The 40,667-nt window shown below is 70.3% G+C and carries 44 protein-coding genes and 2 pseudogenes; 28 read left to right on the forward strand and 18 right to left on the reverse strand.

Features of this window, described 5'->3' with window-relative positions; genetic code table 11:
* Nucleotides 1-40 precede the first annotated feature (40 nt).
* Nucleotides 41-163, reverse strand: coding sequence for a hypothetical protein (locus tag VGD93_RS05525; RefSeq protein WP_395010001.1), 123 nt, complete (start codon nt 161-163; stop codon nt 41-43).
* 113 nt (nt 164-276) lie between these two features.
* On the opposite strand from VGD93_RS05525, the gene VGD93_RS05530 reads away from it, so the two are divergent.
* The 7 genes from VGD93_RS05530 to coaA are packed head-to-tail and all read left to right on the forward strand — an operon-like array spanning nt 277 to nt 4,401.
* On the forward strand, nt 277-645 hold the full coding sequence (locus tag VGD93_RS05530; RefSeq protein WP_395010004.1) for a DUF2628 domain-containing protein: 369 nt from the start codon (nt 277-279) through the stop codon (nt 643-645).
* Nucleotides 642-1,295 carry an imidazole glycerol phosphate synthase subunit HisH gene (gene hisH, locus VGD93_RS05535; RefSeq protein ID WP_395010007.1) on the forward strand — a complete coding sequence of 218 codons (654 nt, stop codon included), beginning with the start codon at nt 642-644 and terminating at the stop codon, nt 1,293-1,295. The genes VGD93_RS05530 and hisH overlap by 4 nt, the downstream gene beginning before the upstream one ends.
* On the forward strand, nt 1,292-1,582 hold the full coding sequence (locus VGD93_RS05540) for a DUF1330 domain-containing protein (protein WP_395010009.1): 291 nt from the start codon (nt 1,292-1,294) through the stop codon (nt 1,580-1,582). Before hisH ends, VGD93_RS05540 begins: the two co-directional genes overlap by 4 nt.
* Nucleotides 1,579-2,328: a 1-(5-phosphoribosyl)-5-[(5-phosphoribosylamino)methylideneamino]imidazole-4-carboxamide isomerase gene (hisA, locus tag VGD93_RS05545; protein ID WP_395010011.1), complete on the forward strand. Its 750-nt coding sequence runs from the start codon at nt 1,579-1,581 to the stop codon at nt 2,326-2,328. The genes VGD93_RS05540 and hisA overlap by 4 nt, the downstream gene beginning before the upstream one ends.
* Complete coding sequence (gene hisF, locus VGD93_RS05550) at nt 2,325-3,131, forward strand: imidazole glycerol phosphate synthase subunit HisF (protein ID WP_395010012.1); 807 nt, start codon at nt 2,325-2,327, stop codon at nt 3,129-3,131. The genes hisA and hisF overlap by 4 nt, the downstream gene beginning before the upstream one ends.
* Nucleotides 3,128-3,457 (forward strand): phosphoribosyl-ATP diphosphatase, encoded by a 330-nt coding sequence (locus VGD93_RS05555; RefSeq protein WP_395010014.1) that lies wholly within the window; start codon nt 3,128-3,130, stop codon nt 3,455-3,457. The genes hisF and VGD93_RS05555 overlap by 4 nt, the downstream gene beginning before the upstream one ends.
* Entirely contained in the window at nt 3,454-4,401 is a 948-nt protein-coding gene (gene coaA, locus VGD93_RS05560) for a type I pantothenate kinase (protein WP_395010016.1), read from the forward strand. The genes VGD93_RS05555 and coaA overlap by 4 nt, the downstream gene beginning before the upstream one ends.
* A gap of 8 nt (nt 4,402-4,409) precedes the next feature.
* Here coaA and VGD93_RS05565 read toward each other — a convergent pair whose 3' ends face one another.
* Together VGD93_RS05565 and nth are read right to left on the reverse strand one after the other, a co-directional pair.
* Entirely contained in the window at nt 4,410-5,432 is a 1,023-nt protein-coding gene (locus VGD93_RS05565) for an adenosine kinase (RefSeq protein WP_395010018.1), read from the reverse strand.
* A 62-nt stretch (nt 5,433-5,494) separates the two neighbouring features.
* The gene (gene nth / locus VGD93_RS05570; protein WP_395010020.1) at nt 5,495-6,181 is read right to left on the reverse strand and encodes an endonuclease III; all 687 of its coding nucleotides are present in this window, start codon (nt 6,179-6,181) and stop codon (nt 5,495-5,497) included.
* Between the two features lie 101 nt (nt 6,182-6,282).
* Between nth and VGD93_RS05575 the strand changes: the two genes are divergently transcribed.
* Nucleotides 6,283-6,762, forward strand: a complete 480-nt coding sequence (locus VGD93_RS05575) for a DUF2244 domain-containing protein (protein ID WP_395010022.1) — start codon at nt 6,283-6,285, stop codon at nt 6,760-6,762.
* 63 nt (nt 6,763-6,825) lie between these two features.
* Nucleotides 6,826-7,692: a methylated-DNA--[protein]-cysteine S-methyltransferase gene (locus VGD93_RS05580; protein WP_395010024.1), complete on the forward strand. Its 867-nt coding sequence runs from the start codon at nt 6,826-6,828 to the stop codon at nt 7,690-7,692.
* On the opposite strand, the gene VGD93_RS05585 is transcribed toward VGD93_RS05580, so the two are convergent.
* From VGD93_RS05585 to pyrF, 3 genes are read right to left on the reverse strand one after another with little or no spacing between them, the layout of a single operon-like run.
* Entirely contained in the window at nt 7,682-8,296 is a 615-nt protein-coding gene (locus VGD93_RS05585; RefSeq protein WP_395010026.1) for a 2,3-bisphosphoglycerate-dependent phosphoglycerate mutase, read from the reverse strand. The two genes, VGD93_RS05580 and VGD93_RS05585, sit on opposite strands and share 11 nt — an antisense overlap.
* Nucleotides 8,296-9,120, reverse strand: a complete 825-nt coding sequence (gene dapB, locus VGD93_RS05590; RefSeq protein ID WP_395010028.1) for a 4-hydroxy-tetrahydrodipicolinate reductase — start codon at nt 9,118-9,120, stop codon at nt 8,296-8,298. Before dapB ends, VGD93_RS05585 begins: the two co-directional genes overlap by 1 nt.
* Before the next feature lie 49 nt (nt 9,121-9,169).
* Nucleotides 9,170-9,868 carry an orotidine-5'-phosphate decarboxylase gene (gene pyrF, locus VGD93_RS05595; RefSeq protein WP_395010030.1) on the reverse strand — a complete coding sequence of 233 codons (699 nt, stop codon included), beginning with the start codon at nt 9,866-9,868 and terminating at the stop codon, nt 9,170-9,172.
* Nucleotides 9,869-10,167: 299 nt separating this feature from the next.
* Here pyrF and VGD93_RS05600 point away from each other — a divergent pair.
* Nucleotides 10,168-10,395, forward strand: a pseudogene (locus tag VGD93_RS05600) (MarR family transcriptional regulator); the annotation flags it as partial.
* Nucleotides 10,396-10,565: 170 nt separating this feature from the next.
* On the opposite strand, the gene VGD93_RS05605 reads toward VGD93_RS05600, so the two are convergent.
* From VGD93_RS05605 to dnaK, 4 genes are all read right to left on the reverse strand, one after another.
* Nucleotides 10,566-11,135 carry an NADPH-dependent FMN reductase gene (locus VGD93_RS05605; RefSeq protein WP_395010032.1) on the reverse strand — a complete coding sequence of 190 codons (570 nt, stop codon included), beginning with the start codon at nt 11,133-11,135 and terminating at the stop codon, nt 10,566-10,568.
* Nucleotides 11,136-11,208: 73 nt separating this feature from the next.
* The gene (gene dnaJ / locus VGD93_RS05610; protein ID WP_395010034.1) at nt 11,209-12,339 is read right to left on the reverse strand and encodes a molecular chaperone DnaJ; all 1,131 of its coding nucleotides are present in this window, start codon (nt 12,337-12,339) and stop codon (nt 11,209-11,211) included.
* A gap of 182 nt (nt 12,340-12,521) precedes the next feature.
* Nucleotides 12,522-13,556 (reverse strand): alpha/beta hydrolase, encoded by a 1,035-nt coding sequence (locus tag VGD93_RS05615; RefSeq protein WP_395010036.1) that lies wholly within the window; start codon nt 13,554-13,556, stop codon nt 12,522-12,524.
* A 147-nt stretch (nt 13,557-13,703) separates the two neighbouring features.
* A complete protein-coding gene (gene dnaK / locus VGD93_RS05620; RefSeq protein ID WP_395010038.1) occupies nt 13,704-15,611 on the reverse strand; it encodes a molecular chaperone DnaK in 1,908 nt (635 codons plus the stop codon).
* Between the two features lie 262 nt (nt 15,612-15,873).
* Between dnaK and VGD93_RS05625 the strand changes: the two genes are divergently transcribed.
* From VGD93_RS05625 to VGD93_RS05635, 3 genes are all read left to right on the forward strand, one after another.
* Nucleotides 15,874-16,230: a hypothetical protein gene (locus VGD93_RS05625; protein ID WP_395010040.1), complete on the forward strand. Its 357-nt coding sequence runs from the start codon at nt 15,874-15,876 to the stop codon at nt 16,228-16,230.
* Between the two features lie 8 nt (nt 16,231-16,238).
* On the forward strand, nt 16,239-16,871 hold the full coding sequence (gene pncA / locus VGD93_RS05630) for a bifunctional nicotinamidase/pyrazinamidase (RefSeq protein ID WP_395010042.1): 633 nt from the start codon (nt 16,239-16,241) through the stop codon (nt 16,869-16,871).
* A gap of 76 nt (nt 16,872-16,947) precedes the next feature.
* Nucleotides 16,948-17,295 carry a hypothetical protein gene (locus VGD93_RS05635; RefSeq protein WP_395010044.1) on the forward strand — a complete coding sequence of 116 codons (348 nt, stop codon included), beginning with the start codon at nt 16,948-16,950 and terminating at the stop codon, nt 17,293-17,295.
* Nucleotides 17,296-17,440: 145 nt separating this feature from the next.
* Here the strand turns inward: VGD93_RS05635 and grpE are convergent, their stop codons facing one another.
* Together grpE and hrcA are read right to left on the reverse strand one after the other, a co-directional pair.
* On the reverse strand, nt 17,441-18,055 hold the full coding sequence (gene grpE / locus VGD93_RS05640) for a nucleotide exchange factor GrpE (RefSeq protein WP_395010046.1): 615 nt from the start codon (nt 18,053-18,055) through the stop codon (nt 17,441-17,443).
* Between the two features lie 83 nt (nt 18,056-18,138).
* The gene (gene hrcA, locus VGD93_RS05645; protein WP_395010088.1) at nt 18,139-19,224 is read right to left on the reverse strand and encodes a heat-inducible transcriptional repressor HrcA; all 1,086 of its coding nucleotides are present in this window, start codon (nt 19,222-19,224) and stop codon (nt 18,139-18,141) included.
* Nucleotides 19,225-19,378: 154 nt separating this feature from the next.
* Between hrcA and rph the strand changes: the two genes are divergently transcribed.
* Genes rph through hemW form a run of 3 tightly spaced genes read left to right on the forward strand, consistent with a single transcriptional unit; the run spans nt 19,379 to nt 21,939 of the window.
* Nucleotides 19,379-20,095, forward strand: a complete 717-nt coding sequence (rph, locus tag VGD93_RS05650; RefSeq protein ID WP_395010048.1) for a ribonuclease PH — start codon at nt 19,379-19,381, stop codon at nt 20,093-20,095.
* Nucleotide 20,096: 1 nt separating this feature from the next.
* On the forward strand, nt 20,097-20,765 hold the full coding sequence (locus VGD93_RS05655) for a non-canonical purine NTP pyrophosphatase (protein WP_395010091.1): 669 nt from the start codon (nt 20,097-20,099) through the stop codon (nt 20,763-20,765).
* On the forward strand, nt 20,755-21,939 hold the full coding sequence (gene hemW, locus VGD93_RS05660) for a radical SAM family heme chaperone HemW (protein WP_395010050.1): 1,185 nt from the start codon (nt 20,755-20,757) through the stop codon (nt 21,937-21,939). The genes VGD93_RS05655 and hemW overlap by 11 nt, the downstream gene beginning before the upstream one ends.
* A gap of 3 nt (nt 21,940-21,942) precedes the next feature.
* Here the strand turns inward: hemW and rhuM are convergent, their stop codons facing one another.
* Both rhuM and VGD93_RS05670 read right to left on the reverse strand, forming a co-directional pair.
* Entirely contained in the window at nt 21,943-22,989 is a 1,047-nt protein-coding gene (gene rhuM / locus VGD93_RS05665) for a RhuM family protein (RefSeq protein ID WP_395010052.1), read from the reverse strand.
* A gap of 41 nt (nt 22,990-23,030) precedes the next feature.
* A complete protein-coding gene (locus tag VGD93_RS05670) occupies nt 23,031-24,245 on the reverse strand; it encodes a penicillin-binding protein activator (RefSeq protein WP_395010054.1) in 1,215 nt (404 codons plus the stop codon).
* Nucleotides 24,246-24,357: 112 nt separating this feature from the next.
* Here VGD93_RS05670 and rsmI point away from each other — a divergent pair, with 112 nt between their 5' ends.
* Genes rsmI through VGD93_RS05695 form a run of 5 tightly spaced genes read left to right on the forward strand, consistent with a single transcriptional unit; the run spans nt 24,358 to nt 27,582 of the window.
* On the forward strand, nt 24,358-25,260 hold the full coding sequence (rsmI, locus tag VGD93_RS05675; RefSeq protein ID WP_395010056.1) for a 16S rRNA (cytidine(1402)-2'-O)-methyltransferase: 903 nt from the start codon (nt 24,358-24,360) through the stop codon (nt 25,258-25,260).
* Complete coding sequence (locus VGD93_RS05680; protein ID WP_395010058.1) at nt 25,226-25,648, forward strand: YraN family protein; 423 nt, start codon at nt 25,226-25,228, stop codon at nt 25,646-25,648. The genes rsmI and VGD93_RS05680 overlap by 35 nt, the downstream gene beginning before the upstream one ends.
* Nucleotides 25,638-26,582: a glutathione synthase gene (gene gshB, locus VGD93_RS05685; RefSeq protein ID WP_395010060.1), complete on the forward strand. Its 945-nt coding sequence runs from the start codon at nt 25,638-25,640 to the stop codon at nt 26,580-26,582. The genes VGD93_RS05680 and gshB overlap by 11 nt, the downstream gene beginning before the upstream one ends.
* Nucleotides 26,579-26,944, forward strand: coding sequence for a YrdB family protein (locus tag VGD93_RS05690; protein ID WP_395010062.1), 366 nt, complete (start codon nt 26,579-26,581; stop codon nt 26,942-26,944). Before gshB ends, VGD93_RS05690 begins: the two co-directional genes overlap by 4 nt.
* Complete coding sequence (locus VGD93_RS05695; RefSeq protein WP_395010064.1) at nt 26,944-27,582, forward strand: MarC family protein; 639 nt, start codon at nt 26,944-26,946, stop codon at nt 27,580-27,582. The genes VGD93_RS05690 and VGD93_RS05695 overlap by 1 nt, the downstream gene beginning before the upstream one ends.
* Before the next feature lie 261 nt (nt 27,583-27,843).
* On the opposite strand, the gene VGD93_RS05700 is transcribed toward VGD93_RS05695, so the two are convergent.
* Entirely contained in the window at nt 27,844-28,677 is an 834-nt protein-coding gene (locus VGD93_RS05700; RefSeq protein ID WP_395010066.1) for a GH25 family lysozyme, read from the reverse strand.
* Between the two features lie 228 nt (nt 28,678-28,905).
* Here VGD93_RS05700 and VGD93_RS05705 point away from each other — a divergent pair, with 228 nt between their 5' ends.
* Nucleotides 28,906-30,426: a YifB family Mg chelatase-like AAA ATPase gene (locus tag VGD93_RS05705; RefSeq protein ID WP_395010068.1), complete on the forward strand. Its 1,521-nt coding sequence runs from the start codon at nt 28,906-28,908 to the stop codon at nt 30,424-30,426.
* 13 nt (nt 30,427-30,439) lie between these two features.
* On the opposite strand, the gene cfa is transcribed toward VGD93_RS05705, so the two are convergent.
* Complete coding sequence (gene cfa, locus VGD93_RS05710) at nt 30,440-31,555, reverse strand: cyclopropane fatty acyl phospholipid synthase (protein WP_395010070.1); 1,116 nt, start codon at nt 31,553-31,555, stop codon at nt 30,440-30,442.
* Between the two features lie 100 nt (nt 31,556-31,655).
* Nucleotides 31,656-32,147 (reverse strand): MarR family winged helix-turn-helix transcriptional regulator, encoded by a 492-nt coding sequence (locus tag VGD93_RS05715; protein ID WP_395010072.1) that lies wholly within the window; start codon nt 32,145-32,147, stop codon nt 31,656-31,658.
* A gap of 97 nt (nt 32,148-32,244) precedes the next feature.
* Here VGD93_RS05715 and VGD93_RS05720 point away from each other — a divergent pair, with 97 nt between their 5' ends.
* Entirely contained in the window at nt 32,245-32,673 is a 429-nt protein-coding gene (locus VGD93_RS05720; protein ID WP_395010075.1) for an organic hydroperoxide resistance protein, read from the forward strand.
* 48 nt (nt 32,674-32,721) lie between these two features.
* On the opposite strand, the gene VGD93_RS05725 is transcribed toward VGD93_RS05720, so the two are convergent.
* Nucleotides 32,722-33,732 carry an aldose epimerase family protein gene (locus VGD93_RS05725; protein WP_395010077.1) on the reverse strand — a complete coding sequence of 337 codons (1,011 nt, stop codon included), beginning with the start codon at nt 33,730-33,732 and terminating at the stop codon, nt 32,722-32,724.
* Between the two features lie 98 nt (nt 33,733-33,830).
* Here VGD93_RS05725 and VGD93_RS05730 point away from each other — a divergent pair, with 98 nt between their 5' ends.
* The 5 genes and pseudogenes from VGD93_RS05730 to VGD93_RS05750 all read left to right on the forward strand — a co-directional run.
* Nucleotides 33,831-34,871 (forward strand): LacI family DNA-binding transcriptional regulator, encoded by a 1,041-nt coding sequence (locus VGD93_RS05730; RefSeq protein ID WP_395010079.1) that lies wholly within the window; start codon nt 33,831-33,833, stop codon nt 34,869-34,871.
* A 90-nt stretch (nt 34,872-34,961) separates the two neighbouring features.
* Complete coding sequence (gene xylB / locus VGD93_RS05735) at nt 34,962-36,425, forward strand: xylulokinase (RefSeq protein ID WP_395010081.1); 1,464 nt, start codon at nt 34,962-34,964, stop codon at nt 36,423-36,425.
* On the forward strand, nt 36,422-37,729 hold the full coding sequence (gene xylA, locus VGD93_RS05740; protein ID WP_395010084.1) for a xylose isomerase: 1,308 nt from the start codon (nt 36,422-36,424) through the stop codon (nt 37,727-37,729). The genes xylB and xylA overlap by 4 nt, the downstream gene beginning before the upstream one ends.
* Nucleotides 37,730-37,802: 73 nt before the next feature.
* A complete protein-coding gene (locus VGD93_RS05745; RefSeq protein WP_395010086.1) occupies nt 37,803-39,422 on the forward strand; it encodes a glycoside hydrolase family 43 protein in 1,620 nt (539 codons plus the stop codon).
* A gap of 97 nt (nt 39,423-39,519) precedes the next feature.
* Nucleotides 39,520-40,667, forward strand: a pseudogene (locus tag VGD93_RS05750) (DNA mismatch repair protein MutS); the annotation flags it as partial.

Raw genomic sequence — 40,667 nt, forward strand, 5'->3', positions numbered from 1 at the left:
GCGGCGGACCGGGTGCCCTCGACCAAGGGAATGCTGTAGCTCAGGCGGCGTTGAGCGCCACCACGACGACGATCAGCGCCGACAGCACGGCCAGCGCCGCGAGCACCAGCGCCAGTGTGCCGACAAAATCCGCCTGTGGCGTCGGATGTTCGCTGTGAGCCATGTCCTGTTCCCCTCCGGTGTGACCAATGTCGTAGCCTAGCCCGGCTGCGCCGCGCTTCCAAGCGGGACGATTTTGCTCTAAGGCGAAACCGCCCGAGAACGAGGACTTGTCCCGTGACCCTTTATGCAATCTTCGAGCGCGGCACGCCGGTGCGGGAGGCTCCCGTTTCCGTCCCCGAGCGCTTCTCCTGGCTGGCAGTGCTGCTGCCGCCGGTGTTCGCGGTGCTGCACGGGCTGTGGCTCGAGCTCGTGATCTTTGCCGTCGCCGCCGCGGCGCTGGCGCTGGCTTCACCCTGGCTCGGGGGCGCCGCCGCCTTCTGGCTCTACGTGCTGCTGGCGGTGCTGATCGGCTTCGAGGCGCCGTCGCTGCGCCGCGCAGCGCTGCGGCGCCGGGGCTGGACCTGTCGCACCGAGATCATCGCCGCGGCAGGCGATCTCGCCGAGGCCGCCTGGCTGCAGCGCGCCGGGGTTACCCGGCCATGAGCCAGAGCGTCGCCATCGTCGACTACGGCTCGGGCAACCTGCGCTCGGCGGCCAAGGCCTTCGAGCGGGCCGCGGACGACCTGCCCAGCCCGGCCCGCATCATCGTCACCGACGATCCCGAAACCGTGCGCCGCGCCGACCGCATCGTGCTGCCCGGCGTCGGCGCCTTCGCCGACTGCCGGGCCGGGCTCGACGCCGTCGGCGGCATGGTCGAGGTGCTGGAGGAGCGGGTCCGCCGGGGCGGCGTGCCGTTCCTGGGCATCTGCGTCGGCATGCAGCTCATGGCCGACGAAGGCCGGGAGAAGACCGTCAGCCAGGGGCTCGGCTGGATCCCGGGCGCCGTGGTCCGGCTGGCGCCGGCAGGCGGCCGCAAGGTGCCGCACATGGGCTGGAACACGCTCACCTTCTTGAAGCCGCATGCGCTGCTCGCCGGCATCCCGGACGGCGAGGACGGACTGCACGCCTATTTCGTCCATTCCTATCATTTCGCCCCGCGCGATCCCGAGACGCTGGTCGCCACCACCGAGTACGGGCAGGCGGTGACGGCGTGCGTCGGCCGCGACAACATGTTCGGCACGCAGTTCCACCCCGAAAAAAGCCAGTCCCTGGGGTTGCGGCTGATCGCGAATTTCTTGAGGTGGACGCCGTGAGCAAAGGCTACTGGATGGTGTCGGTGACGATCCGCGATCCCGACACCTACAAGCGGTATATCGAGGAGAATGCCGTCGCGTTCGCCCGCTATGGCGGCAGGTTCCTGGCGCGCGGCGGCCGCTACGAAGGCCCGGAGGGGCCGACCGGAACGCGCAACGCGATCATCGAGTTCGACAGCTACGAGCGCGCGCTCGCCTGCTACAGATCGCCCGAATACCAGGCGGCGCTGCAGCTTCGCCTGGCGTCCTCGTCGGCGCATATGGTGATTGTCGAGGGGGTCGAATGATCCTCTTTCCCGCCATCGACCTGAAGGACGGCCAGTGCGTCCGGCTGAAGCTGGGCGACATGAACCAGGCCACCGTGTTCAACGCGTCCCCGGTGGCGCAGGCGCTCGCGTTCGCGGAGCAGGGCTTCCGCTATATCCACGTCGTCGACCTCAACGGCGCCTTCGCCGGGGCGAGCGTCAACGGCGCCGCCGTCGAAGCCATCGTCCGGGCGGTGCAGGTTCCCGTGCAGCTGGGGGGCGGCATCCGCACGCTTGCCGATATCGAGACCTGGCTGGACAAGGGCGTTGCCCGCGTCATCCTCGGCACCGCGGCCGTGCGCGATCCGCCGCTGGTGCGGGATGCGGCCAGGCGCTTCCCCGGCCGGGTGGCCGTGGGCATCGACGCCCGCGGCGGCCGGGTTGCCGTCGAGGGCTGGGCGGAGACCTCGGAGCTGGACGCCGTCGAGCTGGCCCGCCGCTTCGAGGGCGCGGGCGTGGCGGCCATCGTCTATACCGACATCGACCGCGACGGTATCCTCACCGGCATCAACTGGGAGGCGACGCTGGACCTGGCCCGCGCCGTCTCGATCCCCGTCATCGCCTCGGGCGGGCTCGCCTCGATGGACGATGTCCGGATGCTGACGCGGCCCGAGATGCAGATCCTCGAGGGCGCCATCTCCGGCCGGGCGCTGTATGACGGGCGCATTGATTCACGTGAAGCACTCGCCCTGCTCGGCGGCGCGGCAAAGGGAGCGGCAAAGCGATGAGCCTCAAGATCCGCCTCATCCCCTGCCTCGACGTCAAGGACGGCCGCGTCGTCAAGGGCGTGCGCTTCGTCGACCTGGTCGACGCCGGCGACCCGGTGGAAGCCGCGATCGCCTATGACGCGGCCGGCGCCGACGAACTGTGCTTCCTCGACATCACGGCGAGCGCCGAAGGCCGCGACACCATCTTCGACGTCGTCGCCCGCACCGCCGAGCACTGCTTCATGCCGGTCACCGTGGGCGGCGGCATAAGAAAGCTCGAGGACATCCGCCGGTTGCTGCTTTCGGGCGCCGACAAGGTGTCGATCAATACCGCGGCGGTGAACGACCCGGACTTCGTCGCCCGGGCCGCCGACAAATTCGGCGACCAGTGCATCGTCGTCTCCGTCGACGCCAAGCAGCGCCGCAGCGGGGGGGCGGGGGGCGACGCTTCGTCCGGATGGGAGATCTACACGCATGGCGGCCGCACCCCGACCGGGATCGATGCGGTCGAATTCGCGGTGCGCTCGGTCGAGCGCGGTGCCGGCGAACTGCTGGTGACCTCGATGGATCGGGACGGCACCAAGTCAGGCTTCGACCTGGCGTTGACGCGCGCCATCGCCGATGCCGTCGACGTGCCGGTGATCGCCTCGGGCGGGGTCGGCACGCTCGATGACCTGGTGGCCGGAGTCCGGGAGGGGCACGCCAGCGCCGTGCTCGCCGCCTCCATCTTCCATTTCGGCACCTTCACCATCGGCGAGGCCAAGGCCCACCTCGAACGGAACGGCATTGCCGTTCGCAACGACCGCCCGCTGGGGACACTGTGATGGCATTCACGCTCGAACATCTCAACAGCCGCGTGCTCGAGCGCGCCGGCGCCGCGCCCGAGGACAGCTACACCGCCAAGCTCATCGCGCGGGGCATCGAGCGCTGCGCCCAGAAGCTGGGCGAGGAGGCGGTCGAGGCCGCCATCGCCGCCGTCACCGGCGACCGCGCCGGGCTCACGGCGGAGGCGGCGGACGTGCTGTACCACCTGCTCGTGCTGCTCAGGGCGGCGGATATCGACCTCGCCGCGGTGATGGCGACGCTCGAAGCGCGCACCGCCCGCTCCGGGCTCGAGGAGAAGGCGGCGCGCCGGGAGGGTGGTCAATGAGCGACGGCGGTGGCCTCGAGCCCTATCTGCACTTCACCAAGGCCGAGTGGGCGAGGCTGCGCGCCGACGAGCCGATGACGCTCGATGCCCCCGACATCGAACGGCTCAGGGCCCTCGGCGACCCGATCTCGTTCCGCGAGGCGGAGGCCATCTACCTGCCGCTGTCGCGCCTGATCTCGCTTTACGTCGAGGCCACCCAGGCGCTGCACCAGGCCTCGAGCCGGTTCCTCGGCAGCAATGGCCACAAGGTGCCGTACATCATCGGCGTCGCCGGGTCGGTGGCGGTGGGCAAGTCGACGACGGCGCGCATCCTCAAGGCGCTGCTCAGGCGCTGGCCCTCCTCGCCCCGGGTCGACCTCGTCACCACCGACGGCTTCCTCCATCCCAACGCCGTGCTCGAAGCGCGCGGGCTCATGGACCGCAAGGGCTTCCCCGAGAGCTATGACCGCCAGCGCCTCATCAGCTTCCTCTCCGACATCAAGTCGGGCAAGGCGCAGGTCGGCGTGCCGGTCTATTCCCACCTCGTCTACGACGTCGTCGCCGGCGAACAGATCGTCGTCGACCGGCCCGACATCCTGATCGTCGAGGGCCTCAACATCCTGCAGGCCGGCGAACTGCCGAAGAACGGCAGGCCCCTGGTGTTTGCCTCCGACTTCATCGACTTCTCGATCTATCTCGATGCCGACGAAGCCGATCTCAGCGCCTGGTACATGCAGCGTTTCGCGCGGCTGCGGGTGACCGCCTTCGCCGACCCCAAGAGCTTCTTCCACAAGTTCAGCCGGATGAGCGAGGCGGAGGCGACCAAGTTCGGCCGCTGGGCCTGGGAGGCGATCAACCTGCCCAACCTGCGCGAGAACATCCTGCCCACCCGCAGCCGCGCCGATCTCATCCTCAAGAAGGGCGCGAGCCACGCCATCGAACGGGTGGCGCTGCGCAAGCTCTGAGCCGCCGCTCAGGCCGGCACCGGTTCGCCGCCGCCCAGCCCGTGCTCGACGGCCAGTTCCTCGAGGTCGAGGACCGGTCGTGCGCCGATATGGGAAATCACTTCCGAGGCGGCAAGGCAGCCGAGCCGCAAGGCCATCTCCAGTTCCTGCCCGCGGGAGACGGCCAAGAGGAAGCCCGCGGCGAACAGGTCCCCCGCCCCGGTGGCGTCGACCACGGGATCGACCGGGAAGGCCGGCACGGCGACGATCTCGCCGTTATGCACCACCATGGCGCCGTCGGCCCCCATGGTCACCGCAGCCAGTTCGGCGTCGCGCGCGATCTGCTGCACGGCGGCGCCGAAATCGTCGGTCTCGTACAGGGACTTGAGTTCGTTGACGTTGGCGAAGACGTAGTCGACGGTTTGCGAGCGGATGAGGTCGAGGAACTCGTCGCGGTAGCGGTCGACGCAGAATGGGTCGGAGAGCGTGAAGGCGCAGGCGCGCTCGTGCCGGTGGGCATAGTTGGCGGCGCGGACGAAGGCCTTCTTGGCCTCCACCGGGTCCCACAGGAAGCCCTCCATGTAGGTGACGGTGGCCGCGCCGATCTCGTCTTCGCTGATATCGGCTTCGGTGAGGCGGTGGCACGCGCCCAGATAGGTGTTCATGGTGCGCTCGCCGTCCGGCGATAAGAGGATCATCGAGCGCGCCGTCGACGGGCCGCTGGCGAGGCGGCTGACGCCGTAATGGACGCCGATGCGCCGCAGGTCGTCGGCGAAGATGTCGCCGAGCGGGTCGTCGGCGACCTTGCCGACAAAGGCGGCGCGGCCGCCCAGCGCGGCGACGCCGGCCGCCGTGTTGGCGGCACTGCCGCCGGAGATCTGGCGCTTGTCCGCCGGCATGCGGTCATACAGGTAGATCGACCGTTCTTCGTCGACGAGATGCATGATGCCCTCGGCGAGGCCTTCGCGCGCGAGGAAACCGGGCCCGACATGGGCGATCACGTCGACGATCGCATTGCCGATGGTCAGAACGTCGAAGCGGGTGTCGGCCAATCGAGACTTCCTTGCGTGCGCCGCCGCCCGGAAATAGAGGACTTGCGCCGCCGGTGCAACCGTCAGCGGGAGCGCGCCGGCGGTCGATCGGGCGGCGGCGTCTTGGGCTCGTAGCGGCACCAGTCGCGGATGCGGCAACGCCAGCATTCGGGCTTGCGCGCCTTGCACACGTAGCGCCCGTGCAGGATCAGCCAGTGATGGGCGTGCAGCAGATATTTCTCCGGGACCACCCGGAGCAGCCCCTCCTCGACGGCGAGGGTGGTCGCCCCCGGCGCCAGCCCGGTGCGGTTGGCGACGCGGAACAGATGGGTGTCCACCGCGATGGTGGGCTGGCCGAAGGCGATGTTGAGCACCACGTTCGCCGTCTTGCGCCCCACACCCGGCAGCTTCATCAATTCGTCGCGGCTGGCCGGCACCTCTGATCCGTAGTCGGCCACCAGCTTCTGCGACAGCGCGTGGACGTTCCTTGCCTTGGTGCGGAACAGCCCGATCGTCTTGATCATGTCCTCGATGCCGGCGGGGCCGAGGGCCACCATCTTCTCGGGCGTGTCGGCCTGCCGGAACAGCGTCGGCGTCGCCTTGTTGACGCCGGCGTCGGTGGCCTGCGCTGAGAGGACCACGGCGACCAGCAGGGTGAAGGGGTTGGTGTAGTCGAGTTCGCCCCTCGGTTCGGGGTCGGCCGCCGCAAAAGCGCCGAAAATGGCTTCGACATCTTGGGGCGGCAGGCGCGAAGGTCGGTTCGGAGTCATTTTCGTTGCTCTGATTCGGCGCTAGTGCTGGAATTTCCTAGCGGGCCGCCCGGCGGCGGGGAACCCGGTTTGTCCACCGGCGATGCGGGATAAGAATGACGATGACGACGAGGACACAGGCCAGGCCGCTGTTCGCGGCGACGCTGACGCCGAACCGCTCGCTGAGCCGGCGCGGCCTGCGGCTCGTCGTTGCCATTGCCGCCATTCTCGCCAGCGTCCCCGCCATGATCTTCCTGTCGCTCGGGGCCTGGCCGATTGCGGCCTTTCTCGGCCTCGACGTGGCCCTCGTCTGGTGGGCCCTGCGGACCGCCGTCGAGGGCGGCAGGCAATTCGAGCAGGTGACGCTGTGGGCCGACCAGCTGGAGGTGCGGCAGGTTTCGGCCCGCGGCCGCGAGCAGGTGCTCACCTTCAACCCCTTCTATGTGAAGCTGGTGATCGAGCGCGATTTCAACGAACGCATCACCGCCCTGCACCTGCGCACCCCCGACAGCGATACCGAGATCGGCGCCTTCCTCAGCCCCGACGACAAGACCAGCTTCGCCAAGGTCTTCGGCACGGCGCTGAAGAAGGCCCGCAGCTAGGTGGGTCGGCCGCGTCAAAACCGGGTCGCCCCGTCGCCGCCGGGGGGCTAGGCTCGCCCCACCATGACGCAGCACCATGCCCTCGCCCCCGCTTCCGACTACGAGACGGTCCGCGCCGCCATCGCCTATCTCAGTGCCGCCGGCCCGGATCAGACCGACCTGCCCGGCTTCGCCCGAGCCCTGGGCAAGTCCGAGCGGCAGCTGACGGCGCTGTTCCGGCGCTGGTGCGGGCTCACGCCCAAGAGCTTCGCCCAGGCGGTGGCGCTCGACCACGCCAAGCGGCTGCTCGCCGACCGGCAGAGCGTGCTCGACACCGCCTACGCCGTGGGCCTGTCCTCGGGCTCGCGCCTGCACGACCTGTTCGTCAGCCACGAGGCCATGCCGCCGGGGGCCTGGCGCAGCGGCGGCGCCGGGCTCGAGATGGTGTGGGGCGCCGCGCCCTCCCCGTTCGGGGTGGCCGTGCTCACCCTCACCCCATACGGCCTGTCGGGGATCGGCTTCGCCGACACCCCGGCGGACATCGAGCGGGCCTTCGCCGATCTCGCCGGGCGCTGGCCGCGGGCCGGCTACACTCGCAACGATGCCGCTGTCGCGCCCCTTGCCGCGCGCATCTTCGAGCCCGCGCGCTGGGACCCGCAGCAGCCGGTGCGGGTGGTGCTGATCGGTACCGACTTCGAGGTCCGGGTGTGGGAGACGCTGCTCGCCGTCCCCGTCGGGCAGGCCACCACCTATAGCGACGTTGCCCGCCGCATCGGCCGGCCGGCGGCGGCCCGCGCCGTCGGCGCCGCCGTCGGCAAGAACCCGGTTTCCTTCGTCGTGCCCTGCCACCGCGTCGTCGGCGCCGGGGGCGCGCTCACCGGCTACCACTGGGGGCTGCCGCGCAAGCGCGCCATGCTCGGCTGGGAAAGCGCCGTCGCGCTCAGAACCTGACGGTTTCCTCGAGCCGGCCGGTGGCCCGGATGCGGTAGAGGATGGGCTCGCCGGTGGCGATCTCGCGCTTGACGATCGCGTCGGGCGACAGGCCTTCGATTTCCATCACCAGCGCCCGCAGCGAATTGCCGTGCGCCGACACGAGAATGGTCTTGCCGCGCGCCAGTTCGGGCAGGATCTCGGCCTCGTAATAGGGCAGCACCCGCGCCGCCGTGTCCTTGAGGCTCTCGCCGCCCGGCGGGGCGACGTCGTAGGAGCGTCGCCACACATGCACCTGCTCCTCGCCCCATTTCGCCCGGGCGTCGTCCTTGTTGAGCCCGGCCAGGTCGCCGTAGTCGCGCTCGTTGAGCGCCTGGTTGCGCACGATGGCGAGGTTGACGATGCCCATCTCCTCGAGCATCAGGTCGAGCGTCTGGTGGGCGCGCCTGAGCGCCGAGGTGTAGAACAGGTCCGGCACGATCCCCGCCGCCTTGAGCGTGCGGCCGGTGGCCACCGCCTCGGCGATGCCCTTCTCGGTGAGGCCCGGATTGCGCCAGCCGGTGAACAGGTTCTTGAGGTTCCATTCGCTCTCGCCGTGGCGGACGAGAATCAGCGTTCCGGTCATCAGTGGTCTTCCTGCCTGGTAAAGCCGAGCACGTCGGCCATGGAATAGAGCCCGGGCCCCCGGTCGCGGGCCCATAGCGCGGCGCGCACCGCCCCGCTGGCGAACATCGCCCGGTCCTCGGCGCGGTGCGTGAATTCGAGCCGCTCGCGCTCGCCGGCGAGGATCACCGTATGGTCGCCGATGACGGTGCCGCCGCGCAGCGCCGCAAAGCCGATGCTGCCGGCCGGCCGCACCCCGGTGTGGCCGTCGCGCCCGCGCACGGCGTGTGTCGCGAGCTCGATGCCGCGCCCCTCGGCCGCCGCCTGCCCCAGCATCAGCGCCGTGCCCGAGGGCGCGTCGACCTTCTGGTTGTGGTGCATCTCGACGATCTCGACGTCGTAGCCGGGCAGCGCCGCCGCCGCCTGGCGGACCAGTCCGAGCAGGGTGTTGAGGCCGGGCGAGAAATTGCCGGACTTGACGATGCGGGCCCCGGCCCGCGCCGCGGCGGCGATGGCCGCGTCGTCCTCGGCGCCGCAGCCGGTGGTGCCGATGATATGGATGAGCCCGCGTGCCGCCGCCTCGCGCGCCAGCGCCACGCTGGCCGCCGGAGCGGTGAAGTCGAGAATCGCCTCTGCCCCCGCGAGGGCCGCCTCGACGTGGTCGAGGATGACGACGCCGTTGGCCTCGAGGCCGGCGACGACGCCCGCGTCCCGGCCGATGGCGGGGCTGCCGATGCGGTCGAAGGCGGCCTGCACGACGACGCCGTCGGTGGCGGCCACGGCGCGGATCAGCGCCGTGCCCATGCGCCCGCCGGCGCCCGCAACTGCGATCTTCAGGTCGGCCATGCTGGTGTCCTCGCTCGTCTCGCCACGCCCTATAGCAGGCCGGGCCGGCTCATGCCACGCGGTGGGTGCCGGCCATTTGGCCCAGGATGTCGGCGGCGGCCGCCGCCGGATCGGGCGCGGCCGTGATCGGCCGGCCGACGACGAGATGGCTGGCCCCCGCCGCCAGCGCCTCGCGCGGCCCCATGACCCGCTTCTGGTCGCCGTGCGCGGCCCCGGCCGGACGGATGCCGGGAGTGACGATGGCCAGCTGCTTGCCCACGATGGCGCGCACCATCTCGGCCTCGAGCGGCGAGCATACGAGACCGCCAATGCCCGCCACCCGCGCCTGTTCCGCCCGCAGCGCCACCATACCGGCGGCATCGCGGGCGTAGCCGGCCTCGGCGAGGTCGGAATCGTCCATCGAGGTCAGCACGCTGATGCCCAGCACGGCGAGGCCCGAGCCCGCGGCGGCGCGAGCGGCGGCGCGCATGGTGCGCGGATAGGCGTGCACGCTCAGCATGTGCGCGCCGGTGGCGGCGATGGCGGCCACGCCCTTTTCCACGGTATTGTCGATGTCGAGCAGCTTCAGGTCGAAGAAGACGCGCTTGCCGGCCTGCAGCAGCGCCCGGCCCAGTGCCAGCCCGTCGCCGCCATAGGCGAGCTGGTAACCGATCTTGTAGAAATCGACGCGGTCGCCGAGTTGCTCGACCAGCAGCTCGGCCTGGGCCCGCGTGTCGACATCGAGCGCGACGATCAGCGTGCCGGGCATCCAGGTTCTCCTTGACGGTGGGATCGCGGCTGCTTCGCATATCGGGGCGGACGGGGCAAGCCGGGATCCGCGCAGCGCCTAGCCCCGCCCTGGGCTTCGCCCGTGCCCCCGAGATCACCGCTGCGCGCCTGTCCTCGGGCTCGCGCCGAAGGCAGGTCCGCCTCCCGCAGCGCGGACCGAATCATGTTATTATGGGAGCATAACATCCCGCCAAGCCGTTCCCGCAGCAACAGGATCTTCCGCACATGCAGCAGCAGGCGCTGGCCGCCATCGTCGCCTGGGTGCGGCTGGAGCGAGCGATGGAGGCCTACGCCCGGGAGCTGAGGCGCAGCCACGACCTGACGCCGCTGCAGCTGGCGGTGCTGGCGAGCCTCGCCGAACGGCCGCAATTGCCGCTCGCCGCCTTGCGCAAGGCGCTGGTGCGGCATGCGGCGACGCTCGGCCAGGCGATCGACGCGCTGAGGGTCAAGGGCTTGTGCGAGGTGCGCCGGGACGCGGCGGACAGGCGCGCCCGGCTCGTGGCGATCACGCCCGCCGGCCTGGCGCTGGTGCGGGCGGCGCCGCTGGCCGGGCCGGACCGGCTGCGCCAGCAGCCGCACGACCCGGCCCGGCTGGATCGGCTGAGCGCGGCGCTGGCCGACGCGGTGGAACTCTACGGGCTCGACCCGTGGGCGCCGGGCCGGACGTCCGAGCCCTGTCAGATGCCGCCGCGCGAGAAGTGGGTGAGTTCGCGCACGATCTGGCCCACCTTCCACTGGATGGAGGGCTCGTTCGGGGCGCCGTCGGCGTCGAACACCTCCGGCCACGGCCCGAGGCCGAGCAGCGTCGGCGCCACCAGCGCCCCCACCTTGGACAGCGAATCGCGCAGGTGCGACAGGGCAAACAGGGTGGCGTACTTGCCGTTGCTCACCCCGCCTATGCCGAAGATGGCGTGCCGGAACGGGCTGGGCTTCTGGCGGCTCAGCCAGGCGAGGGTGTTGACGACGAGCGGCGGCAGGCCGCCATTATATTCGGGGGTGGCGAGGAAGACGATGTCGTGGCTGCGGAACAGCGCGGCCAGCCGCTCTGCGCTCGCAGGGGTGTGCCCCGCGTCTTCGATGTCCTGGTTGAAGAGCGGCATCTCGAAGTCGCCGAGGTCGAGATCGGTGACCGCGACGCCGGCTTCGCCCAGCTTCGTCGAGACGTGCCGGCGCAGGATCTCGTTGATCGAGCCCGTGCGGAGCGAACCGCACAAGGTGATCGCCGTCAGGCGCCGCTCTTCAGTCACTGTCCTGCCCCCATGCAGCGGCGCCCGGCGCCAATCCGTCCTGCCGCCGCCGTTGCGGCCGTTCGCGCGGCCATCAGCCGTCGAACAGGCTCTTGAGCTTGGAGAAGAAGCCGTCCGACGTCGGCGAGTTCTCCCGGGTCGACGCCTCCTCGAACTGCTCGAGCAGCTCGCGCTGGCGCTTCGTCAGGTTCTGCGGCGTCTCGACGTCGAGCTGCACGTAGAGATCGCCGAAATCCTTGCTCCGCAGGATCGGCATGCCCTTGCCCCGGAGGCGCACGCGCTGGCCCGGCTGCGTGCCGGGCGCGACCTTGACCCGGGCGCGGGCGTTGTCGAGCGTCGGCACCTCGAACTCGCCGCCCAGCGCCGCCGTGGTCATGGCGATGGGCACGCGCGCGTAGAGATCGGCGCCGTCGCGGTGGAACAATTCGTGCGGCTTGACCGAAACGAAGATGTAGAGGTCCCCCGGCGGGCCGCCGCGCAGCCCGGCCTCGCCCTCCTCGGCCAGGCGGATGCGGGTGCCGTCCTCGATGCCCCTGGGCACGTCGACGGAAAGCGTGCGGTGCTCCTGCCGGCGCCCCTGGCCGCCGCAATCGGTGCACGGCTGGTCGAGCATCTGCCCGCGTCCCTGGCACACCGGGCAGGTGCGCTCGATGGTGAAGAAGCCCTGCGCCGCCCGCACCTTGCCGTGGCCGTTGCAGTGCCGGCAGGTGGACATGCCGGTGCCGGGCTTGGCGCCGGAGCCGTCGCAGGTGGTGCAGCTCACCAGGGTCGGGACGTCGATCTCGACGGTGCGGCCGCTGAACGCTTCCTCCAGCGTGATCTCGAGATTGTACCGGAGGTCGGAGCCGCGCAGCCGCGAGCTGCCGCCGCGACCGGTGCGCGCCCCCATGAAATCGCCGAAGATGTCCTCGAAGATGTCGGACATCGACGAGCTGAACTCGGGCCCGAAGCCGTGCGGCCCACGGCCGCCGCCGCCGTTCTGGAAGGCGGCGTGGCCGAAGCGGTCGTAGGCGGCGCGCTTCTGCGGATCCTTGAGGCAGTCATAGGCCTCCGAGATTTCCTTGAACTTGTGCTCGGCGTCGGCGTTACCCGGGTTGCGGTCCGGGTGGAACTGCATGGCAAGCTTGCGGTAGGCACTCTTGAGCGCCGCCTCGTCGGAGCCCTTCGGCACGCCGAGCACTTCATAAAAATCGCGTTTGGCCAATCGGCACTTCCCAAGACATTGCGACCGCCCCTGCCCGATCAGGCAGGTTCGGATTAGCGCGAAACCCGTCCCTCAGATAGGTACTGGCCGGTGCTCATACCATAGCCGTCCCCGCTTTCAACAGCGCCGGGCGGCCTCGGCCGCACTGCGCGGGAGACGGGTGCCTGCGTTTCGCCTTCGGATCAGCGGCCGAAAGCCTCGAGCAGGTTGCGCGCCATCTGCGCCTGCGCGAACATCGCCTTGTTGACGACCTGGGCAAGGCCGAAGAACTGGTGCGTCACCCCGTCATAGGTGGTGCAGTCCACCCACACGCCGGAGCGGCGCAGCGCGTCGGCCAGCGCCTCGCCCTCGGAGCGCAGCGGATCGATCTCGGCGAGGACGATGGTGGTGGGCGGCAGGCCGCCCAGATCGGCGCGCTCGGCGAGCCGCAGCCGCGGGTCGGCGGCGGCCTCGCGGTCGCGCAGCGCCTTGCGCAGGAACCAGCGCACCGTCGCCGTGTTGAGCGGCCGCGCCTCGGCGTTCTCGGCGTAGGAGGGCAGCGACGGATCGCCCCCGGCCATCGGCGTCACCAGCCCCAGGTGCAGCGGCACCGGCGCGCCTTCGTGGCGGGCGCGCAGGGCGATGTTGACCGCCATGTTGGCGCCCGAGCCCTCGCCGACGACGGCGGCCTTCGCGGCAGCTCCGCCCAGGGCCTCGGCATTGGCCAGCAGCCACTGCCACGCGGCGTAGCTGTCCAGATGGGCCGCCGGGAAGCGGTGCTCGGGGGCCTGGCGGTAATGGGCGGAGACGACGACGGCGCCGCAGCGCCGGGCCAGCGCCCGCGGCGTCGCGTCGTAGCTGTCGAGGTCGCCGATGACCCAGCCGCCGCCGTGCAGGTAGAGCAGCAGCGGCGCCGCCCCGCCGTTGCCGCCGTCCCGGCGCGGCGTATAGACGCGGGCCCGGATGTCGCCGGCGGGGCCGGGGATCATGCGGAACTCCATGGCGACGCCCTGGTCGTCGGGACCGGTCCTGAGTAGGCGCGCGAGCGCCTGGGCGAGCCCCGGCTGGGCCCGCGCCTCGGGGGCGCTGCACTGCTCGATCGGCTTGGGTCCGAGCCCAGCCAGCACGTCGAGCACGTGCTTCATGTCGGCGTCGGCCCGCGCCAGCGGATCGCCGCCGGGGGCCGCGGCCGCGGCGCCCGCGTTCTGCGCCAGATTGCGCACGTCCACCGATGACATGGCTGTCTTCCCCCGATGCCCTGCGCCGGATCGCCGCAACCCGCCGGCGGCTCGGGCAGGGCATGCGCCGCAAACACGCCGGAAAAAAGGAAGGCCCGGAACCTTCCGGTTCCGGGCCTCGCCTGATTCACGTGAAACGTCGCGGCGTCAGGCCGATTTCTGGCCGTCGTCCTTGACCTCTTCGAAGTCGGCGTCGACGACGTCGTCATCGGTCGCGTCGGTCCCTGCCGCCTTGGCTTCCGCCTCGGCCTGGCTGGCCTTGTACATGGCCTCGCCCAGCTTCATCGAGGCCTCGGCCAGCGCCGCGGTCTTCTCCTTGATGGCCTCGGCGTCGTCGCCCTCGATCACGCCCTTGAGGTCGGCGACCGCCGCCTCGATGGCGCCCTTCTCCTCGGCCGAGACCTTGTCGCCGTAGTCCTTGAGCGACTTCTCGGTCGAATGGATCAGCGACTCGGCCTGGTTCTTCGCCTCGACCGCCTCGCGCTTCTTCTTGTCGGCCTCGGCATTGGCCTCGGCCTCCTTGACCATGCGCTCGATATCGGCCTCGCTCAGCCCGCCCGAGGCCTGGATGCGGATCTGCTGCTCCTTGCCGGTACCCTTGTCCTTGGCCGAGACGTTGACGATGCCGTTGGCGTCGATGTCGAAGGTGACTTCGATCTGCGGCACGCCGCGCGGCGCCGGCGGGATGCCGGCGAGGTCGAAATTGCCGAGCAGCTTGTTGTTGGCCGCCATTTCGCGTTCGCCCTGGAACACCCGGATGGTCACCGCCGACTGGTTGTCCTCGGCGGTCGAGAAGGTCTGGCTCTTCTTGGTCGGGATGGTGGTGTTGCGGTCGATCAGCCGGGTGAACACGCCGCCCAGCGTCTCGATGCCGAGGCTCAGCGGGGTGACGTCGAGCAGCAGCACGTCCTTGACGTCGCCCTGCAGCACGCCGGCCTGGATGGCGGCGCCCATGGCCACCACTTCGTCCGGGTTGACGCCCTTGTGCGGCTCCTTGCCGAAGAAGCTCTTCACCGTCTCGATGACCTTGGGCATGCGCGTCATGCCGCCGACCAGCACCACCTCGTCGATCTGCGCGGCGGTGACGCCGGCGTCCTTGAGGGCCTGCCGGCACGGCTCGATCGTCTTCTGGATCAGGTCTTCGACCAGCGCCTCGAGCTTGGCCCGGGTGAGCTTCAGCGTGAAGTGCTTGGGGCCGGAGGCGTCGGCGGTGATGAAGGGCAGGTTGATCTCGGTCTGGGTCGAGCTCGACAGCTCGATCTTGGCCTTCTCGGCGGCTTCCTTGAGCCGCTGCAGGGCGAGCTTGTCGCTCCTGAGGTCGATGCCCTGCTCCTTCTTGAACTCGTCGGCGAGGTAATCGACGAGACGCATGTCGAAGTCTTCACCGCCGAGGAAGGTGTCGCCATTGGTGGATTTCACCTCGAACACGCCGTCGCCGATCTCGAGCACCGAGATGTCGAAGGTGCCGCCGCCAAGGTCGTAGACCGCGATGGTGCCGGTGTTCTTCTTGTCGAGCCCGTAGGCGAGCGCCGCCGCCGTCGGCTCGTTGATGATGCGCAGCACCTCGAGGCCGGCGATCTTGCCGGCGTCCTTGGTGGCCTGGCGCTGGGAATCGTTGAAATAGGCGGGAACGGTGATCACCGCCTGGGAAACGGTCTCGCCCAGATAGGATTCGGCCGTCTCCTTCATCTTGGTGAGGATCATCGCCGAGACTTCTGAGGGCGAGTATTTCTTGCCCTCGACCTCGACCCAGGCGTCGCCGTTGTCGCCCTTGACGATCTTGTAGGGCACGAGGCCCTTGTCCTTGCTGACCATGGGATCGTCGTAGCGCCGCCCGATCAGGCGCTTCACGGCGAACAGCGTGCCTTCCGGATTGGTCACGGCCTGGCGCTTGGCCGGCTGGCCGACGAGCCGTTCCCCGTCCTTGGAGAAGGCGACCATGGACGGCGTGGTGCGCGCGCCCTCGGCATTTTCGATCACCCTGGCGCTGGCGCCGTCCATGACCGCGACGCAGCTGTTGGTGGTTCCAAGGTCGATACCGATTACTTTTGCCATTGCTCGTTTGCCTCTTCTTTAGCGAACCCGATGCGGAACCCCGTCGCTCCGGCAGCTCCAACCCGTGCGGGAACGGGTCCCTCGTTGAGATTGGTCGAAAAACACCCGTCGCCGGGCCTCGACGGCTATATAGGAGGGGGGTCCGGAGGGCGCAAGCGCTGCGCCGCCAGAAAACCTGCGGGCGGGCGCCCCGCCGCCGCGCGGTGGCGCCGGCGCGTCCTTTGTGGTCTAACGGCGGCATCGAGGCGAAGAGGATCGTGCGATGAGAAGGCTGATTGCGCTCGTGCCCGCGCTGCTGCTGCCGGCCGCAGCGCTGGCCCAGGAGGTGCCCGAGGCGGCGCGCAAGGATTTGTGGTGCGGCATCGCCTTCGGCATCATCGCCGCCGAACTGCCCGCCGACGCGAGCGCCGAAAACCAGGCCCTGGCGGCGCGCTTCGCCGCCGGATCGGCGACGCTGGTCGCCCGCGCCACCGCCGCCCATCTCGAGGCCGGCTATACCGAGCCGGGCTTTGCCGCCTACAAGGCGGCGCAGGAGGAAGCGGTCGCCGCCAACATGTCCGGGGCCGAGGCGGACTACGCCTACAGCTACGAGGACTGCTCCACCCTGCTCGGATCCTGAGGCCCCGCATGCCCATCACGCCCGCCCGCGACGACGTCTTCATGGTCGTCGACCTGCAGTACGATTTCCTCCCCGGCGGCAACCTCGCCGTGGCCGGCGGTGACGAGATCATCCCGCTGGTCAACCGCCTGGGCCGGCTGTTCGACAACGTCATCCTCACCCAGGACTGGCACCCGGCGGACCACGTGTCGTTCGCCTCCAACCACCCGGGGGCGACGCCGTTCGAGATGATCACCCTGCCCTACGGCCCGCAGGTGCTGTGGCCCGACCACTGCATCCAGGGCAGCCGCGGCGCCGAGCTGCACGACGGGCTCGAACTGCCGCAGGCGCAGCTCGTCCTGCGCAAGGGCTACCAGGAGACCGTCGATTCCTATTCCGGATTCCAGGAGGCCGACCGGCGCACCCGCACCGGGCTCGAGGGCTACCTGCGCGAGCGCCAGCTCCGGCGGCTGTTCCTCGCCGGGCTGGCGACCGATTTCTGCGTCGCCTGGACGGCGCTGGACGCACGCGCGGCCGGCTTCGAGACCTATGTCGTCGCCGACGCCACCCGCCCCATCGACACGCACGGCTCGCTGGCCAAGGCGTGGGCCGACATGGAGGCGGCCGGCGTCAGGCGCATCGCCGCCGCCGACCTCGCCTGAGGCGGCGTTTCCGGGCGCCGCCAAATCGGCTATGGATCGGAGGCCCCGCCCGCCGGGCGGGGGGAGGAGGCACGTGATGCGGGAACTTGCCGCCGGCCTGTTGCTGCTGGCCCTGCTCGACCCGGTCCGGGCGGCAGCGCCGGCGCTGCCGGCGGACGCCGACAGACTGCTGTGGTGCGCCAGCGCCTTCTTCTGGCTGGCCGGCAGTGCCGACGACGCTGGCGATGTCGCCGAAGCCGAACTCTATGACGGCTGGGCCGGTTCGCTGGGCGACCGCGCCGCCGCGCTGCTGGGCGAGTTGGGGTTCGACGCGGCGCATGTGGAGGAGACGGTCGCGGCCTACGACCAGCAGGTCCTCGACGAGATCACCGCCGGGAGTCCGCGCCACGAGGTGGCCGCCTGCCAGCAACTGGTCGCGCCGTAGCGCCCACCCGGACGACGGCCAGCCCGGCTGGGACGTGGCGGTGCGCCTGACGTCCCGGCCTGACCGCGTCGCCGACTGCGGTAGACCGATGCGCCAACGATGCGAACGGGGCGTCGGAGGGGCCCCTTGGGCCGCCCCTGCTGCGTCAGGCGCTCTTGTCGACGCCTGCTTCGGGCGCCGAGTCGGGCGCCTTGCCGGGCCGCGGGCCGCCCTTGGCGACGCCGACCATGGCCGGCCTGAGCACGCGCTCGCCGATGGCGAAGCCCGCCTGCACCACCTGCACCACCATGCCCTCGGGCTGGCTCGGGTCGGGGACCTCGAACATCGCCTGGTGCCGGTGCGGGTCGAATTTCTGGCCCTCGGCCTCGATCGGGGTGACGCCGTGCTTGGCCATGAGCCGCTGCATCTCGCGCTCGGTCATCTCGATGCCGTCGATCAGCGACTGCAGCGTCGGGTCGGCGCCCTGGCGCGCCTCGGCCGGCAGCACCGCCAGCGCCCGGTTGAGCGAATCGGTGACGGTCAGCATGTCGCGGGCGAAGCCGGTGATGGCGTAGGCCCGGGTATCGGCGAGGTCACGTTCGGTGCGCTTGCGCAGGTTCTCCATCTCGGCGGCGAGGCGGAGCAGCCGGTCGGTCAGCTCGGCATTCTTCTGGCGCAGTGCTTCCAGCTCGTCGACGGCGGGTTCGGATGCCGCGGCGGTGCCTTCGCCGGCTTGGGTCTCGGAGTCGGGGGCCGATTCCAGGTTCTCGTCACTCGTCATGATGCTGCTGTTCCGCAAGTTCTGTGGTTGGAGCCGCGACCGGCGGCGAGTTGCCCCGCATATCGGCTACCGGCGCGGAAAATTCAACCGTCGCGCTTGCGGCGCATCATCTCCGAGAGCACGTGCGCGGTGTAGTCGACGACAGGGACGATGCGCGCATAGTTGAGCCGCGTCGGGCCGATGACGCCGAGGACGCCGACGACCTTCTCGTTGGCGTCCTTGTAGGGGGACAGGATCACCGACGAGCCCGAAAGCGAGAACAGCTTGTTTTCCGAGCCGATGAAGATCTTCACCCCCTGCGCCGTTTCGGCGTCGCCGAGCAGCTCGATCAGCCCGTCGGCGCTCTCCAGCTCGTCGAACAGCTGGCGCACCCGGCTCAGTTCCTCCGACGCCATGGTGTCGTTGAGCAGATTGGCGCGCCCGCGCACGATCACGGTGGGTGGCGTCGTGCTGCCGGTGTCGGCGAGCGTGGCCATGCCGGCCTCGACCAGCTTGCGGGTGAGTTCGTCGAGTTCGGCCAGCTGGCTCGCCCGCTGGTGCTGCAGCGCCTGGCGCGCCTCGCTCAGCGTCCTGCCCACGGCGAAGTTGGCCAAATAGTTGCCGGCCTGGGCCAGGGCGCTCGCGGTCAGCCCGGGCGGCAGCGTCACCACCCGGTTCTCCACCGTGCCGTCCTCGCCCACCAGCACCACCATGGCGCGCTCGGCGTCGAGGCGGACGAACTCGATGTGCTTGAGCACGAGGTCGGATTTCTGCGCGATGACGACGCCGGCGCCGTGGCTGAGCCCGCTCAGCAACTGGCTGGCCTCGGTCAGCAGATCCTCGACCTTGCCCTGCCCGGCCGCCTGACTGCCGATCTGGCTGGCGATGGCCTGCCGCTCGCGTTCGTCGACGGCGCCCACCTCCAGCATGGCGTCGACGAAGAACCTGAGGCCCGCCTGCGTCGGCGCGCGGCCGGCGGAGGTGTGCGGGGCGGCGATCAGCCCCAGATCCTCGAGGTCGGCCATGACGTTGCGCACCGAGGCGGGGCTGAGCCCGACCGCCAGGAGGCGGGACAGGTCGCGCGAGCCGACCGGCATGCCGGTCTCGAGATAGCGCTCGACCAGGCGCTTGAAGATGTCCTGGCTGCGGCTGTTGAGGACCGCCAGGAAGTCCTCCGGTGCTTTGCTCATCTTGCCCTGTCGCCACACGCCGCGCGTGGCCACGCCGGCGATCTTCACCATTTAGGCAAAATCCCCCCCGACTCCAATCCCCGCGGCGCTTGTTCCGGCCCCCCGCTGGCGTTAAGAGGCGGTTAACGCCAACCCAACCGAGGTGATTTGCCCGATGCGCCCATCCGGACGCGAGCCGAACGAGATGCGCGCCGTGACGCTCGAGCGCAACGTCGCCCCCAAGGCCGAGGGCAGCTGCCTCGTCGCCTTCGGCGCGACCCGCGTCATCTGCACGGCCAGCGTCGAGACGGCGCTGCCGGCCTGGCGGCGCGGCCAGGGGCTGGGCTGGGTCACCGCCGAATACGGCATGCTGCCGCGCGCCACCGGCACCCGCACCCGGCGCGAGGCGGCGCAGGGCAAGCAGACCGGCCGCACCCAGGAAATCCAGCGCCTGATCGGCCGCAGCCTGCGCGCCGTCGTCGACATGCAGGCGCTGGGCGAGAACCAGATCACGCTCGACTGCGACGTGCTCGAGGCCGACGGCGGCACGCGCACCGCCTCCATCACCGGCGCCTACGTGGCGCTGGCCGACGCCATCGGCTGGCTCAAGGCGCGCCAGCTGACCAAGGGCGAGCCGCTGCGCGATTCGGTGGCGGCGGTGTCGTGCGGCATCTATCGCGGCACCCCGGTGCTCGACCTCGACTATCTCGAGGACGTCGAGGCCCATACCGACGCCAATTTCGTGCTGACCGGCTCGGGCCGGTTCGTGGAGATCCAGGGCACGGCCGAGCAGGCCCCGTTCACCCGCGCCGAGCTGGAAGCGCTGATGGCCCTCGCCGAGGCCGGCGTCAGCCAGCTCACGGCGCTGCAGAAGGCGGCGCTCGGTGCTTGAGATGGCGGCACGGCTGAAGCTGCGGCGCGGCGACCGGCTGCTGATCGCCACCCACAATTCCGGCAAGCTCAGCGAATTCCGGCACCTGCTGGAGCCGTTCGGGCTGCAGCTGGTGTCGGCCGGCGAGCTCGGCCTGCCCGAACCGGAGGAGACCGGCACCACCTTCGCCGAGAACGCCCGGCTCAAGGCGCACGCCGCGGCCAGGGCCTCGGGGCTCGTCGCGCTGGCCGACGATTCCGGCCTGTGCGTCGACGCCCTCGGCGGCCAGCCCGGCGTCTATACCGCCAACTGGGCCGGCTCGGGCGCCAATGGCGGGCGCGACTACATGGTGGGCATGCGCCGCGTCGAGGACACGCTGCAGGCGGCCGGCGCCACCTCGCCGGCGGCGCGCCGCGGCTCGTTCAACGCCACGCTCTGCCTCGCCCATCCGGACGGGCGCGACGAGCTCTATGTGGGCCGCGTCGAGGGCACGCTGGTGTGGCCGCCGCGCGGCGACAAGGGCTTCGGCTTCGATCCGGTGTTCATGCCCGACGGCTTCGATATCACCTTCGGCGAGATGAGCGCGGCCGAAAAGCACTCCTGGACCCCCGGCCAGACCGGGCTCAGCCACCGCGCCCGCGCCTTCGCCCGCTTCGTCGAGCAGGCTTTGGGAGGTGGCGTTGAGCACTAGCGGCGCCGCCCTGCCGGCCGGGGACCGCGGCAACGGGCTGTTCGGCGTCTATGTGCACTGGCCCTTCTGCGCCGCCAAATGCCCCTATTGCGACTTCAACTCGCACGTGCACCGCGGCGCCTTCGACGAAGCCGGGTTCGTCGCCGCCTATGCCGCGGAACTGGCCCATTTCGCCGCGCTCGTCCCCGGCCGCACCGTGCAGTCGGTGTTCTTCGGCGGCGGCACGCCGTCGCTGATGCAGCCGCGCTCGGTCGAGGCCATCCTCGACGCCATCGCCGCGCACTGGCAAATCGACCGCAACGCCGAGGTGACGCTCGAGGCCAACCCGACCAGCGTCGAGGCCGAGCGCTTCCGGGGCTACCGCGCCGCTGGCGTCAACCGCGTGTCGCTCGGCGTGCAGTCGCTGCGCGACGGCCCCCTGGCCGAACTGGGCCGCCGCCACACGGTGGACGAGGCCGTGGCGGCCGTGCACCTGGCGCAGTCGATCTTCGAGCGCTCGAGCTTCGATCTGATCTATGCGCGGCCGCGCCAGACGCTGGCCGAATGGCAGGACGAACTGACCGAGGCGCTGTGGCTGGCGCAGGGCCATATCTCGCTCTACCAGCTCACCATCGAGATGGGCACGCGCTTCTACGACCTGCAGCGCGCCGGCAAGCTCGTCATGCCGGGCGAGGAACTGGGTGCCGAGTTCTACGAGCTGACCCAGGAGCTGACGGCCAGGGCCGGCCTGCCCGCCTACGAGATTTCCAACCACGCCGTGCCCGGCCAGGAAAGCCGGCACAACCTGCTGTACTGGCGTTACGGCGAATATGTCGGCGTCGGCCCCGGCGCCCACGGGCGGCTGTTGATCGGCAACCAGCGCCACGCCACCGCCGCCGAGAAGCTCCCCTTCGAATGGCACAAGAAGGTCCTGGCGCGCGGCCACGGGCTCACGACCGACGACATCCTCACCTGGGAGGAGGAGGGCGACGAATTGCTGGTCATGGGCCTCAGGCTGCGCGAGGGCATCGATCCGGCCCGCTTCGCGCATCTGTCCGGACGCCGCATCGCCGACCGGCAGGTGCGCGAACTGCAGGCCATCGGCTTCGTCGAGACGCTGCCCAACGGCTTCCTGCGCGTCACCGACAAGGGCTGGCCGGTGCTCGATGCGGTGGTGGCGGACCTGGCGGCGTAGCGGTCACTGCCTGGGCTTGGGCCGAGATGGCAGGCTCCTGTCCGCCTTCCGAAGCGCATCGATCGTGTCGTCGGCCTCTGTGTGTCGCGCCAACTTTCGGGCGGCATTGAAGGCCTCGTACTCCCGCTCAGCCCGCTGCTTGGCATCGGTCATCTTGACCTGCCCTCCATGGGACAGGACGGAGCGATTGAGAGACTTCAGCTGTTGATCGAGCAGACTGCGCACGTCGTTCATAACAATGAGTCTGCCGAGGTCGAGCTGATCTTCGAATATGTCGAGCAGGATGGTCGTAAGGCGGTTGAGTTCCTTGATTTCCCGATCGGACAAGTAATTCTTCGAGATCGCCACATCCTGTTTGCGGATGTTGTCATTGGGCCAAGTGGTCAGACCCATATTGGGGGCTTTCGCGTCGGCTCGAGCATCGATTATCTCGGCTGGCGTATGTGAAGTGACAGCGAACAGAAGCTTGGCTTGGGTGTTTTGGTAGAACACCCGCCATGCGTCGGAGGTGCCATCGTAGTCCTGACACATCGCGCATATCCGCCGAAGTTCGCGATAGACGTTGGCTTCGTCGGAACGAATGTCCCGGATGATCTCCCGGAGTTCGGCGACCCGATCGCTATTCTCGGGTCGCTTGAGCCGATCCGCGTCAATGACGAATCCCTTTGTTGCGAACTGAACCAACTTTTGCGTCGCCCACCTGCGAAACAGGGTCGCCTGGGCGGATGAGACCCTGTAGCCAACCGATATCACCATATCCAGGCTGTAGAGGGTGGCGGGACGACCGGCACTTGTTTGCACTTTATGCAAAGAAGTCTCCTCATCGAGTTCGCCTTCCTCGAAAACGTTCGCGATGTGCCTCGAGACCGTCGAAACGTCCTTGCCGAACAGCGCTCCGATCTGGGCCTGCGTCATCCACAGCGAATCACCCTCGTATCGGATGTCGAGCTTCAGCCCCTTGTCCGTGCCATAAACGAGGAAGCGATCGCCGGTGTTGGGATTCTCGACGAGGTGAACGGGTTCGTTACTGTCGTCGCCAGTCTCAGCCATTCCTGCCCTCACCCGCAGAGTCTCGGTATGTTCTTCTAGCCCTACAGCTTCGGGCCGTCGACCACGCTCGCCCCGCCCGGGGTCACCTGCTTCATCACCAGCGCGTATTCGCTGCGCCCGTCGGCGAGGAAGCGGAAGACGCCGTCGCGGCCGGCGAAGCCGCCCGGCAGGGTGAGCTGGGCGCGGTCGTAGCGCGGTGTCCCCAGCGCCAGCGAGGAGGCGTTGGCGAGGATGGTGGCGGTGTAGGCGATGGTGGCGAGCGCATGCGGGGCGGCGCCGAACTTCGCCTGGTATTCGGGCAGCAGCGCCTGGTAGCCGGCATCGTCGACGGCCGGAAACACGGCCCCCGCGAGCGCCGGCGTCGCCGCGATGGCGGCATCCCCGCCCCAGTCGGCCGAGCCGACGAGCTGCACCTTGCCCGGCGGCACGCCGGCCTCGGCCAGCAGGGCGCCGAAGCTCGGCGCCGTCGCCCGGTCGGGCAGGAAGACCGTGTCGATCTGGCCCTGCTGCAGGAGCGGCGCGAGCTGCTGGACCACCGCGCGCGCTTCGGCCTCGGAGGAGAAATTGTAGACGGCGCGGGCGTTGAGCCCGAGATCGGCGGCGGCCTGGCGGAAGGCGCCCTCGTGGATGCGGCCGAAATCGGTGGTCGGGAACACGCCGGCGAAGGCCTTGCGCCCCTGCGCCCTGGCGAAGCCGAGCGCGCGGCGGGCCTCGCTTTCGGGCAGCACGTTGAGCAGGTAGACGCCCGGCGCCGCCGCCCCCGAATTGTTCGAAAAGCCGATGAGCGGAATGCCGGCGGTCCGCGCCACGGCGCCGGCGGCGCTCACCTGGTCGGCCTTGAGCGGGCCGAGGATGAGGCTGGCGCCTTCGCTCACCGCGGCGCTCGCCTGCTGGCTCGCCCCGGCGGCGGTCGGGCCGGTATCCTTGAGCACGATGGTGATGTTGTCGGCGATGCTGTCGGAGGCCTCGATGAAGCCGATGGCGAGGCGGGCGGCATTGGCCATCGAGGTGCCGACGGCGGCAAGGGCCGGATCGCCCGACAGCGGCAGCAGCAGCGCCACCCGAACCGGACCGGCGCCGAAGCTGTCGCCCTGGGCCGCCGGCAGCCCGTCCCGGGCCGGGACGGTGGCACCGCCGCCGGCGCCGAAGGAGCCGAAATCGCCAGGCGAGCAGGCCGCGACGGCCAGCCCGAATACGCCTGCCACCCCCAGCCGCCGCAACGGCGCCCCCCAGCTCCGGGCCAGATCGAAACTCACCGCGCCATCCTGTCTGTGTCCCCTCTTGCGCGGCGTCTATACAGACTCCGGCCCGCCGCATAAAGCTGGTTGACATGCCGAGCCCGAAGCCGAGCGAAAGGACGCCGCCGCCGTGACTGCCCTCCCCGACCAGGCGCCGGCCTATTTCGTCGGCGGCACCGGCTTCGCCGCCCCGCCCCTCGCCCCCGGGCTGTACCTGGTCGCGACCCCGATCGGCAATCTGGGCGACATCAGCGTCCGCGCACTGGCGACGCTGGCGGCGGCCGACGCCGTCTATTGCGAGGACACCCGCACCTCGGCGCGGCTGCTCGACCACTACGGCATCCGCACGCCGCGCAAGGCGCTGCACGAGCACAACGAGCGCGCCCGCATCGAGGCCATCCTCGCCGATCTCGGGCGCGGCGCCCGCCTGGCGCTGATTTCCGACGCGGGCACGCCGCTGATTTCCGACCCCGGCTTCCCGCTGGTGCGCGCCGTCCGCGAGGCGGGCCTGCCGGTGTTCGCCGTGCCCGGGGCCTCGGCCCTGCTGGCGGCGCTGGCGGTGGCGGGGCTGCCAACCGACGCCTTCACCTTTTTCGGCTTCCTGCCGCCGCGGGCGGGGGCGCGCGCCGCGGCCCTCGCGGCCCTCGCGGCGCGGCACGAGACGCTGGTATTCTACGAATCGCCGCGCCGGCTGGGTCCGGCGCTCGCCGCCATGGCCGAGGCCTTCGGCAGCGCGCGCGAGGCGGCGGTGGCGCTGGAACTCACCAAGAAGTTCGAGCGGGTGGCGCGCGGCACGCTGGCCGAGCTCGCGGCGGCCTATGGCGAAGGCGGCACCAGGGGCGAGGCGGTGATCCTCGTCGCCGGCGCCGCAAGGGCCGGAGCCCCGGCCCCCGCCGACTGGCAGGCGGCCCTGGCCGCGGCGCTCGAGGGCCAGCCGCTGCGCGCTGCCGTCGATGCCGTGACGCAACAGTTCGGGTTGAAGCGCAAGGAGGTCTACGATGCCGCCCTCGCCCTCAAGGCCGCCCGGCGCTAGCCCCCGGGACCCCCGGCGGCTGGCGGCCGAGCTGTTCGGCCGCCGCGGCGAGGCCGTCGCCGCCTGGTATTTGCGCGCCAAGCTCTATCGCATCGTCGCGCGGCGGCTGAAGACGCCGGTGGGCGAGATCGACCTCGTCGCCATGCATCTGGGCACGCTCGTCTTCGTCGAGGTCAAGGCGCGGCGCCGCCGCGGCGACGAGTTCGACGCGCTGCTGCACGTCAACCGCCGGCGGCTGCTGCGCGCGGCCCAGTACTACCTGTTGCGGAACCCGCGCCTCGCCGAGCTGCCGATGCGCTTCGACGTGATTTTCCTTGCGCCCCTCACCTGGCCACGCCATGTGAGGAACGCGTTCGATGCCAGCCGGAGTGATTTCCATGCCGCTTAGGGTTGCCGTGCAGATGGACCCCATCGCCTCCATCAACCCGGCGGGGGATTCGAGCTTCGCGCTGATGCTCGAGGCGCAGGCCCGCGGCCATGAGCTCGGCTACTATACCCCCGATACGCTGTCCCTGCGCGACAACCGCGTGTCGGCGCGGGTGGCCCCGATCAGTGTGTTCGACCGGCCCAAGGGCGAGCACTACCAACTCGGGGAGGCGGCGGTGACCGACCTTGCCGGCTACGACGTGGTGCTGATGCGGCAGGACCCGCCCTTCGACATGAACTACATCACGCTCACGCACCTGCTCGAGCGCATCCACCCGCGCACCTTCGTGGTCAACCCGCCTGCCGCGGTGCGCAACGCCCCCGAAAAGCTGCTCGTCACCGAATTCCCCGACCTGATGCCGCCGACGCTGATCACCCGCGACCGCCGGCAGATCTACGAGTTCCGCCGCGAGCACGGCAACATCATCGTCAAGCCGCTCTACGGCAATGGCGGCGCCGGCGTGTTCCTGATCCAGGAGGGCGACTACAACCTCGCCTCGCTGATCGAGCTGTTCGAGCAGAACTTCCGCGAGCCCTTTGTGGTGCAGCGCTACCTGCCCGAGGTGCGCCAGGGCGACAAGCGCATCATCCTCGTCGACGGCGAGCCGGCGGCCGCCGTCAACCGCCTGCCGGCCGAGGGCGAGGCCCGCTCCAACATGCATGTGGGCGGCCGCCCCGAGCTTTCCGAGTTGACCGAGCGCGAGCGCGAGATCTGCCGCGCCATCGGGCCGGCGCTCAAGGCGCGCGACATGATCTTCGTGGGCATCGACGTCATCGGCGGCTACCTCACCGAGATCAACGTCACCTCTCCCACCGGCATCCGCGAGATCAAGCGCTTCGGCGGCCCGGACATCGCCGTGCTGCTCTGGGACGCGATCGAAAAGCGGCGGGCATGATCCACACCCTCAATATGGTGCTGCGCTTCGGGCTCGAACTGGCCGGGCTCGTGGCGGTCGGGTATTGGGGGTTCACGCTGGACGGCGGCTGGCTGCCGCGGCTGCTTGCCGGCATCGGCCTGCCGCTGCTGCTGGCCGTGGCCTGGGCCGTGTTCCGCGTGCCGAACGACGGCGGCGCGCCGATCATTGCCATCGGCGGCCGCTGGCGCCTGCTGCTCGAACTCACCGTCTTCGCCGTCGCCGTCGCGGCCCTGGCGCAGGCCCGCCAATTGCCGCTCGCCATCGGCCTTGCCGCGCTGGTGCTGCTCCACTACGGCATCGACTCCCAGCGCACCCTCGATTTTCTGCGCGGCAGGCGGTGATGCCGACCGAAACCTTCCTCGTCGCCTTGACCACGTTCTTCGCCACCATCGGCCCCGCCGACCTGGCGCTGGTCTTCGCTGCGCTGACGCACAAGAACACCGCCACCGAGCGCCGCGCCATGGCGCTGCGCGGCGTGCTGGTGGCCGGCGGCATCCTCATGTTCTTCGCCGTCTTCGGCGAGCCGCTGCTGCGCCTGTTCGGCGTCACCCTGCCGGCGCTGCGCGTCGCCGGCGGCATCCTGCTGCTGCTCATTTCCATCGACATGGTGTTCGCCCGCCATTCGGGAGGCGTCGGCACCACGCTGGAAGAGGAGCAGGAAGCGGCGACGCGCGAGGACATCTCGGTGTTTCCCCTCGCCATGCCGCTGATCGCCGGCCCCGGCGCCATCAGCGCCGCCATCCTGCTCACCACCACCGGCCGCGGCTTCGGGATCGAATGGTTCGCGGTCGTCGGGGCGCTGGGGTTGATCCTGCTGCTCAGCTACCTCGCCATGCTCGTCGCCATCCCCATCCAGCGCCTGCTCGGCGTCACCGGCCTCGCCGTAGTATCGCGCATCGTCGGCGTGCTGCTGGCGGCGCTGGCCGTGCAGTTCTTCTTCGACGGGCTGCGAACCAGCGGGCTCATACCCGGACTGTGAGGCGGGGGCCGCCGACGGCCGCCCGGGGCAGGGCGGCCTACTTCTTCTTGCCGGCGGGGGCGGTGGTGTTGTTGAGCCCGGCGGTGGCCAGCACCTTGGGCTTTTCCTTCTTCGGCTTCTTGGCTTCCTTGGTCTTGCGCAGCTGACCTTTCGCCATGTCCCGTTCCCTTCCTGGGTTGCGTGCCGGCAATTGCCGGCAAATCACGCCGGAATCCTAGTAATTCGGGCCGCCGGTGACAAGCGGGCGGCGGCCGGGTGCGCCTATTTGAGGCTGCCGCAGCGGCCCTGCGGGCCGAGCCGGTCGAGCAGGCGCGGATCGCACCCGGTGAGCAGGAACGTGTACCAGTCCTCGACGCGGCCGTAGAAGGCGTTGCGGTCGACCTCGGTGTTGACGCCGCTCATCGTGCCGGTCTGCGTCCACTGCCAGAACAGCCAGTCGCGCCCGTGATACTTGTGGTGCGGTTCGGCGGCGGTGGAGCGCAGCCAGAAGGCATTGTCGAAGCGCTCGCCGGCGAGCACGTCGCGGTGGAAGTTGATGTCGGTATAGATGATCGGCACCTTGCCGGTATGCGCCTCCATGGCCGCCAGCATCACCCGCACCTTCTCGAGGATGTCCGCGCGGTTGTGGCGGTTCTTGCACCTTGAATGGTTGTTCCACTCGAGATCGAGCACCGGCGGCAGCGCGTCGGGGTCGTTGGGCACGTTGCGCACGAACCACGCCGCCTGCTCGGCGGCCAGCGAGCACCAGGTCATGAAGTGATAGGCGCCGCGCGCCATGCCGGCGCTGCGCGCGCCCTCCCAGTTGGCGTAGAAATTGGGGTCGATATAGTCCTTGCCCTCGGTCGACTTCATGTACACGAAGTGGATGCCGCCGGCCCGCGCCGCATTGAAATCGATGCGCCCCTGGTAGCGGGCGACGTCGAGCCCCTGGATCGGCAGCGAGCGGGCGCGCGCCACCCCGGCGTGCGGGTCGCTGTCGCCGGGGACGCCGACCCGGGTTCCGGGGCTGCGGGCGCAGGCGGCGAGCGCCGCCAGCGTCAGCACCAGGGCCAGCGACTTGAGGACGATGAGGGCTGGACGATAAGCGGAACGCATGCGGGGCGACACTCGAAGGCGACATGACGGGATGCCTTTGACTCAACATGCGCCGATTAATGAAACCTTGCGCTAACCCTTTGGAATTCAAGCATGGTTAACGCGGGGGCGGGGGTCTGCCGCCGTCCCGGCGGGCGCGGCAGCAGCGCGATCTACGTTGTTCACCTAATGTTCCGAAGCGCCCGTGCCTGTTAGCCTCGGCCCGGTTCGGGCGTGGGGGTCGGGCGCATGGCGACACGGGTGCAGACCGTGGCGTTCCAGGGCATCGAGGCGGTGCTGGTCGACGTGCAGGTACAGGTCGTGTCCGGCCTGCCCGGCCTGGTCATCGTCGGCCTGCCCGACAAGGCCGTGCGCGAATCCGGCCAGCGCGTGCACGGCGCGCTGACGGCGTCGGGTCTCAGCCTGCCGCCGCGGCGCATCATCGTCAACCTCGCCCCCGCCGACCTGCCCAAGGAGGGCAGCCACTACGACCTGCCGATCGCGCTGGCGCTGATGGCCGCCATCGGCGCCATCCCCTCCGACGCCGTCAGCGGCTTCGTGGCTTTGGGTGAACTGGGGCTCGACGGCAGGATGGCGGCCACCGCCGGGGTGCTGCCGGCGGCGATTGCCGCCCACGCCAACGGGCTCGGCGTCATCTGCCCCGAGCCGAGCGGACCGGAGGCGGCCTGGGCCGGAGAGGACATCGACATCGTCGCGGCGGGGAGCCTGCTGGCGCTCGTCAACCATCTCGGCGGCTACCAGCTGTGTGCCCGCCCGCAGCCCAAGCGCCACGCCCCCACCGAGGGCCTGCCCGACCTCAGCGAGGTGCGCGGCCAGGACGTGGCCCGCCGGGCGCTCGAGGTCGCCGCCGCCGGCGGCCACAACCTGCTGATGATCGGCCCGCCCGGAGCCGGCAAGTCGATGCTGGCGGCGCGCCTGCCCTCCATCCTGCCGCCGCTCGACCCGCGCGAACTGCTCGACGTCTCGATGATCCAGTCCATCGCCGGGGAACTGGCCGGCGGCGCGCTTTCCGACCGCCGGCCGTTCCGGGCGCCGCACCATTCCGCCTCGATGGCGGCGCTGGTCGGCGGCGGCCTGCGCGTGCGGCCGGGCGAGGTGTCGCTGGCCCATAACGGCGTTCTTTTCCTCGACGAACTGCCCGAGTTCTCGCCCGCGGTGCTCGACAGCCTGCGCCAGCCGCTGGAGACCGGCGAGACGGTGATCGCCCGCGCCAATGCGCGGGTCACCTTCCCCGCCCGCTTCCAGCTGGTGGCGGCGATGAACCCGTGCAAATGCGGGCTGGCCGGGACGCCCGGCCATACCTGCCGGCGCGGCGACGCCTGCGCCGCCGATTACCAGGGCCGCGTCTCCGGGCCGTTCCTCGACCGCATCGACCTGAGGATCGACGTGCCGGCGGTATCGGCCGCCGACATGATCGGGCCGACCGACGCCGAGCCGTCGGCGGCGGTGGCCGCCCGCGTCGCCCGCGCCCGCGCCGTGCAGCGCCAGCGCTATGCCGAGCGCGGCCACCCGGAGGTGTTCACCAATGCCGCCGCCGGCGCCAGCCTGATCGAGGCGGTGGTCAATCCGGACAGGGACAGCCAGGCCCTGCTGCTGCAGGCCTCCGAGCGCTTCTCGCTGTCGGCGCGCGCCTATCACCGCGTGCTCAAGGTGGCGCGCACGCTCGCCGATCTGGCCGGGGCCGAGCGCGTCGGCCGGCCGCACATCGCCGAGGCGCTGAGCTACCGGCTGCGGCTGGGCGCGGCGTGACCGGCGCCGGCCGTCAGCGGATGGAGCGGTAGCCCCGCGGCACGCCCCGGGGGGACAGCACCAGTTGCCACAGCTGCACGTTGCGGGCGCGGAAGGAAGCGGCCATGGACTGCAGGTACAGCCGCCACATGCGGTAGAAGCGCTCGCCGTAGCGCTCCCGGAGCGTTGGCCAGGCGGCCTCGAAGCGGGTCCACCAGGCCATCAGCGTGCGGTCGTAGTCGGCGCCGAAATTGTGCCAGTCCTCCATGACGAACAGGTGCTCGACGGCGGCCCCGATCTGGGCGACGCTGGGCAGCATGCCGTTGGGGAAGATGTATTTTTCCATCCACGGGTCGGCGTGGGTGGCCGAGATGTTGTTGCCGATCGTGTGCAGCACGAACAGGCCGTCGGGCTTGAGCAGGCTGCGCGCCTTTTCGAAGAAGCGCCGGTAGTTCTTGTAGCCCACGTGCTCGAACATGCCGATCGAGATGATGCGGTCGAACTGGCCCTCGAGCGCCATGTAGTCCATGAGCCGGGTCTCGACCGGCAGGCCGCCGCGATGCGCCTCGGCCCAGGCCGCCTGCTCCTTGCTGATGGTGATGCCGAGCCCCTCGATGCCGTAGCGCTCGGCGGCGAAGCGGAGGAACCCGCCCCAGCCCGAGCCGATGTCGAGCACTTGCATCCCCGGTGCCAGTTCCGCCTTGCGGCAGATGAGGTCGAGCTTCTGCTCCTGCGCGGCGGCGAGCGTGTCGACGCCCTGCCAGTAGCCGCACGAATAGATCATGCGCGCATCGAGCATGGCCTCGTACAGGTCGTTGCCGATGTCGTAGTGCTTTTCGCCGACCTCGGTGACCTTGAGCCGCTGCAGGTTCAAGAGCCGCCCGCGCAGCGCGCTGAGCGCCAGGCCGAGGTCCGGGCGCAGATGGTCGTAGATGCCGAAATCGAGCAGCCGGAAGACGAACTGGTCGACGGCCTCCGCGTCCCACCAGCCGTCCATGTAGGCCTCGCCGAAACCGAGCGAGCCATAGGCAAGCAGGCGCCCCCACAGCCGGTCGTCGTGCACCTGGACGTCCCAGGGCCTCATGCCGCCGATCTCGATGCCGGCGCGGGTCAACAGTTCGGTGAAGAAGGACTTGGCGGTCATGGTCATGGCGCGGTCCCGACATGATGCAAATGCGACAAGGAGCGCCCAGTCTTCCGCAAACGCGGCCAAATCGCAAATGCGGGGGCCGCGGCCGCGCCCGAGAGCGCTAGAACGGGGCGGCGGCGGCCAGCAGCCGGCCGCGCAGCGCCCACAGCGCCCGCCGCAGTTCGGCCAGTTCGCCGTCGCTGCAGGCGACCGCCTGCAGCACCAGCGGCGGCACCGCCTCGACCTCGTGCCGCAGCGCCGCCCCCCTGGGCGTGAGCCCGACCAGCAAGCGCCGCTCGTCGCCGCGGTCGCGACGGCGCCGCACCAGGCCGAGCCCCTCGAGGCGCCTGAGCAGCGGCGTCAGCGTGCCGGAATCGAGGCCCAGCCGGTCACCGATCGCGCCCAGGCTGAGCCCGTCCTGCTCCCACAACACCAGCAGCACCAGATATTGCGGATAAGTGAGGCCGAGCCGGGCCAGCAGCGGCCGGTACAGGCGGTTGAAGGCCTGCGCCGCCGCGTAGACGGCGAAGCACAACTGGTCGTCGAGGCGCAGCGGGTCGTCGATGGGATCCGAGGTCAAGGTGCGCCCCTTCCGTATCGGGCCTGAGGCCATGCATTGCGTAAAATTGAATTGTACACAAGCGAATTCTTTCCTATGACGGCCGTGACGGCCAAGTTTTCATCCGTTCGCCTGCAAGGAAGGAAGCACAGTGAAGAGCCTCTATACCGCCCATGCCACCGCCACCAAGGGAGGCCGGGGCACCGGCACCGCCGCCACCGACGACGGCAAGATCTCCGTCAAGTTCTCGACCCCCAGGGAGATGGGCGGCGACGGCGGCCCCGGCACCAACCCCGAGCAGCTGTTCGCCGCCGGCTATTCCAGCTGCTTCCTCGGCGCCATGAAGCTGGCCGGCAAGCGGCAGGGCGAGACCGTCCCCGACGACGCCACCATGACCGCCCATGTCAGCTTCGTCGACCGCGAGGACGGCGTCGGCTTCGCCATTGCCGTCACCCTGGAAGGCCATGTGCCGGGCATGCCGAGCGCCAGGGTGCTGGAACTGATGGCGGCTGCCCACGACATCTGCCCCTATTCTTGGGCCATCCGGCACACCGTCGACGTGCAGTTCAAGGCGGCCTGACCGCCGCGGCGCCGGGCGCCCCCGCCGTGGGCGCGCCGGCGCCCGCCGTCAGCCGATCTCGATCGCGCACCAGTGGCTGTAGGGCCGCTCCGGCGTGTGCCAGATCGAGGGGAAATGACGGTGATGCACGGCGTCCGGGAAGGCCTGGTCCTCGAGGCACAGGCCGGAATGCCGGCCGTAGTGCCGGCCGCCCAGCCCGGGCACGGCGATGTCGGTGGTGACACCGTCATAGACCTGCAGCCCCGGCCGGTCGGTCCATAGCCTCAGCGTCAGCGCCCCGTCCGGCCCGGTCAGCGTCGCCACCGGCGCGGCCGGATCGCGGCCGGGATCGAGCACGAGGTTGATGTCGCAATCGAGCGGCCGGCCGGCGGCGTCGCGCAGCGTTCGCGGCGCCGTGAAATCGTAGGGCGTGCCCGTGACCGGCCGGATCACGCCCGTCGGCAGCAGTTCGGCATCCAGCTCGGTGAAGGCGCCGGCCTCGACCTGCAGCCGGTGGTCAAGCACGTCGGGGCCCTCGCCCAGGTTGAAATAATGGTGCTGCACCAGGCTGATCGGGGTCGTGCGGTCGGTCGTGGCCGAGAGCTCGAGGCTGAGTCGGTTGCCGCGCAGCGAATAGACGGCCCGGAAATCCACATTGCCCGGAAAGCCCATGGCGCCGTCGGGGGAAAGATGCGTGAAGGCGACGGCATTGGCGGCGGCATCCGGCTCGGCGCGCCAGACGAGGCGCCCGAGGCCGCCCGGGCCGCCATGCAGGCCGTTGCGGCCGTCATTGGCCGGCAGGGTACAGGCGACGCCGTCGAGGGCGAAGGCGGCGCCGCGGATGCGGTTGGCGACCCGCCCGGCGAGCGCGCCAAGGTGCGGCGAGTGCCCCGGATAGGGCGCGAAGCTGTCGAAGCCGAGCACGACGCTGCGCACGCCGCCCGCGACCGGCACCCGCCAGTCGCGCACCGTCACCCCCCAGGTGAGGATGTCGACGGCAACGCCGGTCTCGCTGGCCAGCGTGAACTGGTCGACCCGTTCGTCCCCGAACGTGCCGAAACTGCGTGCCGCAATGCCCATCGTGCCCCTTCCTTCCGGCGGCGCCTGGCGGCCCGCCGGAACATGTTGACGCCGCGCTGGCGAGCCGACAAGTGTTTGCGGGCAGAGCGGAAGGGGCAATGAGCGAGGACAGGCGACAGCGGCGGGCGACCGTACACGACGTGGCCCGCGCCGCCGGCGTGTCGCTGGCGACCGTCGACCGCGTGCTCAACGGCCGCCCCGGGGTGCGGCCGGAAACCGCCGCCAAGGTCGACGCGGCGATCCGTGCCCTCGACTTCCGCCGCGACCTGTCGGCCTCGCTGCTGGCCCGGGCCCGCGACCTGCGCGTGCTCTTTCTCATTCCCGATGGCAAGAACGAATTCATGCACAGCCTCAGGGCCGCCATCGCGCGGCGGGCCCGCTCCGCCCGCGCCGAGCGGCTGCGGCTCGAAACCCGCGATGTCGGCGCGCTCGATGCCCCGGCGCTGGCGCGGGCTCTGGACGGGCTCGCGCCGCACCAGTGTGACTGCGTCGTGATCGTCGCCACCGAGGACGCGGCCGTGCACGACGCCGTCGCGGCGGCGACGCGCCGCGGCATCCCGGTAATGACGCTGGTCTCGGACCTGCCCGGCTCGGCCCGCAAGCTGTTCGTCGGCATCGACAATGTCGCCGCCGGCCGCACCGCCGCCTCGCTCATGGGCCGCTTCTGCGGTGCCGGCCGGATCGGGCTGATCGCCGGCTCGCTGGGCCTGCGCGATCACCGCGAGCGGCTCGAGGGCTTCACCGCCGTGATGCGCACCGAATTTCCGCGCCTCGCGCTGCTGGACCCGGTCGAGGGCCACGACCAGGATGAAGCGACGGCGCGGTTTGCCGCCGACCTGCTGGCGGCGCATCCGGACCTCGCCGGCATCTACAACCTGGGGGCGGGCAATTCCGGCCTGCTCGCCGCCGTCGAGGCCTCGGGGCGGGCGGGCCAGGTCCGGGTGATCGCGCACGAACTCAGCCCGCCGACGCGGGCCGGGCTGCTCTCCGGGGCGGTCGACGTCGTCCTCGACCAGGACCCGGAGGGCGAGATCGGCGCCGCCATCGCCGCCGCCCGTGCCCTGGCGCTGGGGGAGGACGGCGACGGGCGCCCCGCCCCCATTGAAATCGGCGTCTTCCTGCGCGACAATCTGCGCTAGACGGAACACTCCACGAAATGGGCGACCGGCGCCGGCCGGACAGGGAGGACATCGGCACATGCGCTTTTCCGCCGATGAGGTACGTACATCATGAACTATCTCGGCATCGACATCGGCACCTCCGCGGTGAAGGCGCTGCTCATCGATGACAGCGGCAGGCCGCTCGGCGAAGCCAGCGCGCGCACGGTCGAGCCGAACCGCCCCCAGCCCGGCTGGTCGGAGCAGAATCCGGCGGACTGGTGGACGGCCACGTTGGCCGCCGTCGACGCCCTGGCCGCGGCCAAAGCGCCGGAGCTGGCGCACGTGCGCGGCATCGGGCTGTCCGGCCACATGCACGGGGCCACCCTGCTCGATGCGCAGGATCGCGTGCTGCGCCCGGCCATCCTGTGGAACGACGGCCGCGCCAGCGCCGAGTGCGCCGAGATGGAGGCGGCACTGCCGGAATTGCGGCAGATCGCCGGCAACATCGCCATGCCCGGCTTCACCGCACCCAAGCTCGCCTGGGTGCGCAAGCACGAGCCGGACGTCTTCGCGAAACTGGCCAGGGTGCTGCTGCCCAAGGCCTATGTGCGGCTGCTGCTGACCGGCGAATACGCCGAAGACATGTCCGATGCCGCCGGCACTCTGTGGCTCGACGTCGGCCGGCGCGACTGGTCCGACGCGCTGCTCGCCGTCACCGGGCTGAGCCGCGCCCACATGCCGCGCCTCGTCGAGGGCACCGCCGTCTCCGGCGAACTCAAGCCGGAACTGGCGCGGCGCTGGGGCATGGACGCCAACGTGGTGGTCGCCGGCGGGGCCGGCGACAACGCCGCCGCCGCCTGCGGCATCGGCGCCATCCGACCGGGGGACGGCTTCGTCTCGCTCGGCACCTCGGGCGTGTTGTTCGTCGCCAACGACCGCTTCCGGCCCAATACGAGAGGGGCGGTCCACGCCTTCTGCCACGCCATCCCCGAGACCTGGCACCAGATGGGGGTGATCCTCAGCGCCACCGACAGCCTCAATTGGCTGGGCCGGATCGCCGGTACCGACGCCGCCCGGCTCGCCGCCGCCGCCGCGGCGGATTTCCGGGGGCCGGGTGCGGAGATCTTCCTGCCCTATCTGAGCGGCGAACGCACCCCGCACAACGACGCCCGCGCCCGCGGCAGCTTCGTCGGGCTGTCCCCGTCGAGCGACCTGCCGCGCCTGGCGCAGGCGGTGATGGAGGGCGTCGCCTTCGCCTTCCGCGACTGCCAGCGCGCCCTCGACGACGCCGGCACGCGGATGGGGCGGCTGTTCGCCGTCGGCGGGGGGTCGAAATCCGACCTCTGGCTGCGGCTGATCGCCACCATGCTCGACGTCGAGATCGCGGTGCCCGAGGACGGCGATTTCGGCGGCGCCCTCGGCGCCGCCCGGCTCGGGCTGTGCGCCGCCGAGAACGCCGACCCGGCCGCGGTGATGACCATGCCCGGCGTCAGCCGCGTCGTCGCGCCCGATGCGGCGCTGCGTTCCGCCTATGTCGACCAGTATGCGCGCTACCGCGCGCTCTACCCCGCCATCGAGGAGGCCCGCCAGTGACCGATTTCTTCAAGGGATTGCAGCCCGTGAGCTACGAGGGGCCGCACAGCTCCAACCCGCTTGCCTACCGTCACTACGACAAGGACGCGCTGGTGCTAGGCAAGCGCATGGAGGACCATATCCGCCCGGCGGTGGCCTACTGGCACTCTTTCGCCTGGGAAGGCGGCGATCCCTTCGGCGGGCGCACCTTCGAGCGGCCGTGGTTCGGCGACAGCATGGACCATGCGAAGCTCAAGGCCGACATTGCCTTCGAGCTGTTCGCGCTGCTCGACGTCCCCTTCTTCTGCTTCCACGACCGCGACATCGCGCCCGAGGGGGCGACGCTGGCCGAGAGCAACCGCAACGTGCGCCAGATCGCCGAAATCTTCGCGCGCAAGATGGAGACGAGCCGCACGCGGCTGTTATGGGGCACGGCCAACCTGTTCTCGCACCGGCGCTACATGGCGGGCGCCGCCACCAATCCCGACCCCGACGTCTTTGCCTATGCCGCCGCGCAGGTGAAGAACGCGCTCGAGGTCACGCACGAACTGGGCGGCGCCAACTACGTATTGTGGGGCGGCCGCGAAGGCTACGAAACGCTGCTCAACACCGACCTCGGGCAGGAAGCCGACCAGATGGCGCGCTTCCTGCACCTCGTCATCGACCACGCCAAGAAGATCGGCTTCGCCGGCACCATCCTGATCGAGCCAAAGCCGCAGGAGCCCTCCAAGCACCAGTACGACTTCGACGTTGCCACCGTGTACGGCTTCCTCAAGCGCTACGGCCTCGAACAGGAGGTGAAGTGCAACATCGAGGTCGGCCATGCCTTCCTCGCCGGGCATGCCTTCGAGCACGAACTGGCGCTCGCGTCTTCGCTCGGCCTGCTCGGCTCGGTCGATGCCAACCGCAACGACCTGCAGTCGGGCTGGGACACCGACCAGTTCCCCAACAGCCCGGCCGAGATGGCGCTCGCCTTCTACTTCATCCTCAAGCAGGGCGGGCTGGGCAGCGGCGGCTTCAACTTCGACGCCAAGCTGCGCCGCCAGTCGCTCGACCCGGCCGACCTGCTGCATGGCCACGTCGGCGGGCTCGATACGCTGGCGCGCGGCCTCAAGGCGGCGGCGGCGCTGATCGAGGACGGCGAATTCGACCGGCTGCGCCGCGAGCGCTACGCCGGCTGGCAGGGCGCCGAGGGCCAGGCCATGCTGAGGGGCGAGCGCTCGCTCGCCGACATCGCGGCCCGGGTCGAGCACGAGGCCATCACCCCCAAGCCGCGTTCCGGACGGCAGGAATATCTCGAGAACCTGGTCAACCGCTTCGTGTGAGCGCCACGACCCCCGGATCGCCTTCTCCCACGAGGGGAGAAGGCACCCGACTGCAAATATCGAGCACATCAACATGCCCACCATCCGCAATCCGATCCTTCCCGGCTTCAATCCCGATCCCTCGATCGTGCGGGTGGGCGAGGACTACTACATCGCCACCTCCACCTTCGAATGGTATCCGGGCGTCCAGATCCACCACTCGCGCGACCTTGCCAACTGGCGGCTCGTCACCCGGCCGCTGACGCGCCAGAGCCAGCTCGACATGCGCGGCAACCCGGATTCTTGCGGCATCTGGGCGCCGTGCCTGTCCTACGCCGACGGGCTGTTCTGGCTGGTCTACACCGACGTCAAGCGCAAGGACGGCTCATTCAAGGACGCGCACAACTACCTCGTCACCGCGCCGGCGGTCGAGGGGCCGTGGTCGGATCCGGTCTACCTCAATTCCTCCGGCTTCGACCCCTCGCTGTTCCACGACGACGACGGCCGCAAGTGGCTGGTCAACATGCTATGGGACCATAGGAGTCGCCCGCTGCTCTTCGCCGGCATCGCGCTGCAGGAATACGACCCGGCCCTGAACAGACTGGTGGGGCCGGTGCGCAACATCTTCCAGGGCACCGAACTGCGGCTGGTCGAGGGGCCGCATTTGTACAAGCGCCGGGGCCGGGACGGGCGGCCCTGGTACTATCTGCTCACCGCCGAGGGCGGCACCGGCTACGAGCACGCCTGCACGCTGGTGCGCGCGCGTACGCTTGCGGGGCCGTACGAGACCCACCCGATCAAGCATATCCTCACCGCCAAGGACGCGCCGCTCGCCCCGGTGCAGCGCGCCGGCCACGGCGACATCGTCGACACTCCGGAGGGCCGGACCTATCTCGTCCACCTCATGGGCCGCCCGACGACGCAGAAGCGCCGCTGCGTGCTCGGCCGCGAGACCGGCATCCAGGAAGCCGAATGGCGCGACGACGACTGGCTGTGGGTCAAGGGCGGCCCGGTGCCGGCGCTCGAGGTCGACGTGCCGGGGACGCGCGACGATACGCGATACTGGGCGGAGCGGCGCTATCGCTTCGACGGCGAGCTGCACGAGGACTTCCAGTGGCTGCGGACGCCGGCTACGGAGCGCATCTTCCGGCTGGACGGCGGCGCACTCAGGCTGATCGGCCGCGAGTCGCCCGGCTCCTGGTTCGAGCAGGCGCTGGTCGCCCGCCGCGTCACGCATTTCTCCTTCGACGCCGAGACCGTCGTCGCGTTCTCGCCCACGGACGAGCGGCAGTTCGCCGGTCTCATCCATTACTACGGGCGCTACAATTTCCACTACCTGGCGGTGACGGCGCATGCGGACGGCAGGCGCGAACTGCTGCTGATGAGCTCGCCCGCGAGCTTCCCCGACGGCAGGCTCGTCTATCCCGGCGCGCCGATCGCGTTGCCCGAAGACGGGCCGGTGCGGCTGAAGATGGAGGTACGCGGGCCGGCGCTGCAGTTCTTCTATGCGCTTGCGGGCGGCGACTGGCAGCCGGCCGGGCCCGTGCTCGACGCCTCGCTCATCTCGGACGAATGCGGCGGCCACGCCGAGCACGGCAGCTTCACCGGCGGCTTCGTCGGCATGGCCTGCTCCGACCTGAACGGCACGGCGAGGGAAGCGGCGTTCCCGGAGTTCGTCTACCGCCCGGTGCGGCACGCCACGGACCGCTACTGAGCCGCCCCGCGGCGCCGGGGACCCGCGGCCCGGCGCCGGTTGGCTTTGCCGGACAAACCGCCTAAGTTCGCGGTTCCCCCCGTCGTTGCGCCGTGCCATGGACCAGTCGCCCCTCGCTACGAGCCCGTCCGCCAGTTCGGCCATCACCCCGATGATGAGCCAGTATCTCGAGCTGAAGGCCGCCCATCCCGGCTTCCTGCTGTTCTACCGGATGGGCGATTTCTACGAGATGTTCTTCGAGGACGCCGAGATCGCCGCCGCCGCGCTCGGCATCGTCCTGACCAAGCGCGGCAAGCACCGCGGCGAGGACATCCCGATGTGCGGCGTGCCCATCCACGCCGCCCAGGACTACCTCAAGAAGCTGATCGGGCTCGGCCATCGCGTCGCCATCTGCGAGCAGATGGAGGACCCCGCCGAAGCCAGGAAACGCGGCGCCAAGTCGCCGGTCAAACGCGACGTGGTGCGGCTGGTCACCCGCGGCACCATCACCGAGGACGAGCTGCTGCCGCCGCGGGCCAGCAACTACCTGGCGGCGCTCGCCATGCTGGGGCACGGCGAGGCCGATTTCGCCCTCGCCTGGGCCGACGTGTCGACCGGCGAGGTGGCGGTCATCGATCTTGGCTCCGCCCAGCTCGGCGACGAGCTGGCGCGCGTCGACCCGGCCGAACTGCTGCTGACCGAGGCGACGCAGGCGGCGTTGGCCGCGGCGCACGTGCCGTTGCCGGGCGGCGCCCTGCAGCTGGTCGGCGCCGACGCCTTCGACAGCGTCGAGGCGGCCGCCCGCATCGGCGCCGCCTTTCCCGGCGATGCCGTCGATCCCACCGCCTTCTCGCGCGCCGGCCGGGCGGCGCTGGGGGCGCTCCTGACCTATGTGCGGCAGAGCCAGAAGGGCGCGCCGCTGGCGCTGAGGCCGCCTTCGAGCGAGCGGGTCGCCGCCCATATGGCGATCGACGCCGCCACGCGCGCCTCCCTCGAACTGCTGGAAACGCAGCGCGGCACGCTCAAGGGCTCGCTGCGCCACGAGATCGACCTGTGCGTCACGGCCCCCGGCTCGCGCCTGCTGGCGCGGCGGCTGGCAGCGCCGCTGTGCGACCCCGAGGCGATCAATGCCCGGCTCGACGCGGTGGCGATGCTGCATGCCGACAGCCTGCTCACCGACCGGCTGCGCCCGATCCTGCGCTCGGTGCCCGACGTCAACCGGGCGCTGACCCGGCTGGCGCTGGGGCGCGGCGGCCCGCGCGATCT

The organism is Devosia sp. (assembly GCF_036406155.1).
Classification (GTDB): Bacteria; Pseudomonadota; Alphaproteobacteria; order Rhizobiales; family Devosiaceae; genus Devosia_A.

Bases quoted from the DNA above. Each gene is read 5' to 3' on its own strand.
- VGD93_RS05695 (WP_395010064.1), top strand. From the start codon at position 26,944: ATGCCGACCGAAACCTTCCTCGTCGCCTTGACCACGTTCTTCGCCACC.
- VGD93_RS05690 (WP_395010062.1), top strand. From the start codon at position 26,579: ATGATCCACACCCTCAATATGGTGCTGCGCTTCGGGCTCGAACTGGCC.
- VGD93_RS05705 (WP_395010068.1), top strand. From the start codon at position 28,906: ATGGCGACACGGGTGCAGACCGTGGCGTTCCAGGGCATCGAGGCGGTG.
- rhuM (WP_395010052.1), bottom strand. From the start codon at position 22,989: ATGGCTGAGACTGGCGACGACAGTAACGAACCCGTTCACCTCGTCGAG.
- grpE (WP_395010046.1), bottom strand. From the start codon at position 18,055: ATGACGAGTGACGAGAACCTGGAATCGGCCCCCGACTCCGAGACCCAA.
- dnaK (WP_395010038.1), bottom strand. From the start codon at position 15,611: ATGGCAAAAGTAATCGGTATCGACCTTGGAACCACCAACAGCTGCGTC.
- VGD93_RS05625 (WP_395010040.1), top strand. From the start codon at position 15,874: ATGAGAAGGCTGATTGCGCTCGTGCCCGCGCTGCTGCTGCCGGCCGCA.
- VGD93_RS05585 (WP_395010026.1), bottom strand. From the start codon at position 8,296: ATGACCGGAACGCTGATTCTCGTCCGCCACGGCGAGAGCGAATGGAAC.
- VGD93_RS05730 (WP_395010079.1), top strand. From the start codon at position 33,831: ATGAGCGAGGACAGGCGACAGCGGCGGGCGACCGTACACGACGTGGCC.
- VGD93_RS05580 (WP_395010024.1), top strand. From the start codon at position 6,826: ATGACGCAGCACCATGCCCTCGCCCCCGCTTCCGACTACGAGACGGTC.
- VGD93_RS05680 (WP_395010058.1), top strand. From the start codon at position 25,226: ATGCCGCCCTCGCCCTCAAGGCCGCCCGGCGCTAGCCCCCGGGACCCC.
- xylB (WP_395010081.1), top strand. From the start codon at position 34,962: ATGAACTATCTCGGCATCGACATCGGCACCTCCGCGGTGAAGGCGCTG.
- VGD93_RS05635 (WP_395010044.1), top strand. From the start codon at position 16,948: ATGCGGGAACTTGCCGCCGGCCTGTTGCTGCTGGCCCTGCTCGACCCG.
- pyrF (WP_395010030.1), bottom strand. From the start codon at position 9,868: ATGCCCGGCACGCTGATCGTCGCGCTCGATGTCGACACGCGGGCCCAG.
- VGD93_RS05725 (WP_395010077.1), bottom strand. From the start codon at position 33,732: ATGGGCATTGCGGCACGCAGTTTCGGCACGTTCGGGGACGAACGGGTC.
- hisF (WP_395010012.1), top strand. From the start codon at position 2,325: ATGAGCCTCAAGATCCGCCTCATCCCCTGCCTCGACGTCAAGGACGGC.
- dapB (WP_395010028.1), bottom strand. From the start codon at position 9,120: ATGGCCGACCTGAAGATCGCAGTTGCGGGCGCCGGCGGGCGCATGGGC.
- VGD93_RS05615 (WP_395010036.1), bottom strand. From the start codon at position 13,556: ATGTCATCGGTGGACGTGCGCAATCTGGCGCAGAACGCGGGCGCCGCG.
- pncA (WP_395010042.1), top strand. From the start codon at position 16,239: ATGCCCATCACGCCCGCCCGCGACGACGTCTTCATGGTCGTCGACCTG.
- nth (WP_395010020.1), bottom strand. From the start codon at position 6,181: ATGACTCCGAACCGACCTTCGCGCCTGCCGCCCCAAGATGTCGAAGCC.
- VGD93_RS05715 (WP_395010072.1), bottom strand. From the start codon at position 32,147: ATGGCCTCAGGCCCGATACGGAAGGGGCGCACCTTGACCTCGGATCCC.
- VGD93_RS05655 (WP_395010091.1), top strand. From the start codon at position 20,097: ATGGCGGCACGGCTGAAGCTGCGGCGCGGCGACCGGCTGCTGATCGCC.
- hisA (WP_395010011.1), top strand. From the start codon at position 1,579: ATGATCCTCTTTCCCGCCATCGACCTGAAGGACGGCCAGTGCGTCCGG.
- coaA (WP_395010016.1), top strand. From the start codon at position 3,454: ATGAGCGACGGCGGTGGCCTCGAGCCCTATCTGCACTTCACCAAGGCC.
- hrcA (WP_395010088.1), bottom strand. From the start codon at position 19,224: ATGAGCAAAGCACCGGAGGACTTCCTGGCGGTCCTCAACAGCCGCAGC.
- VGD93_RS05745 (WP_395010086.1), top strand. From the start codon at position 37,803: ATGCCCACCATCCGCAATCCGATCCTTCCCGGCTTCAATCCCGATCCC.
- gshB (WP_395010060.1), top strand. From the start codon at position 25,638: ATGCCGCTTAGGGTTGCCGTGCAGATGGACCCCATCGCCTCCATCAAC.
- hisH (WP_395010007.1), top strand. From the start codon at position 642: ATGAGCCAGAGCGTCGCCATCGTCGACTACGGCTCGGGCAACCTGCGC.
- rph (WP_395010048.1), top strand. From the start codon at position 19,379: ATGCGCCCATCCGGACGCGAGCCGAACGAGATGCGCGCCGTGACGCTC.
- VGD93_RS05575 (WP_395010022.1), top strand. From the start codon at position 6,283: ATGACGACGAGGACACAGGCCAGGCCGCTGTTCGCGGCGACGCTGACG.
- cfa (WP_395010070.1), bottom strand. From the start codon at position 31,555: ATGACCATGACCGCCAAGTCCTTCTTCACCGAACTGTTGACCCGCGCC.
- VGD93_RS05525 (WP_395010001.1), bottom strand. From the start codon at position 163: ATGGCTCACAGCGAACATCCGACGCCACAGGCGGATTTTGTCGGCACA.
- VGD93_RS05700 (WP_395010066.1), bottom strand. From the start codon at position 28,677: ATGCGTTCCGCTTATCGTCCAGCCCTCATCGTCCTCAAGTCGCTGGCC.